Source organism: Algibacter ulvanivorans (genome assembly GCF_048381495.1).
Taxonomy (GTDB): Bacteria; Bacteroidota; Bacteroidia; order Flavobacteriales; family Flavobacteriaceae; genus Algibacter_B; species Algibacter_B ulvanivorans.
The window spans coordinates 230,686-288,356 of sequence record NZ_JBLWGD010000003.1 but is presented as its reverse complement, the minus strand read 5'-3'; the positions used below and the strand labels follow the sequence as shown (position 1 = coordinate 288,356).

Genomic DNA, 57,671 nt, shown 5'->3' with positions numbered 1-57,671 from the left:
TGTTCCTCGTGTAAAAGTACCAATGAAAAAAGGCGATACACTAAAAATTAGATTTGCTGAAATGCTATCACCAGATGGCACATTTTACACAAAAAATTATAGAAGTGCACATTCTACAGATTATTATGTTGCAGCTAAAGATGGAATCATAGAATACCAGCCAAAATTTACATTTCATGGATTTAGTTATGTAGAACTAAGTGGATTTGATGCTTCAAAAGAACCTCAAAAAGATTGGGTAACAGGTATTGTGCAGTATTCAGATTTTGATGATAATGGTACATTTACATCATCACATGAAAAACTAAATCAACTACAAAGTAACATTGTTTGGGGTTTACGAGGTAATTTTTTAGATATTCCAACCGATTGTCCGCAGCGAAATGAACGTTTAGGTTGGACTGGCGACGCACAAGTATTTGGGCCAACGTCTATGTTTAATGCCGATGTCTATAAATTTTGGGCAAGTTGGCTGCAAAGTGTCCGCGAAGCGCAACTTGAAGATGGAGCTATTCCGTGGACGGTTCCAGATACACGAGGTAATAAAATTGCGAGTTCGGGTTGGGGCGATGTAGTCACTATTATACCTTGGGAAATTTACATGCGTACTGGCGATATAGGATTTTTAGAAGATAATTTTGAAATGATGAAACAATGGGTAGAGCATCATCAAAAAAAATCGAAAAATCATATTTCTAATATGATGTCGTTTTCAGATTGGTTGCAGCCTTATCCTGAAAATGGAGACAACAAAGGCGATACTTCTAGAAATTTAATAGGCACCGCTTTTTTTGCACATTCAGCTAAATTAACAGCAAAGGCAGCCCAAGTTCTAGGTAAAACAGAAGAACAGGCAGAATACGAAGCACTTTACAAAACAGTTGCTACGACATTTGATGATAAATTTTTTGATGAAACAGGAAAAGTAAAAGGGGTTGCAGAAACCCAAACCTCTTATTTATTGGCATTAGCATTTCATTTATTACCAGAAAGTAAAATTAAAAATGCGCAAGCTAATTTATTACGAAAACTTAAAGATGCTAATAATCACTTAAGAACAGGCTTTTTAGGAACACCTTTGCTATCTAAAGTTTTAGATGATATGGGCGAGGTAGATTTGGTTTATAAGTTATTGTTCAACGAAACTTATCCATCGTGGTTTTATTCCATCAATCAAGGTGCTACAACCATCTGGGAACGTTGGAATAGCTATAGTAAGACTGAGGGGTATAATCCTATGAGTATGAATAGTTTAAATCATTATGCATACGGTGCAATAGGCGAATGGATGTATGAGCGTATAGGAGGAATAGCACCTTTAGAAGCAGGTTATAAAACCATTAAAATAGCACCTCAAGTTAGGCATCCATTAACATCCGCAGCTGCTAGTTTGAATACACCTTATGGTAAAGTAACATCTGCATGGGAAGTTAAGGACGGTACATTTACTTTAAGCATAACTGTGCCTCCAAATACAACAGCGAAAGTTTTAATGCTTGGTACTATGGAAACTGTTGAAGATACTCAAGATATAAAAACGTTAAGTACCAAAACTGATAAAACTGAATTATTGGTGCAACCAGGAACATATAAGTTTAAGTCTAAGTTATAATGAAACAAGGATTTAGAATAGTTACTGTTATTTTGATATTTGGTCTATTTGTGTTAAGCTGTGAAAATCAAAAAAAGGAACATGTGCCTAATCTTACCAATGAAGAAGAGTTGTCAAAACAAATTGAAGGTAATAATCCTGTAATCCGTCATATTCGTACTGCAGACCCATCTGCCCACATTTGGAATGATGGCAAAGTTTGGATGTACACCTCTCGCGACATGGATGATGCTACATTCTATGATACCATGGATGGCTATCGTGCTTTTTCTTCAACCGATATGGTAAATTGGACTGATCATGGAGAAGTTTTACATTCTAAAGATATTCCCTGGGGAACACAAGGATGGATGTGGGCACCAACAGCTATCTATAAAAATAATAAATACTATTTATTGTATCCTCATTCTGTAAAAGGCTCAAAAGAAGATATGCGATGTGGCGTAGCAGTTAGTGATGTGCCTCAAGGTCCATTTAAAGATATTGGTTGGATTGAAGGTGTGAAAGGCAAATGGCTTGACCCTTGTGTATTTAAAGACGACGATGGAAAAGTGTATCTGTATTGGGGAGTAAGAGAACCCAAAGTGGCACGCTTAAAAGATAACCTTTTAGAGTTAGCAGAAAAACCAAGAATCATTGAATACGGGAACCAAAATTTTTTCGAAGCCAGCTATATGCACAAACGCAATAGCAAATATTACTTCTCTTATAATGCTGGTTTAGGTGGCTTTTATGGAATGGCAAACAATCCATATGGACCATTTAAGTACATAGGAGCCATAAACCCAAATCAAAGACAAGACCATCACTCTATTGTTAATTATAAAGGACAAGATTATTTCTTTTACCATTGGCAAGGTTGGAATGGAGGTTCAAAGTATAGACGAAATACATGTATAGAATATTTATATTATGATGAAGACGGAAAGATTAAGAAAATAAATGCCACTAAGAAAGGCGTAAAAAAAGTTAATTTATAAACACTATTTTATAGTAATATGAAAATAAAATTAGTATCATTTTTGCTTATCACATTAAGCGTTATTTTGAATGCACAATCACCATTTAATAAACCAATTGTTGATGAAAATGTCATTTTTCAAGAAAATAACGGTATGGTTGCTGTTGAAGCTGAATACTTCAATAAACAAAGTAATTCTGAAATTAGACAATGGTTTATCAGTTCAAAAGGTATAGCATCCAACGTAGGTCGCGATGAAGACGAACAACACCATGAAGGCGCAAGTAATAATACTTATATTGAAATATTACCAGATACCAGAGTTACACATGCCGATAATCTTATTCAAGGAGAAAATTTCTCAAATAAAGCTGGCGAATTAGGTGTTTTACATTATAAAGTAAGAATTAATAACACAGGACGATATTATGTGTGGGTTCGTGCCTTTAGCACAGGAAGCGAGGATAATGGCATACACGTTGGGTTAAATGGAGAGTGGCCAGAACACGGACAACGCATGCAATGGTGCGAGGGAAAAAACAAATGGACTTGGGAAAGCAAACAACGCACAAAAGAAGAGCATTGTGGTGTACCAAAACAAATTTATTTAGACATAAAAAAAGCAGGAATACACGATATACAATTTAGTATGCGCGAAGATGGTTTTGAGTTTGATAAATTTATATTAACAAAAGACAGTACATATATCCCAAAAAATGAAGGCTTAAAAGTAACTACACTTTGGCCTTTGCAATCGTATTACAAGCAAATTTCAGCCTCAGTAATAGACAATAAAACCTTACCTATTGATGATTTCCCCATTAAAGGCACAGGATTTTATAAACATGCTGGTGGTAAATGGCTTGGTATTAACCCAAATAAACAAAAAGAAGCGCAAACAACAACACCATTTACATTTAAAAATGGAAACTACGATTTGGTATTTGTGGCTGTTGGCGAAAATGACGGACAGTCAGAATTTGAAATACATATTAACAATAAAAAATTAGGAACTTTTAAGCCACCATTATCAAAAGAGGTATTCGAAGAAGGTGAAAATAATAACGGGTTATGGAAAAATGTAAAATTAAAAAAAGGAGATAAGATTACAGTAGTTGCAAAAGTTGGTAGTGCAGACGGAAAAGAATGGGCAAGAGCGCGTTGGTCAGGTATTATTTTTTCTCCAGTTGGAAAAGGTAAAGATGTTATAAAAACACCATTTGATGGGGCGTTAAAGGTAGTTCAAAATAAAGCACCTGTAATTAAAGCACCTAAAGGCCGAATTGCAGTTGTTGCAGATGGTAACTCACCAGACCCTGATGATCTTGGTGGTACTGCAATTTCGTTAGCATTATTAAGAGCCACAGGTTTAGAAGGTAAATTGGTGCATTACTCGCACAGTTGTGATATTGTACGTGTCAACAGAATTTCTGAAAAAGCTGAGATAGAAAGGCATGCTCTTATGCAAAGCGTTTGCGATGTAACAGCAAGGCGCTGGGGCGGTTTTGACGGACTTAAATTTTTGGATGCCAAATGGCAGATAGATGAAACCATTAAAGATTTAGCCAAAGCAATAAACGCATCAACCGCAGAAAACCCACTTTGGATTATAGAAGCAGGAGAGCCAGATATTATTGGTTTTGCACTTAATGCAAGTTCTAAAGACAAACATAAATACGTAAAAGTAATAACACATCATCCTGCTAACGATGATGCAGGAGACTTTTATACATGGCAGCAAATACTAGATTTTGGAGTTGAAGAAGTTAGAATTCCAGATCAAAATATTAAACTAAAAGTTAATCTCGAAGAATGGAATTGGGCAAGAGACCACAAAGATCCTAGACTACAACAAGTATGGTTGTATGGTAAACTGGCAGAAGTGGATGATGTTGTAAGATTCCAAAAAGGAAAATGGGATTGTTCTGATGCCGGTATGGTTTTATATTGGATAACAGGAGCAAACATTAAAAATGGGCTAGAACAAGGCACCGTAGCAGATGTTAAAGCAATATTATTAAATTTTATTAATAACAAATAATAGTATTTAAAAGCTCAAAAAAAAATATAAAAGGGCGTTACCCAAAAGGGTCGGGATTTCACTAGTCGCTCCTCCTTTGGTCGGGAGCTTCAACATACCGTTAAATCCCTAACGCTTGGGGCTAATAATGATATCAATATCCTAACATTAAGTTTATTTAATCTCACTTATAAATGAAAAAAGTACCATTTTTATTTTATTTTATTTTTTGGAGTTTTATTTCTTATTCTCAAAAAGAAAGCCCAAATGTGTTAATTTTTTATATCGATGATTTACGTGCAGAATTAGGATGTTATGGTAGTAAAACCGCTATAACCCCAAATATTGATAAACTAGCACTAGAAGGCGTAATGTTTAATAAAGCATATGCACAACAAGCCATTTGTGCACCTTCTAGAATGAGTACCTTAACAGGATTAAGGCCAGAAACCTTAGGAATATATAGCATTTTTACACCATTACGCAAAGTGCATAAAAACCTAGTTACATTACCTCAGTTATTTAAAAAAAATGGATATAAAACCATAAGTACAGGGAAAGTGTATCATCATAACATAGACGATAAAGAAAGCTGGACACGACTTTTTAAAAAACCTGCAAAGCGTTATTTAAAACCAGAAAATATAAAAATAGTTAAAGCTCTAAAAGCAAAAGGAAGCTCTAAAGGACCAGCTTACGAAGATGCAGATGTTAATGATGAAGCTTATGTAGATGGGCAAATTGCTAGTGAAGCAATAAAAATGCTACATGAAATTAAAAATGATAAATTTTTAATGTTTGTTGGCTTAACAAAACCCCATTTGCCATTTATTGCACCCAAAAAATACTGGGATATGCATGATAAAAGTAAGTTTAAAATTCCCTTAAAAGAAAAGCCAAAAAATATGTACAGGTTGGCGTTAAGTAAATGGGGGGAACTAAAAGGTTATCATGGAATACCAAAAGAAGATCCGTTAAATGATAATATTACAAGAACCCTAATTCATGGGTATCATGCTTGCGTAAGCTATATGGATGCTCAAGTGGGTAAAGTAATGCAAACTTTGGAAGATTTAGATTTACGTAAAAATACCATGTTAATTTTTATGAGCGACCATGGCTATAAAATTGGCGAATATGGAGCCTGGTGTAAACATTCTAATGTAGAGATTGATGTTCGTGTGCCCTTAATTATAAGTAGAGAAACAGATTATAAAAAACAACAACTAGGAAAAGCCTCTAATGCCTTAGTAGAAAATGTAGATATCTTTTCAACCTTAACAGACGCATGTGGTTTAAAAGGTCCAAAATCGGATGGTAAAAGTTTAGTGCCAGTTATAGATAACCCTAATATAGAATGGGATGAGGTAGCAACAAGTGTTTTTGCCAGAGGTAAAGATATAATGGGTTGTACCGCTACAGATGGTAAATGGAGGTACACCGAATGGAGAAATTCTATTACTCACGAAATATTAGGATCAGAATTATATGAGCATAAAAATGGGTTGTTATCTTTTGAGAATCTATCAGGAAAGCCTACGCATGTTCAAGTAGAAAAGAAAATGAAAGCACTTTTAGAAATTCAGTTTCCTAGAAATGCGAGTCCCTTTTTACAGAATGATATTCCAAGGAAGTAATATGTTTAACTTGCGCAATCAAACCTTCAATGTTTTATATTTAATTTTTGCGTTTAGCTGATATAACACTTCTTTCAGGATAGTACAGGATTATTTTTAGAAGATTTAAAGTTAAGTTTGATTAAACTTTATTTAACTACCACAATGCAAATAAAAAAGATAACTTCCCTAACTGTTTTAGTGGTTTTTTTAAATTTTAGTTATGCACAACGCATTATTAAAAACGTTAATAATAATTGGCATTTTATCTTAGATGAAGATAAACCGTCATTTTCAAAAGAAAATGTTGATATTTCAAGCTGGAAAAACTTAAATATTCCGCACGACTGGTCTTTCGAAAAAGGTGTGCGTACAGGCGGAGATCAAGGTCAAGGTGGTGGTTATCACGACGGAGGCATTGGTTGGTACCGTAAACAATTTAATGTAAAAAAAGAAAGCCTTTCAAACATTACTTATATCAATTTTGATGGGGTGTATATGAATAGTAAAGTTTGGGTAAATGGAAATTATTTAGGAAAAAGACCTTACGGATACATTAGTTTTCGATATGATATTTCAAAGTATTTAAAACCGGGTAAAAATACCATTGCTGTTCGTGTAGATAATTCTTTAGAGCCCTCTGCACGGTGGTACCACCCTTGCGGAATTTACGCACCAGTAAAATTAGTTGAAGTAAACCAAACACATTTTAAGCCTAATTCTATTTTTATAAAAACGCCTATTATTTCTGAAGAAAAAGCAATGGTTATCATAGATGCAGAAATTAATGGAAAATTTAAAGGATTAAAATACGAGGTAAAATTATTTTCTCCAGATGGAAAGCAGTTGACAAATAACTGTGAAAAATTAAAAGTTTCAAATCCAACCTATCAATTAGAAATTAAAAGCCCAGAATTATGGAACCCAGAAACCCCTCGCTTATATACTGCTGTTACTCAAATTTTAGACGGTAAAAAAATAATAGATAAAATTGAAACCACTTTTGGCTTTAAAACTGTAGAGTGGAAAACCGACACAGGCTTTTGGTTAAATGGAAAAAATGTAAAGTTAAAAGGTGTTTGCGAACATTGGGAAGGCGGACCCGTGGGTGGAGCCTGGACAAAACCTATGTTACGTTGGAAACTACAATCTTTAAAAGATATGGGTATTAATGCTATACGTCCGTCACACAACCCAACACCACCAATGTTTTATGATATTTGTGATGAAATTGGGTTATTGGTTATGGATGAAATTTTTGATGGCTGGCATAAAAAAGCTCCTCAAGATTATGGCAAACAAGCTTTTGATGCGTGGTGGAAACGCGATGTAAAAGAATGGATTACCAGAGACCGTAATCATCCAAGTATTTTTGTTTGGAGCTTAGGTAACGAAACCCACAGCGATGTAGCTCCAGAAATGGTGAAATTCGGTAAAAATTTAGACCCAACCCGATTATTTACATCAGGAGCCGGAAATCCAGAAGATATGGATATTCAAGGCGTTAATGGAGGTTCTGAAACCAAATCGTTTATAGAGAATAATACCTTAACCAAACCATTCATTTCTACCGAAGCCCCACACACATGGCAAACACGTGGCTATTACCGAACACAAACCTGGTGGCGCGATAACGAATTGCCAGGTACCTTTGAATTGCCAAACTTAACCGATAAAGAAATCTTTTTCTACGAAGGTATAAACCCAAAGGATTGGAGAAACAGAAAACAACGTTTCAATTCATCTTATGACAATGCTACGGTTCGAGTTTCAGCAAGAAAATATTGGGAGGTAATGCGCGATACACCATGGCATAGTGGGCATTTTCGTTGGACAGGTTTCGATTATTACGGAGAAGCAGGTTTAGTTCATGGCGGTTTGCCATTCAATTTATTTATGGGAGGCGCATTGGATGTAGCAGGGTTTAAGAAAGACCTGTATTATTTCTATAAAAGCCAATGGACACAAGAACCAATGATTCATATGTTGCCACATTGGTCTCATCCAAGAATGAAAAAAGGAACTATAATTCCGGTTTGGGTTTACTCCAATGCTGATGAGGTGGAACTGTTTTTAAACGGAAAATCTTTTGGGAAAGATAAACCAGGAACAATTTGGAACGAGATGCAATGCGAATGGATGGTGCCTTATCAAGAAGGTACTATTGAAGCAATTGCCTATATTGGTGGAAAGGAAGTAAAACGTACATCATTTACAACAAGTAAGCAGCCTTCAAAATTAAACAACACCTTAAAAAAGTTAAATAGCGAAGACGGGTTTGTGGCAAACTATATTTTAACATCTGAAAGTTTAGATAAAAACGACAATTTCTATCCTTATGGAGAAAATAAAGTATATTACAACATACAAGGCGACTTAGAAAAAATATCTATTGAAAACGGTAACCCTATTGATCCTACAAGTAGAACAAAAACCAATTATAGAAGTTTATTTTTTGGTAAATCCAGATTGTTTTTGAAAGAAAAAGAGAAAGCAGCCAAGGCAACAATTTTTACAGGAGTCATTTTAGGCGATAAATCTTTATATACGTCCAATGATATTACTATATATGTTGGTCAGATTTCAATTTTAAAGAAAGCTAATCCTTCAGATTTAGAAATTAAATATACTGTTGATGGAAGTAACCCAGAAATAACTGGAAAGTCTTATAAGGGTGCTTTTAAAGTTTCAGATGGGACGACTGTAAAAGCCATTGTAAAACAAAATGGTGAAGTGGTTTTAAAGATGAGTGAAAAATTTGGTAAAACCGAAGGCTTGTTTTGGGGCGATGAACACTCAGCCGATATGTGGATTGGTAGAGGTGTAAATATTTCAGCTGAAGATGGATTATTGGAAGGTGGTGCAAAAGCCGATAAAAAAGCACGTCGTTATAAAGGAACTGGTTTCGTAAGGTTTGATGGAAACGAAGGCGCCATTACATGGTATCAAGAAAATGATGGTGAACAAGGCGATTATAGTATTCGTTTACGATACATGCACAATAACGAAGGAAAGTTGCACCCCATGAAACTTTATGTAAATGACGAATATATAAGAACCCTAGATTTTAAACCAACTGGTGGCTGGGAAAAAGAATGGAAGTTTGTACCCACTATTATTACGTTAAAAGCAGGTGCTAACAATATTAAGTTAGAAACCACAGGGCAAAGTGGCCCGTTTATAGATGAATTGTTTATCGATTAAATTTTAAGTAATAGATTATGACGATTGTATATGTGATTCTGGTTTTATTAGTGTTGAATGTTTTATTATTTAGGTTTAGCTGTAATAGAAATAGTAAATGAATGAAAGTTGATTTGAATTTAAGCATAAAGCAGATGGTGTTATTATTCTGTTTAATTTCGTTTTTCGCTTCTTGTCAAAATCAGAAAGTTGACAGTTATTTTGAAAACGAAATTAATCTAGAAGCTGGATTCCAAAACCCGCCAAACCAAGCCAAAGCAAGAACATGGTGGCATTGGATTAGTGGAAATGTTTCTAAACCTGGAATTACCAAAGATTTAGAAGCCATGAAAGCGGTTGGTATTCAAGAAGTTCAATTATTCAACGTGCATCTTGGTTTCCCGCAAGGCTCTATTAAATATTTAAGTGAGGAATGGCTTAATTTATTCAAGTTTTCTGCGGAAGAAGCAAAACGCCTGGGGCTAGAAATGGCATTCCACAATAGTGCAGGTTGGTCGTCTTCTGGAGGACCTTGGGTAACCGAAGAAAATGCGATGCAAACTGTAGTTTTTAGTGAACTTACAATTGAAGGCGGAAAAACGATTACAGAAAAATTACCAAGGCCAGAAACCAAATTCGATTACTACAAAGACATCGCAATTTTAGCATTTCCAAAACCAAAACAAACCATAAAAATTGATGGTTTAGACTTTAAAATGCTTTCCGAACGAGTTCGTAATCATTTACTGCCCGATACTAAAGGTGTTTCAAATGAGGCTATTATTTCAAAAAAAAACATTATAAATCTAACTTCAAAACTATCTGAAGATGGCGTTCTACATTGGGAAGTCCCTAAAGGCAGTTGGATAATTTTACGATTAGGACATACACCAATAGGCACAACCAATAGACCAGCACCTCCAGAAGCAAAAGGTTTGGAGGTAGATAAAATGAGCAAAAAAGCTTTAGATGCGTATTGGGAAACAGGTGTACAACCTATTATTGATAAGTTAGGCGATTTGGTAGGCACAACCGTTAACAATTGTTTAATTGATAGTTACGAGGTGGAAACTACCAATTGGACAACTGGTTTTGATTCGCAATTTAAAGATTTAAGAGGATATGATTTAACAACTTATTTACCAACTTTAGCAGGATATTATGTGGAAAGCGGAGAAGTTTCAGAACGATTCCTTTGGGATTTTAGAAGAACTATTGGCGACTTAATCACAGAGAATTATTACGGGCACTTTGCAGAATTATGCCATAAAAATAAATTAAAATTTTCGGTTGAACCTTATTGGGGCCCTTTTGATAATATGCAAGTAGGGGCAACCGGAGATATTGTAATGTGTGAATTTTGGAGTGGAGGCTATCCATTTTTCGATTCACCAAAATTTGTGTCTTCCATTGCACATTTAAATGGCAGTTCAATTGTAGGAGCCGAATCGTTTACAGGAATTGGAGGTTGGAATAAGCACCCAGCAAATCTAAAATCAATTGGAGATCGCGCTTGGGCAGAAGGTATTACACGATTTGTTTTTCATACCTATGTGCATCAACCTTGGGATGTGGCGCCAGGTTTAGCTTTAAGTTATCACGGTTTCGATTTTAACCGTTTAAACACTTGGTGGTCGCAAAGTAAAGGATATATGGATTATTTGGCACGTTCACAGTATTTATTACAACAAGGTAAAAACGTGGCCGACGTTTTAGTATTTACAGGAGAATCATCGCCAAATACAGGATTTATAAAACCCGAAATCAAAGCCATGGGTTTTGATTACGATTTGATTGGAGCAAATAAGTTAAAAGACTTAGCTGCTAAAAACGGAACAATATATTCATCCGTAGGTAATACGTATAACCTTTTGGTATTACCAGAATCAGACTTTATAAAACCTGAAACCTTAGAAAAAATAAAAGTATTGGTTGCTGGTGGCGCAAAAGTAATAGGTAAAAAACCGATGCAATCGCCAAGTTTAAGCAACTATCCTAATTGTGATAAAGAAGTTACAACTTTTGTTAATGAATTATGGTCAAAAGGATTGGTAAAAGAGATATCTATTGAAGAAGCTTTAAGTGATAAAACCCCCGATTTTAAAATTGAAAGTAGTGATAATTCAGATTTGAGTTTCATCCACAGAAAAACAGCAAATGCAGATATCTATTTTATAGCGAATGCTAGAAAAGAATCCAGAGAAATCACCGCACGTTTTCGAGTTTCTGGTAAGCAACCAGAGCTTTGGAATTCAGAAAAAGGCACTATAAAAGATTTGGTAGTTTTTAAAGAAAATGAAGATGGAACAACAACAGTTTCATTATCATTAGGTATGGAAGAATCGGTTTTTATCATCTTTAAAAAAACCGTGAAATCTAATCATTTATTAGAAGTTTCAGCAGAACTAGAATTCGCTCAAAAAGAACCGCTTTCTAATTTAGAAATTGTAAAAGCTGAATATGGTACATTTTTACAAGAGGGGTTAATTGATATTACTGATAAAGTAAATAAGGCAATTAAAAACGGAACATTAGATTTTAAAATGAATAGAGCTTTTTGCGATTGTGACCCAGCGATGGGATACAAAAAGAAGTTTCGCATGGAATATCAAATAGATTCTACTAAAAAGCAATTGTATGCCGAAGAACGAGAACATATAGCAATTGATTCAGAAGGAAAAGAACTTAAGGTGTTAAAAGCTGTTTTTGGAAAATTTAAAGCTGAAACGATTGGTATTCCCGAACATTATAAAACGTTTGATGTAACCGAAAAAATAAAAATTTTAATAGATTCTGGAACTTATAATATTTGGGTATCTAATCAATTAATTGATAATAAAATTGCAGAAGGCGATAAAGTTGTTTTAAAAATCAGGTATAAAACTGATGGTGAAGAACGCACAGTTTTTATTCCGAAAGGGCAATTTTTAAAATTGTCTAAAGATATAGCAAAACCAAAATTAGAATTTAAAAATGATACAATAAACTGGACAACACCTTATACAGGAACACTAAATTACACGATAGCATCAGGAAAAACAAAAATCGCAAAAGTGAAATCCGTTTCAAAACCAATGGAGTTATTTGGGGCTTGGGAAGTTTCTTTTCTACTAAATTCGGGAACTTCAAAAAAAGAAACGTTTCCTCATTTAATATCTTGGACAGATGCTAAAGGTGAAGCTATCCAACATTTTTCAGGAACAGCTTCTTACAAGAAAGATTTTATCTTGTTAGAAGAACACCTTCAATCAAATAAAAGCTTGACTTTAGATTTAGGGAGCGTATCTGTTATAGCAGAAGTTATCATAAACGGTAAAAATGCAGGTGTATTATGGAAAGCTCCTTTTAGAATGAAAATTGATGAATTTGTAAAAAAAGGAAAGAATACCTTAGAGGTTAAAGTAACCAATTTATGGTCAAATCGATTAATTGGCGATGAAAAATTGTCATTAGACTACTCAAGAAACGACAAACGTGCAAAACCGCTTCCAGATTGGTTATTAAATAAAACAGAGCGTCCATCAAAGAGAACAACGTTTGCCAGTTGGAATCATTATACTAAGAATGATGATTTGCAAATATCGGGTTTGTTAGGCCCTGTAAAACTTATATTTTTTGAAACTGTAAAATTAGAAAAGAATGATAAATAAATATTTAGTTATAAATTTTATTATTTGTTTTTGTTTGTTGGGTTGCGTAAATAAATCTAAAGAATACAAAACAATTGCAGAAGGAAGCGAAATGGTAGACTATTTTGCAGACAATGGCTTTGGTAATGCTGTAGCTATAGTACAGCATCCATCGGGAGTTTATCATAAAGGTGTTACTTATGTAGCTTACCAAGGCGAATTGGAAGATCCTTATGTGGCATCATATAATCATAACACAAAAGAATGGAAAGGACCATTTAAAGCAGGTGTTAGCGAAATGGGTAAAGACCCGAACCGTAAGAAAAAAATAGATAATCATGGTAAACCTGCTATTCTTATTGATGCTGCTGGCTATATTCATATTGCTTTTGGAGGGCACGGTGGAAGTCGAGAAGATGGTCATAATCCGTTAGGAAATCATCATTATGGGAAAAATTTACATGCCGTTTCTAAAAAGCCTTTAGATATTTCTGAATGGGAAACATTAGATAATATTTCAATATTTGGTACTTACAGCCAGTTTGTAAAAATGGATAATGGAGATATTTACATATTTTATCGCCATGGAGCGCATAGAAGCGATTGGGTATACCAAAAGTCGACTGATAATGGTAAAACATTTAAAGAACCAGTATCCTTTTTAAAACATAAAAGAAGAACAGAAATCGAAGCAGAAGATTCTTGGTATCCTTGGGTTTCTAAAGGCAATGGAGATGATATTATTGTTGCATTTGATTATCATATTTGCAGAGATAGAAATAATGCTCAAGATGCTCGTGGGCATATTCCAGAGCGTCACAACCTCTATTACATGGTTTTTGATACAAAGAAAGGAGCATGGAAAAATGTTAAAAATGAACCTTTAGAAATGCCTTTAACCAAGGAAATGGCAGACAAAAAAACCTTAATAAAAAAAATAGCTAATAATTGGACATTTCAGGGTGTTACAGATACAGACCCAAATGGAAATCCTCATGTTGCCGTAATGGTAGGGCCAGATATAGGAGCAAAAAGAAGTGGCTCTAAGCGCATACAACATTTTAGATGGGATGGGCAAGATTGGTTAAATGGCAACAATTCTAATGTTCCTAAAGGAGATGGAGATTTAGAAGTAAAGTCGACCACAGAAGTAAGTCTGTATTTAGAAAGTAAAACCAACACCAATGTTGGAGAAATAAGCAGATGGGATAGTTTTGATGGAGGTGTATCTTTTAAAAAAGGTAAAACTTTTTTACAACGAAAAAAATCTGGATTTATAATATCATCTCTTATTGATAATCCACATCCAGATGCTAGAATTATTGTTGGCGAAAAAATAAAAGGAACAGATTTTAGAAAAATGTATTTGTTAGGTGATAATGGTCCTATAGAAAGGTTAAAAAAAGAAAGTAAAATACTAAAAAAATACTAAAAAAATAATAATTAAAAATAAAAAAAATGAAATGTGTAGCTATTATGTTATTATCGTTTTGTCTATTTTTTTCTTGTGAAAATAAAGACAAAAGTCATAAAGCAGAAAAAAGTATACAGTTAAATTCTATAGAGCAATTACCAAATATAGTATTTATTCTTTCTGACGATCAATCTTGGACTGATTACGGTTTTATGGGAGACAAAAATATTGAAACTCCTCGTTTAGATCAATTTGCTTCAGAAAGTTTAACCTTTAAAAAATCTTATGTGCCAACACCTTTATGCTCGCCCTCTCTGGCAACAATTATAACTGGTTTATACCCTAAAGATCATGGTATATTAGGAAATGACAAGGTTTATGAACGTGTAGAAGACAATCGTAAAGCTAGTTTAAAAAACAGAGCAGAAGCCTATAAGCCTATAATTAAAGCTTTTGAAAAACAAACAACACTTCCAGATATACTAAAGGAAAAAGGGTATCTATCATTTCAAACTGGAAAATGGTGGCACGGTAACCACAAAATAGGTGGGTTTGATTATGGGATGACACACGGCAACCCAAAACGAGGTGGACGTCATGGCGATTATGGCCTAGAAATAGGAAGAAAAGGACTAGATACTATTAATAGTTATGTAGATTTAGCACTAAAAGAAAAGAAACCGTTTTTCTTATGGTATGCACCATTTTTACCGCACAGGCCCCATACACCACCACAACGATTATTGGATAAATATTTAAAGAAAACAGATTCTGAGTACCTTGCAAAGTATTGGGCAATGTGCGAGTGGTTCGATGAAACTTGTGGACAGCTGTTTGATATGTTTGAAGACAAAGGCTTAACAGAAAATACCTTATTCGTATATGTTTGCGATAATGGTTGGGCACAAGATCCTGGAAAAAGTGGGTATTTAAAACATTCTAAACGAGCCCCGTATAATATGGGTATTCGAACACCAATTATGTACAAATGGAAAGGGAAAATAACTCCTAAAATGGATAACAAAACCATAACGAGTAGTATAGATATGGTGCCAACAGTATTGGATATTTTAGGTATTAAAAAACCAGAAAATTTACCTGGAGTAAGTGTTTTAGATGAAGAAGCATTGACTGAACGTAAAGGAATTTTTGGAGAAGTATATGCACACGATTTTGATACCATAGAAAATAGTATGTATTATAATATGGCCATTTTTCCGCCATACAAAATTATTGTGCCAAACCCAGTAAGAAAGAAAGACGAGGTAATACAATTATTCAATATAGAAGAAGACCCGTTCGAGAAAAACAACATTGCAGTAAGCAATCCAGATATCGTAAAAGATTTACAAGAAAAAATAGCTTCGTTCAGAGCTGAATAATATAGCGTATTATGCAAAACACACAATTATTAGTATTACTTGCATTAGTTTTTATCTTTTCATGTAATAATGAAAAAAAGAAAGAAGTAGTATCTAAACCTAATATACTATTTATTGCCGTCGATGATTTAAATAATTGGATTAGTCCAATTGATAATTTTTCAAACGTAAAAACACCCAATTTTGATCGGTTGGCAAAAATGGGAGTTACCTTTACTAACGCACACGTACAAGCACCACTTTGTGGGCCATCAAGAGCATCAATTATGACAGGTTTACGCCCGTCAACTACAGGTATTTACGGTATGGCACCAGATAATGAAGTTCGTAGAGATGGTAACCCAGCAACAAAAGATATAACGTTTCTTCCTGAATATTTTGGAAATAACGGCTATCACACTATGGGAATAGGGAAGTTGTTTCATATTCATGCACCTGATAGCGTATTTCATGAATCTGGTGGACGTGTAAAAGGCTTTGGCCCTTATCCTAAAAAACGTTTTGTTTGGAATGGGTTTGGAAAAGGTATTCGAGGAACTCATGGTAGAACCAGTACAGATTGGGGAGCGTTTCCAGAGCAAGATTCATTAATGCCAGACCATCAATCTGTAAATTGGGTTGCTGAAAGATTGCAAAAAGATTATAACAAGCCATTTTTTATGGGTCTTGGTTTTTTACGTGTACATGTGCCATTATATGTACCACAAAAATGGTTCGATTTATATCCGTTAGAATCCATTGAAACACCACCTTATAAGGCTGATGATTTAAATGATATTCCACCTGTTGGAATGAAAATTAACGATTTACCAATGATGCCATCTACAGAATGGGCTAAAGAAAGTGGCGAGTGGAAAAAAATTATACAAGCATATTTAGCTTGTATGAGTTATGTAGATTATGAGTTAGGTCGTGTTTTAGATGCTTTAGAGAATAGTAAATATGCAGATAATACGGTTATTGTTCTATGGTCAGACCATGGTTATCGATTAGGAGAAAAAGGAACTTTTGCAAAACATGCCCTTTGGGAAACTGCTACAAAAGCACCATTAATGTTTGCTGCGCCTAACTTACCAAAAGGAAAAAAAATTAATGCACCTGTAGAGATGCTCTCTATTTACCCAACACTTTTGGAATTAAGTGGTCTTCCTACTTATGAAAGAAATGAAGGAAATAGCTTGGTTGCTATGATGCAGAATAATGAAGGTCTTAAACAAGCTAGAGCTATCACGACTTTTGGAATGAATAATCATGCCATTAAGATGGATAATTATAGGTATATTCTATATGAGGATGGTAAAGAAGAATTGTACGATCATACTAAAGACCCAAATGAATGGACTAACATTGCTGGCAAACCAGAAAATAAAGACAAAATAGAAGAATTAAAAAAACTATTACCCACAAAAAATGCCAAGTGGGATGAAAAATCAAAATATACATTTCAACCTTATTTTGTTGAGCAAAAAGCGAGAACTAGTGGTGAAAATTAAATAGATTTTCCTTAAATTATATAAATGTTATTGAGAATATTGAATAAGGTTTACTGCTTGAAAAGTACGGTTTACTAAATATGACTTTAAAGATAATATGTGGATTATTAGTTTCGATAAATTATATTAATATTTTATAAAGTAGCCTATTATTAAAAATTGAGAGCCCAAATTTAAAATTCAATTTTAACTGGATAGTTATAGCGTTAACAATTGGTTGTTATAATCATCTAGCTGCTTAAAATAAAGTAACCAGTACATCTTTAAAAAGGCTAAAGCATTTAGCAAATGAGTTAAGAGAAAAATGGGGCAATTATTTTTTAAGTTTTAAGGAATAAAATAGTTAGAATAACCAAAATAAAAATGATAAAAAAAGTACTAGTTTTATTAATTATAATGGCAAATTTAAGTTGTAAAAAAAATACAACCACTACAACCACTACAACATTGCTATTTATAGGCAGTTTTACCAATAAGGAGCCAGGAGCTGGTATACACGTTTTTGCGTTTAATAATGAAACGGGTAAAAGTACCTTGAAATATACCGTGGATAATGTAACCAACACCTCTTTCATAAAACTGTCGCCAAAAGGTAAGTATCTGTATTCGGTAGTTGAGAGCCAGATGAAACATCATGGAAAGGTGGCTGCTTTTAAAATTGATTCAATAAACCATAAATTGAATTTTATTAATCAACAAGATTGTGGAGGAAGAAATCCAGTACACATTGAAGTTGATAAAACAGGAACACTTTTGCTTAATTCAAACTATACCGATGCCAGTTTAAGTATTTTTAATATCAACAAGGACGGAAGCCTTAACCCATATAGTCAACTTTTAAAATTTAAAGATAGTAGCATTATTGCTAGCCGACAAAAGGAAGCGCATATTCATTCTTCCAATACATCTCCAGATAATCAATATGTATTTGCCCAAGATTTAGGTGCAGATAAGATAAGAGGGTTTAAAATGGGGTTGGATAATAAAAAAAAGATACTTCAGAATGAAATTCAAAACAAAATGAGACCTGGTAGCGGCCCACGCCATTTTACATTTCATCCAAATGGAAAATTTGGTTATAGTATTGCTGAATTAAGTGGGAAAGTGACTGTTTTTAAATATATAAATGGCCAGTTAAAGTTTGTTGAAGATTATCAATCTTATAAACAGAATCAAGATATTTATAGGGCGGCAGATATTCATATTTCACCTGACGGAAAGTTTTTATATGCATCAAACCGCGGACCAAAAGAAGATAGTATTTCAATCTTTTCTATTAATTTAAAAAACGGGAAACTTGAGTTAGTTGGTCATGAACCAACTTATGGTAAGCATCCTAGAAATTTTGTAATTAGCCCCGATGGAAAGTTTTTATTAGTAGCTAATCTGCATTCAAATAACATTATTGTTTTTCGTCGTAATATGATAACAGGTAAACTTTACAAGCTACCACAGGAAATAACAGTAAACAGCCCTTCAAGTTTGCAAATTAAAGCTTATAAATTTTAAAGCGACTCTCTTTCTATTAGGTTAAAGGGTACCTTAAATGCACCTTTTTTATTATTCAAAATCATATCAGCCGTGGTTTCGGCCATTATTTTAAAATCAGTAGATATTACAGTAATACCTAATAATTCTTTAAGTGGTGTATCGTTATAAGAAATAATACCAATATCTGCTCCTAGTTTATACTCATCTTCCCTTACTTGTTTTACTAAACTTACCAAGTCTGCTTCTTCTATTGTAATAAATAAATCGCCTTTTTTTAAAATCATGTCATCATATATTTTATTTAATACTTCGAAGTCTAGTTTGTGCTCTACACAAAATTTTCTAAAACCGTGTAAAATTCTTCTAGGGTAAGGGTATACTGCTTTTTCAGGGTAAATAAGCATGATTTTTTCGTATTTCTCTATTTTTGGTAGCCCTTCTGTAAGTGCAGAATAAATATCGTTTTCAAAATCTTGGAAAACTTCAACTACACCCTGTCTAATGTTTGGTTTACTATTGTCTAAAAGTACCAATTTCTCATTTGGTATCTTTTCTAAAGATTTTAAAACATTATCCGTAAAACTAACATGTTTTAAATCAGCAGTTTTAAAATGTGGCATGATAACAAAATAATCATAAGCAGATTTATTTTTGTCTAATAGATTTAGAAATAAAGTTTCGTCACAGTGATATATGTGTAAATCTGTATGAGAATTAGCACCAATAGCGTCTATAAAATGATTATAAGTTCTAAGTTTATATGAGCTTAATTTATTTATTAAAAATAAAATATTTACTTTAGATATTAATTTTGTTCTAGATATATAGTAACCTTTGCCGCGAATGGAAGTAATAATATTTCGTTCTTTTAAAATACTATAAGCTTTTTCTACCGTATCTCTGGACAAATAAAACTCTTCGCTAAACATATTTATAGAAGGTATTTTTTGATCCATTACTAAATTACCCGAAGATATATTTTCAATGATAGAATCTATGATTTGTTGGTATTTAGGAACTCTAGATTTTTCATTAATATTTATATATTTTATAAGATCCATTCTAAATAAAATTTTATTTCTGAAAAGTAAAACTTTTTATTGGAAAAACTTAAATAATAAACCTATTTATTAGATTTTAAAGACGTATTAAAGTAGATTACTTTTCTTTTATTAATGATTTATATAGAATCTCTATCTATAAAATAAAAGGGAACTTTATATTTTCCTTTTTCATTATTTAAAATCATTTGGGCTGTTTTTGCTCCCATTTTTTTAAAATCCGTTGTTATTACGGTAATACCAAGTAATGCTTTTAATGGTGTGTCGTTATAAGAAATAACGCCTATTTCTTTTCCTAAAACTAATTCGTTTTCAGATATTTGTTCCATTAAGTTTATTAAATCATCTTCATCAATGGTAATAAATAAGTCTCCTTTTAAAAGTACCATGTCATCATAAATTTTGTCAAAAATATCATAGTCTAGTTTATGTTCAGAGCAAAACTTAATAAACCCTTTCTTAATTGATTTTGGGTAAGGAGAAACCCCTTTGTTGGGATATACAAGAATTATTTTTTTATGTTTTTTAATCTTATTAATACCAAGGCTTAAAGCGTTATAAATATCTTTTTCGTAATCTTCATAAACTGTAATAATATTGTTTTGTATAGAGGCTTTTATATTATCAATAATTACTAATTTATCTTTTGGTATTTTATTTAGCGCATAAGTTATTGCATTAGTTGTATTGCAATGTTCAGATTCTTTAGTTTTAAAATGAGGCATAACTATGTAATAATCATAATTTTTTTTCTGCTTCTTTAAATGATTTAAAAATAAAGTTTCGTTGCAATGATAAATATAAAGCTCTGTATTTGTATGTGTTCCAATATTGGTTAGAAAAGAATTATAAATTTCCATTTTATACCAACTTAATTTATTAATTAAAAATAATATTTTTAAATTTTTATTAATGTTGTTTTTCGAAACATAAAAGCCATTACTACTTATAAAATTTATTATATTTCTGTCTTTTAGAATGTTGTAAGCTTTTTCGATAGTCTCTCTAGGTAGAGATAATTCTAAGCTAAGCCTATTTATTGAAAGGATTTTTTGATTTGCTTTTAAATTTCCAATGGAAACATTATGTGTAATCGAGTTTACAATTTGTTGATAATTTGGTACTCTAGATTTATTATCAATTTTTAATAATTTATTTATCTCCATGGTTTATTTTATAGATTAAAAAAATAACTATATGTAAATGTTTTGTTTACAGGTAGTTAGTTTTAGCTATAAAGCTTTCTTAGAAACCTTGTTCTTTGTATATTAATGTTTCTTAAACATGCCTAGTCTTGTTTTTTTTTCTTCTTGATTAATAGAATTTATTAATTGTTAAAGTTTACTAGAAAAATATTTAAAAACTCGATAATTGCCAGTTTATAGACTCATTACATAGAAAGTTATTATAATCACTTTAAAAACTAAATATCAAATTTAAAATTTTAAATATGTAAAGTATCCTGTATTGTCCTGATATTAATTATTATAACTTATCCTATAAGGTTATTTAATATCTTATACATACTATATAGATGTTGTATCTATAATTTGTTAACCATTAGAATTGTATTGTTATCATAACTTATATAGTAGAGTTATTTACAAAAAGGGAGTGGCTGATAATTATAATTAAATATTTTTTTGTGTGTATTTGGTTCAATTATTTTTTTTTATAAAGAAATAATATGAATTACGGTACAGTACAGGATACAAAAGTTTTTTTTGAAATATATTTTTGAAGTAATTATTTATCTTAAATTATAAGCATGGAACAAATTACGAAAAGTTTTAAATACGTTGATTATTTGTGGGACGAAAAAAAAGCATCAACATTTGGCGATAACCAAGTCGATTTATTTTTATACCGTTCTAATATTTTAGGAGCCGATTTAAGAATCACAAATTATGGAGGTGGTAACACCAGTTGTAGAACTATAGAAAAAGATCCACTTACAAATGAAGAAGTTGAAGTTATGTGGATAAAAGGTTCGGGAGGCGATATAGGAACTTTAAATAGAAGTGGTATTGCAGGAATTTATACAAAAAGGTTACGCGACCTAAAAAGTGTTTACAAAGGAATAGAAGATGAAGATAGAATGGTTGGCTTATTTAACCACTGTATTTATGATTTAGATAGTAAAGCACCATCTATTGATACACCACTTCATGGTTTGTTACCTTTTGCTCATATAGACCATTTGCATCCAGATGCTTTAATTGCAGTTGCTGCAGCAAAAGATAGCCAGAAGGTAACCAAAGAAATTTGGGGAGATACAATGGGATGGGTGCCTTGGCAACGTCCAGGTTTCGATTTAGGTTTACAAATAGAAAAATGTTTGGCAGATAACCCTGGTATACGTGGAATCGTTTTAGGCTCTCATGGCTTATTTACTTGGGGAGATACTTCTTATGAATGTTATATGAATAGTTTAGAGGTTATTGAAATGGCTTCTGAGTTTATTGATAAAAAAATAAAAGAAAAAGGAAGTGTATTTGGAGGCCAGAAAATTGAAAGCTTACCAAAAGAAGAACGCTTAGAAAAAGCAGCTCAAATTATGCCTTTGTTAAGAGGGTTATGTTCGTCGGAAAACAGAATGATAGGTCATTTTTCTGATACTGATGTGGTAATGGAGTACATTAATAGTAATGATTTAGAACGATTGGCGCCTATGGGAACTTCTTGTCCAGATCATTTTTTAAGAACAAAAATCCAGCCATTAGTTTTAAAACTAGATAAAAATGAAGATTTATCTGATGTAGATGCTATTTTCAATAAATTAGAGCCAGCTTTTGAAGCTTACAGGCAAGAATATGCAGATTACTATAATACCTGTAAAAAAGATAATAGTCCGGCAATGCGTGATGCTAACCCAGTAATTATTATTTATCCTGGAGTTGGTATGTTTAGTTTTGCTAAAAATAAGCAAACTACACGTGTAGCAAATGAGTTTTATATCAACGCTATAAATGTAATGCGTGGAGCAGAAGCTATTACAGAATACACATCTTTACCACGACAAGAAGCATTTGATATAGAATACTGGTTACTAGAAGAAGCAAAGTTACAACGTATGCCAAAAGAGCAACCATTATCTCGTAAAGTAGCTTTAATTACTGGAGCAGGAGGTGGAATAGGTAAAGCTATTGCAGATAAATTAGCGGCAGAAGGTGCTAATGTTGTATTAACAGACATTAATGAAGAAAGCTTAAAAGAAGCACACGCTACCTATAAAAGAGATGTGTCTGCCTACGCTATATGCGATGTTACCAAAACAGAATCTATAGCTAGTGCTTATAAAAAAGCATGTATTGAATTTGGAGGCGTAGATATTGTGGTACATAGTGCTGGATTAGCAATTTCTAAACCTTTATTAGAAACAACAGATAAAGATTGGAATATCCTTCAAGGTATTTTAGTAAAAGGACAGTTTGATTTGGCAAAACAATTTTCGGCCATAACACGTAAACAAGGGCTTGGTGGAGATTATATTGCCATAGCAAGTAAAAATGGTTTGGTTGCAGGGCCAAATAATGTAGCTTATGGTACAGCAAAAGCAGCGCAACAACATATGGTACGTTTATTAGCTGCAGAATTAGCAAAAGACAAAGTAAGAGTAAATACAGTAAACCCTGATGGTGTAATTGTTGGTAGTAAAATATGGGAAGGAGCATGGGCCGAAGGTCGTGCAAAAGCAAACGGAATTACCGTAGAAGAACTACCTGCATTTTATGCAAAAAGAAATTTGTTGAATGAAATTATAACCCCAGATGATATTGCAAATGGCGTATTTTCTTTAGTAGGAATACTTGATAAATCTACAGGAAACATTATTAATGTTGATGGTGGAATGGCAAATGCATTTGTAAGATAAAATAAGAATATAGTTAGTTGTTTAGTTTAGTTATAAAAACTTCCATAAACTCTAATTGAGGCTATGGGAGTTTTTTTAGAAGTTAAAAGAGATGAAAATACAAGAAGAACAAATTTTAGATTACAATAAAGGCAGTTTAGAAAATCATAAAGAAAATTTTGATTTTTTAGCAGGTAAATTAACAAAAAACGGGCATGATGTAAACAATATTGTTTCTAAGTTAGCAGCATTCCAAGTTGCTATACCAAGCTGGGCATTAGGAGCAGGAGGTACCCGTTTTGGGCGCTTTTCTTTTTATGGAGAACCTTCAAGCTTAGAGCAAAAAATTCAAGATATAGGTGTTTTGCATAGCTTAACACAAACAGCAGGCGCTGTGTCATTACATATACCATGGGATATTCCATCAGACTATAATGCTATAAAAGAACAAGCTAATGCTTTAAATATAAAATTTGATTCTGTAAATTCTAATACCTTTCAAGACCAAAAAAATGCCTCAGAAAGTTATAAGTACGGTTCTTTAAGCAATACAAGTAAAGCTGTTAGAGACCAAGCTATTCAACATAATTTAGATGTTATTAATATAGGTAATAAGCTAGGATCTAAAAGTTTAACAGTATGGTTGGCAGATGGTTCTTGTTTCCCAGGACAAAATAATTTTCAGACCGCTTTTCAAAACACACAAAACAGTCTTATAGATATTTACAAAGGCCTACCAGATGATTGGTCTTTATTAATTGAATATAAACCTTATGAGCCAAACTTTTACAGTACGGTTATACAAGATTGGGGAGCATCTTTAATGTTAGCTAATGGTTGCGGAGATAAAGCCTACACATTAGTTGATTTAGGGCATCATTTACCAAACAGTAATATAGAACAAATTGTTTCTATCTTACAATTAAAAGGTAAATTAGGAGGTTTTCACTTTAACGATAGTAAATATGGTGATGACGATTTAACTGTTGGAAGTATAAAACCATATGCACTATTTTTAATTTTCAATGAACTAGTTTACGGTATGCAAAATAATCCGCAAAATCCTGATTTAGCATGGATGATTGATGCGAGTCATAACGTTAAAGATCCTTTAGAAGATTTAATCCAATCATTAGAAGCCATACAAGAAGCCTATGCCAAAGCATTATTAATAGACCAAGCAGCATTAAAAGCAGCTCAATTGGATAATGATGTGGTTAAGTGTCAAGAAATTTTACAAGGAGCTTACAGAACAGATGTAAGACCATTACTTGAAAAAGCACGTTTAAACACAGGAGGCGCAATAAGCCCAATTAATGCATATAGAGCATTAGATGTTAGAGGTAATCTTATTAAAGAAAGAGGTAAACATACTGTAGCAACAGGACTTTAATTATTAAAAAATGAAAAAGGTAACAGCCGTTTTTGATATTGGAAAAACAAATAAAAAGTTTTTTTTATTCGATAAGGATTTTAAGGAAGTCCATAAAGAATATATTTCTTTTGATGAGATTCAGGATGAAGACGGGCACCCAACCGAAAACCTTCCCGAATTGCAAAAATGGTTAAAAGCCGTATTTAATAAAATTATTGAAACCAAGGAGTTTGATGTTAAAGCCATTAACTTCTCAACTTATGGAGCTAGCTTTGTACATATTGATGAAAACGGTAATCCGTTAACACCGCTTTATAATTACACCAAGCCGTTACCAGAAAACATAATTGCCGATTTTTTTGAAGAATATGGGCCAAAGGAAGAGTTTTTAAAAAACACAGGATGTGCAGACTTAAGTATGTTAAATTCTGGTTTGCAATTGTATTGGTTAAAAAAAGAAAAGCCAGAAGTTTTTAAAAACATTAAATATTCTTTGCATTTACCACAATACCTTAGCTACATATTTACTAGTATTCCACTAAGCGAATATACTAGTATAGGTTGCCATACAGCTCTATGGGATTTTGGTAAAAAAGATTACCATAATTGGGTTTATAAAGAAGGAATCGATAAAATTTTGCCACCAATAGTTTCAACAGAAACTAGTATTAATATGAATTATAACGGTAATCGTATTAAAATAGGTGTCGGAATTCATGATAGTTCTGCAGCTCTATTACCTTATGTAAGAAGTATTAAAAAAAAGTTTGTACTCATTTCTACAGGAACATGGAGTATAGCGTTTAATCCATTTACAGAAAAACCAATTTCTGAAGATACAGAAGATAGAGATGCAATTAATTACATGCGCATTAATGGTAAACCTGTAAAAGCATCACGTTTATTTTTAGGTAATGAATATAAATTGCAAGTTGAAAAATTAAATGCTCATTTTAGGGTTGATAACGATTATCATCGTAATGTAAAGTTTAACTATGATACCTATTTTGAAATTATAAAAGATTTTAAACATTGTTATAAGTGGGAAGGTCTTGCAGACGAGAATATGCCAGAAAAAACCCAAATACCATATCATAAATACGAACATGCCTACCATCAATTAATGACAGAGTTGGTGTTACTTCAAATAAAATGCATTAAAAAAGCCATTGGAGACGATAACATTTCAAGACTCTATGTAGATGGAGGTTTTAGTGACAATGATTTGTATATAAAATTGCTGTCACATTATTTTAGAGATAAAAAGTTAAGAACAACTAATGCATCATTAGGTTCTGCATTAGGTGCTGCAATTTCTATTTCAGACACCAAATTAAACTCTAAATTCTTAAAAAAGAATTACGCATTAAAAAAGCATGTACCATTTATTATAAGTGGATAAGTTTTGTTAAAAAATAACAAAATCATATAAAATTAATTTACAAACACCCCATAATCAAATTATTAAAGAATGTCTAAAAACATTAATTTAATCCATCCAAGAGAACAAATAACAACTATAATAAGTAGAATTTATAAAAGAGGCATGACTACAACATCAGGTGGGAATATCTCAATTATTGATGGTCAAGGCAATATATGGGTAACTCCATCAGCAATAGATAAAGGTTCTTTAAGAGCCTCAGATATTGTATGTGTAAAAAAAGACGGAACTGTTATAGGGAAACATAAACCTTCTTCAGAATTTCCATTCCACAAAGCCATTTATGAATCTAGACCAGATATTAAATCTGTAATTCATGCACACCCTCCAGCGTTAGTATCGTTTAGTATTGTTCGTAAAATTCCAAACACCAATATTATATCTCAAGCAAAACATATTTGTGGCCCCATAGGATATGCAAAATATAGACTTCCTGGTAGTGAAGATTTAGGTGATGTAATTGCAGATGAATTTAAAAAAGGATATAAAGCCGTTATAATGGAAAATCACGGCACCGTTATAGGAGGAAGCAATTTAACAGATGCTTATGAGCGTTTTGAAGCTTTAGAATTTTGTGCAAACACTATTTTATATGGATCTCAAATAGGTAAACCTAAATATTTAACTGATAACCAGATTGATGAATTTGAATCGCAAGCAACAGGAGTTCTTCCAGAAATGGAAAAAACCAGTTATACATCTGACGAAGTAGAAAAAAGACTAGAAATATGTAAAATTGTGCAACGTTCTTGCGAGCAGGGATTAATGATAGGGTCTTATGGTACTGTATCCATGCGATGGAAAGATAACGATTTTTTAATTACACCAACAGGAGCTAATAGATGGGATTTAGATATAGAAGATATTGTTCAAATAAAAGGAGGCAAACGAGAAAAAGGTAAGAAGCCAAGCAGAGCTACTTGGATTCATCAGGAAATTTACAATAAAAACCCTAATGTTAATTCAATTATAATGACCCAATCCCCATACCTAATGGCTTTTGGAGTTACGGGTTGCCATTTAAATGTAAGAACAATACCGGAAAGCTGGATTTTTCTACAAGATATAAATATATTAAAATATGGAGATCATTTTAGAAAAAACCGCAATTCAGAAATGGTAGAAAATTGTGCAACAGCTTTAATTATAGAAAACGACTCTGTTATTATAACTGGAGATAAATTGCTTCAAACTTTTGATTATCTTGAAGTTGCTGAATTTAGTGCAAAATCAATTGTACTTGGGCATTCGCTTGGTGAAATGGTACCTATTAACGATGAACAAGTAGAAGATTTAAGGAAAAAATTTTTAGCTTAAAAATGAAATGTTATGGAAATAAAAATAGATACTCGTTATCCCTCTATTGATGATTTAAGACATAGAGCAAAACAAAAAATACCTAAATTCGCATTTGAGTACTTAGATGGTGGGTGCAACGAGGACGTTAATTTAATTAGAAATACATCCGAATTAAGAGAAGTACAGCTTAAACCCAATTATTTACGCAATCACAATGGCTCATCCTTAAAAACCAATTTGTTTGGTGTTGAATATGATGCCCCTTTTGGAGTAGCTCCAGTAGGTTTACAAGGTTTAATGTGGCCCAACTCACCAGAAATACTAGCAAAAGCAGCTTTCGAGCATAATATTCCTTTTATTTTAAGTACTGTTACTACCACTAGTATAGAAAGAGCCGCAGAATTAACAGAAGGTAAAGCCTGGTTTCAATTATATCATCCTACAGAAAATAAATTAAGAGACGATATTATAAATAGAGCAGCAGTAGCCGAATGTCCTGTTCTAGTAATTTTATGTGATGTGCCTACTTTTGGGTTCAGACCTAGAGATATTAGAAATGGATTAGCAATGCCTCCAAAAATGAATTTAAAAAATATTTTAGAAGGTTTTACTCATCCACATTGGAGTTTACAAACTTTAAAACACGGAATACCAAATTTTGCCACGTTAAAACCTTATATGCCTAAAAATTTAGACTTAAAACAATTAGGTAAATTTATGGACCAAACTTTTTCTGGAAGATTAAACGAGGAAAAAATTAAGCCCATTAGAGATATGTGGAAAGGTAAGCTAGTTTTAAAAGGCGTAGCTTCAGAATATGATGCCGAACAAGCTATTAAATTAGGACTAGACGGTATTATTGTTTCTAACCATGGTGGTCGTCAGTTAGATGCTGGTCAATCTACAATTAAACCACTTGCCACTTTAGCTGAAAAATATGGAGACCAAATAGAGGTTATGATGGATAGTGGAGTTCGCTCTGGTCCAGATGTCGCTAGAGCATTAGCTTCTGGAGCTAAGTTTACTTTTATGGGGCGTTCTTTTATGTATGGAGTATCTGCATTAGGTAAAAAAGGCGGCAACCATACCATATCATTATTAAAGACAGAACTACAGCAGGTTATGGAACAATTGTGTTGCGAAAAAACATCACATTTTCCAAATCATTTAATTAAATAAATTTCTCTAATTAGAGATTAATTTCAAAAATCTAATTAAGGATGGTTTTATTAACAACCATACTTTATAATTTTTAGTATTAATAATTAACTAAAATTCTATGAAACATTATAAACAATACATTAACGGGCAATTTGTAGAATCAAAAGCAACGTCGGTTATAGAAATATTAAATCCATGTACTGAAGATGTAATTAGTACAATTTCTACAGGAACAGTAGAAGATGCCGATAACGCATTACAAGCAGCTCAAGATGCACAACCAGCTTGGGAAGCGTTACCAGCAATACAAAGAGCCGCTTTTTTGCATAAAATGGCTGATGTTATTAGAGAAAACAGAGTGTTTTTAGCAGAAACGCTTTCAAAAGAACAAGCCAAAGTTATTGGTTTAGCACAGGTTGAAATAGATGTTACAGCAGACTATTTTGATTATAACGCAGGCTGGGCTCGAAGAATTGAAGGAGAGATTATTCAAAGTGATAGAGAAAAAGAGCACATTTATCTTCATAAAGTGCCTATTGGTGTTGCTGTTGGTATTTGTCCCTGGAATTTTCCATTTTTCGTAATGGCGCGTAAAGTAGCAGCATCATTAATAACAGGAAATACATGTGTTATTAAACCAAGTTCAGAAGCACCAAATACCGTAATGGAATTTGCAGAGCTTATACAAAAAATAGAATTGCCAGATGGTGTTTTAAATTTTGTTTGTGGTGCAGGTAGAACTGTTGGAAATGCATTGTCTAAAAGTCCAATTACAGGAATTATTAGCTTAACAGGTAGTGTTGGAGCAGGTCAAAAAATTATAGAAGCTGCAGCCGAAAATATAACAAAAGTATCATTAGAGTTAGGAGGGAAAGCTCCAGCCATAGTTTGTGCTGATGCAAATATGGAACTAGCGTTAAACTCTATAGTATCTTCAAAAGTTATTTTTAGTGGTCAAGTTTGTAACTGTGCCGAACGTGTATATGTAGAAGATAGTATTTATGATGAGTTTGTTGATAAGCTTACCAAAAAAATGCAGAAAGTAACTGTTGAAGACGCTTTAACAGGAACTAATGCAGATATGAGCAGTTTGGTATCAAAAGATCAATTAGATAAGATTACAGAAATGGTTGAATTTGCAAAAAAGGAAGGAGCCGAAGTTTTAGTAGGGGGTAAGCGCCCTGAGAAATTCGATAGAGGATATTTTTACGAACCAACACTTTTAACTAACTGTAATCAAGACAGTCAAATTATTCAAGAGGAAGTATTTGGCCCTGTATTACCTGTTATGAAATTTAATACTTTAGATGAAGCTATTGCTATGTCAAATGATACAGAATTTGGGTTAACATCATCTATCTTTTCAGAAAATTTCAACAATATCATGAAAGCCACTAATGGTTTACACTTTGGAGAAACTTATGTGAATAGAGAACATTTTGAAGCTATTCAAGGTTTTCATGCCGGATGGAAAAAATCTGGGGTTGGCGGTGCAGATGGTAAACATGGTATGGAAGAGTATTTACATACACGTGTTGTATATGCTAAATACTATTAGTAAAATATACAAATTAGAATACAAAACTCAGCTAAAAAAGGCTGAGTTTTTTTTTGAATTAAAAGCACGTTATATTTAAAATAACATAATTCTGTTTTATTCAATAGCAAGGAGTTTATCTAGAGTATTACGATTACTTTAATAAGAGAGAAACCTATAATTTATTCAAGAAAAATAAAAAAAGTAAAGAATTTTAATTAGGAAGAGCAATGTTTCAATAAATAGCACGCATCTAAGCATGTATAATTTTTTTAATTGAGATGGGGTTTAACGTTGCTTTTAGTAAGTAATTTTCTTTTTTAGTTACTAAACCTACATAACTAGTCGAGAAGTAAACACGGTTAATTTAAAATATAATAGGAACTAGTTTTATCTGCATTAAATTAGTATTCTGGTATTTTATATTAATTTTAGCGGTATAGTACAGGATAGAATAAATCAATACAGATTATATTTTCGTTAGTAAACTAACTGAAAATGAAAACGTAGGTGTATTCTAAAATATTGATATATAGAATTGCTTATAATTTTTACTAAAACTAAATTATGACACAACATCAAAATGAAACATTAGAAGTGAATTCTGGCGGTGAATTTGAAAGAACCCCAGTACCTGCATCCAAACTAAAAGGCTGGAAATCTTTTTTAGGAATGTATGCTGGTGAGCATGCAGCTGGTACTGAATTTATGATTGGCCCTCTGTTTTTAGCAGCAGGGGCAAGTTTAAAAGATTTAATATTTGGTTTATTAATAGGTAATATTTTAGCTATTCTTACATGGAGATATGTAGTAGCTCCTATAGCAGTATCTAGTAAACTTACGCTATACTATCAATTAGAGAAAATAGCAGGTAAGCATTTAGTAAAAATATATAATGTTGTTAACGGAGTACTTTTTTGCTTTTTAGCCGGAGCCATGATTACGGTTTCTGCAAGTGCTGTTGGGGTTCCTTTTAATATAAGTTTTACCGTTCCTGAAAATATATTTGGTTTAAGTAGTACTGCTTTTTCAATGATTGTAATTGTTGTAGGATTAGTAATGACAATAGTAGCAGCAGCAGGATACAATATGGTTTCTAAATTTGCTAACATTGCTGCACCTTGGATGATTGTTGTTTTTGCTGCCTGTGGAATATCAGCGTTATCTCAAATGGAAGTAGATTCTATGGAAAACCTATTTTCAGAATGGGATAAAGGTATAAGCGTTGTTCAGTCTATTAATGGTAAGCTAGATTTTGGTTTTTGGAAAATTGTAATTTTCTCTTGGTTATGTAACGCAGCTATGCATTTTGGAATGGCAGATTTAACTATTATGCGTTTTGCTAAAGATAGCCGTGCCGGATGGGGACCATCTATAGGTATGTTTTTAGGGCATTATATGGCTTGGATTTGTGCTTCATTTATGTTGGCAGCCCAAATTAAATTAACAGGCGATATTTCTGCGAATCCTGGAGCTATGGCTTGGAGTGTAGTTGGTTGGACTGGTATAATTTGTGTTATTGTTGCTGGATGGACAACCGCTAATCCTACAATATACAGAGCTGGTCTAGCTTTTCAAAGCTTGTTTCCTGCTAATGCGAAAACATATTCAGGTGTAATTTTAGCAGGTATAGTTGCTACAGCAGCTGGTATTTTTCCTTCTCTTTCTGGTAAATTACTTGATTTTGTAGGCTTATATGGCGCCATTTTGGGGCCAATGGGAGGCGTAATTTTTGTAAACCATTATTTAGCAAAAAAAATGAACTTTACACAAGATTATGCAGATAAAAAACAGACTGGTTTTAATATTGCTGTTTTATTAGCATGGTTGATTCCTGTAGCCTTAGGCCTGTATTTTATTTTTGCTAAAGGATTATTTCCAGCATACGCCGTAATACCTGCTTGGGTAGCTTCCTGTGTGCTATATGTAATTATTATGAAACTTCAAAAATCTTAAATTATGAAAATACTAAAACTAATTAGTGGTTTATCAATTAGTGTTTTAATACTGTTAATAAGTATACTTTCATTCATAGGCGTAATAGAAGTATCTATTATGAAAATGCTTATGTTAATAGGAACACTCTTATGGTTTATTGCTACACCTTTCTGGATGAAAGAAGAAGAGTAATATGTGCTTATTTTAATAGTTTATTATGGGGTAATGTAATGTTTGTTTTAATATTTCCCTAAAGAAGAGACTCGGCAATAGACTATGTGTTACTTTATTTTATAACAAATAAGTACTCAAGAAATAATCAAAATATAGTTAATATAAAAACTCCTTTAAATATTATTTTTTAGGAGTTTTTTTGTTTAAACCCTAACAGTACAGGATGGACTTTTATAATTAATAAGTTTGTTTTAGTGTTTAAATAAAAAAAATAAAATGTTTAGAATTGTAAAATTTGTTGTTTTTTCTTTTGCTTTTACTTGTTTTTTAGGCTGTTCGCAAGCAAAAAAAAATAAAGCCCCTTGGGTATCATTAATAGAAGGTAATACTTTAAATGGTTGGAACATAAAAGGCGGAAAAGCTATTTATAATGTTAATAATGGTACTATAACAGGAACAACCGTTAAAAACACACCCAATACTTTTTTAACAACAAATAAGTATTATGATGATTTTATTTTAGAGTTAGATTTTTTAGTCGATACTACGATGAACTCAGGAGTTCAAATAAGGTCAAATAGTTTTTCATATTACAGAGATGGTATTGTACATGGTTATCAGGTTGAAATTGACCCATCAAAGCGTGCTTGGAGTGGTGGTATTTATGATGAAAAACGAAGAAAATGGTTAAACCCTTTGAATGATAATCCTGAAGCCCAAAAAGCATTTAAAAAAAACCAATGGAATCATTATAGAATTGAAGCCATTGGCGATACTATTAAAACGTGGATAAATAATGTGCCAGCAGCTTATTTAATTGATGATAAAACAGCATCAGGTTTTATAGGTTTACAAGTTCATAGTATTCGTAATGATAAAAAAGAAGGCACTACTATCTCGTGGAAAAATGTAAAAATTCTAACTGAAAATTTAGATAAGTATTCAAAAAAATCACCATTAAAGCCAATTATAACAAAAAATTGTTTAACAATTGATGAGAAAAAACAAGGCTGGAAAATGCTTTGGGATGGTAAAACTACTAAAGGCTGGCGTGGAGCAAAATTAAATACCTTTCCAGAGCACGGATGGGAAATTAAAGAAGGAGAATTAATTGTATTATCATCAGGCGGAGCCGAATCTGCTGCAGGAGGAGATATTGTTACTGAAGAATTATATAGTGATTTTGAATTAAAAGTAGATTTTAAATTAACAGCTGGAGCAAATAGTGGAATAAAATATTATGTAGATACAAATATTAATAAAGGGCCAGGGTCTTCAATAGGTTTAGAATATCAAATTTTAGACGATGCATTACACCCTGATGCAAAACTTGGTAGTCATCAAGGCAGTAGGACAGTTTGTTCATTATATGATTTAATTGAAGCTAATCCAGAAAAACCAATGCATGCTATTGGTAAATGGAATACCGCTTATATTATATCAAAAGGTAACCATGTTGAACATTGGTTAAATAATATGAAAGTGTTAGAATACGAGAGAGGTAGTGAAGCTTTTTTTAAATTAGTTTCAGAAAGTAAATATAAAAAATGGCCAGGTTTCGGTTTACTTAAAAAAGGGCAAATTTTGTTACAAGATCATGGCAATCGTGTAGCTTTTAGGAATATTAAAATTAAAACTCTCTAAATATTATGACATCAAGAAGAAACTTTATAAAGAAAACAGCCTTAGCAGGAGCAGCGGTAACCATAGGGAATTCTGCTATGGCCATGTCTGCTAAAAGTTATAATAACATCATTGGGGCAAACGAACGTTTAAATATAGCCATAGCAGGTTTAGGACGAAGAATGGGAGCTTTTAAACAGCCTATTGCATTAAAAAAAAGTAATGCCAAATTACTGTACCTATGCGATGTTATGGAAAGTCAGCGTCAAAAAGGACTAAAGGCATTTAGAGAACATATTGATTATAGCCCGAAATTAGAAAATGATATTAGAAAAGTACTAGATGATAAAAATGTCGATGTTTTAATAAACGCAACACCAGATCATTGGCACACTCCAGGTTCTATTATGGCCATGAAAGCAGGAAAACATGTTTATGTAGAAAAACCATGCAGTCATAATATGTTTGAAAATGAACAACTTGTAAAAGCATCAAGCCATTTTAATAAAGTGGTTCAAATGGGTAACCAACAGCGATCTTCTGGACATACTATAGAAATTATAAATGAAATTCATAACGGAATAATAGGGAAGCCATATAAAGCTGTAGCATTTTATAATAATGGACGTGGCAAAGTACCTTTACAGCAAAACGCAGCTATACCAGAAGGCTTAGATTGGGATTTATGGCAAGGTCCAGCACCAAGAAGAGCCTATACTTCCGAGACCTGGAATTATAACTGGCATTGGTATGGATGGAATTATGGTACCGCAGAGGCAGGAAACAACGGAACACATGAGTTGGATGTTGCACGTTGGGCATTACAGGTAGATTTTCCACAAAGTGTTTATGTAGAAGCAGAAAAACGTCACTTTTTAAATGATGGCTGGGAAATGTATGATGATATGGAAGCTACATTTAAATTTCAAGACAAAAAGGTTATTAAATGGGACGGAAAATCTCGAAATAGTTATAGTACTTATGGTTCAGGTCGTGGAACGGTTATTTACGGAACCGAAGGCTCTGTATTTGTAAACAGAAATAAATACATACTCTATGACCGCAAAGGAAAGCTAGTTAAAGAATTAGATTCTGCATCTCAAGAAGCTGGAACGGCTCTTGGTGGAGGTGGAGATACGTCAACAAAACATGTTCAAAACATGTTTGATACCATTCGAGGAAAAACAAAATTAAACGCACCAATTGATGATGCTAGTAAAAGTATGGCTATGGTGCACTACGCTAATATTTCTTATAGAATTAATAAAGGTTTTGATATTGATGATAAAACGGGTAAAATGTATAATAGAGAAGCAATGAAATTGTGGTCAAGAACTTATGAATCTGGTTGGGAACCCCTATTTTAAAAGCAATGGACAGACGTAAATTTTTAATACATAGTGGTGCAGCTACAGCGACTTTAATAACAAGTACATCAGTATTAGCCAATATTGATACTTTATCTAATTCAAAAAAAATTAATATAGGCATAATTGGCACAGGGCAAAGAGGAGCTGGTTTAATTCCATTTATAAATGAAATAAAAAACTTAAATGTTTATGCATGTTGCGATGTTATACCTTTTCGTCTTAAAAATGGAATAGCAAGAACAAATGGTTCTGCAAAAGGTTATCATAATTATAAAGATTTATTAAGCGATAAAGCAATTGATGCTGTTTTAGTGGCTACTCCTTTTAATACTCATGCTCAAATAGCTGTTGATGCAGTTGATGCAGGTAAACATGTGTATTGCGAAAAAACACTAGCAAAAGGATATGAAGGTATTAGTAATTTGGTAGCTAAAGTAAAAGCTTCTAAAGTTATTTTTCAAACAGGACACCAATATCATAGCTCAAGATTATACACTCATGTTGTAAAGCTTATAAAAGAAGGTAAAGTAGGCAATATTTCAGCTTTTGATTGTCAATGGAATAGACATGGAAATTGGAGACGACCAGTACCCGATCCAAGTCTGGAAAAAGCTATAAACTGGCGTATGTATAAAGAATTTTCTGGAGGGCTTGTTGCAGAATTGTGCTCGCATCAAATAGATTTTGTAAACACCATTTTGAATGAAAACCCATTACAAGTTATGGGAACAGGAGGTATAGATTATTGGAAGGATGGACGAGAAACTTACGACAATATTCATTTAATTTATACTTATCCAAAAGGCATAAAGGCTAAATTTACGTGTTTAACCACTAATGCTAAAGAAGGTTATCAAATTAAAGTTATTGGAGATAAAGGTACAATCATAATAACTACAAATTCGGCTAAGTTTTATCCTGAAAGAAATAAAAAATCAAAAGTTAAAAAATTACAAGATGTTGATGGTGTTTCAGGAGCAACAAAGCAAAAAGTTGATGCTAGTTACGGTGAGCCAATTAACGTAATTCATGATAACCCCAGTAAACAAGCCCTTTTAGATTTTAGAGATAGTATTTTAGACAATAAAAAACCTATTTCTAATGTAGTTACAGGAGCAAAAGCGGCAATTTGTGTGCAAATGGGTTTAGATGCTTTATACAATAACAAAATTGTTAAATGGCATTCTAATTTCAATGTATATTAAATAATAGGAAGTAATTTAAAGTTATGGGCAACAATTATATTAATTGGGGTATTATTGGGTGTGGAGATGTAGCAGAAATTAAAAGTGGGCCTGCTTTTCAAAAAGCTAAGTATTCTAAATTAATTTCTGTAATGCGTAGAAATGAAGACAAAGTTAAAGATTTTGCAAAACGCCACAACGTTCCTTTTTGTACAACCAATGCTTTAGATGTTTTAAATGATAAAAATATAAATGCGATATATATAGCCACACCACCTTCATTGCATTTAGAGTATGCACTTCAAGCTATAAAACAAGGAAAATATGTTTATCTAGAAAAGCCAATGGTACTTAATACAAGTGAAGCAAAAACACTTGTAAAAGTTGTGAAAAACAATAACAGTAAATTAACGGTAGCACATTATCGTAGGCATTTGCCCGTATTCATTAAAGTAAAAGAACTTATAGAGTCTAATACTATTGGTAAAGTTACGCATGCTAAAATTAAAATAGCACAATCTAAAAATGTATCTTTAATTGCAAAAACAGAAGATAATTGGAGGGTTAAACCCGAAATTTCAGGAGGTGGATATTTTCACGATATAGCACCACATCAAATAGATTTAATGTGTTATTATTTTGGAGGAATTGATTTTGTAAAAGGGATTAATGTAGAAAAAAATAGAGAATCGAACCATTTGGTAGAAGGCATAATTCAATTTAAAAACGGTGTTTCTTTTGAAGGGAGTTGGTGTTTTAACACTAAAGAAGATATAGATAGTTGTATAATTCGTGGTAATAAAGGAATTATTTCATTTTCATTTTATAATGAGTTTATTAATGTTATTGTTAACGGTAAAGAAGAGAATTATCAATTTAAAACACCAAAACACGTTCAGCAGCCAATGATTCAAGAAACGATTAATTTTTTCTTAGGAAAAAACAATAATCCGTGTTCAGTAGAAGAAGGATTAATTATTACTGAAATTATGGATGTTTTTTGTGGTAATTAAATAAATTTTATATTTAGCAATAATTAAATTTGATAAATAGTATTTGTAAAAAAAGATTTTAATATTTCCAATGAGTTTAAAAAAAATAGTAACTATAGTATTATTAATATTAACTTTTGGAATTGTGCAATCGCAACAGTGTAATCCTAGTATATTAGTTTTTTCAAAAACCGAAGCTTTCCGTCACAAATCTATTCCCACAGGCATTAAGTTTTTGTCAGAATTAGCAAATAAAAATAAGTGGAAAATTAAATTTTCAGAAGATTCTAACGATTTTTATAAAGAAAATTTAAACCAATACAACGTTTTGGTTTTTTTAAATACATCAGGAGATATATTCGATAAAAAACAAAAAGAAGCATTACAAGATTATATGGCCAATGGCAATGGTTTTATTGGTATTCATGCTGCTTCTGATACAGAAAAAGAATGGCCATGGTTTACCGAAATGATTGGAGCTACGTTTAAAAGCCATCCGAAAGTTCAAAATGCGACACTAATTATAGATAAGTCTAACAGCCATCCTGCAATAAACCACTTAAACGAAAAAGAAGTTTTTAAAGATGAATGGTATAATTTTTTAAATCCAGTCGCTAAGCATGTTAATGTTTTAGCCTCTTTAGATGAAAGTTCTTATCAAGGAAAAAAAATGAATACTAATAATCATCCAATTACTTGGTATCATTATTATGATGGAGGCCGTGTGTTTTATACCGGTTTAGGACATACTAAAGAAGTTTACAGCGATTCTAGATTTAAAAAAATGATTTATGGAGCCATATTATGGGCTTCGAATATAGAAAATGTAAAAGCACCATCTTCAAAAAAATGGACAAATCTTTTTGATGGTAAATTATATAAAAACTGGGATGTATTTATGGGAGTTCCCCATGCTAGTGTTTTAGAATTAGATAATGTAGATAAAAATAGTGATGGTATAAATGGTATACCATTAGGCTTAAATATTGATCCAAAAAAAGTTTTTACTTATAAAAAAGAAAAAGGAGAAAATCAACTTCACATATCTGGAGAAATTTATGGTGCTTTAACATCAAAGCAAGAATACCAAAATTATCATTTAAAGCTACAGTTTAAGTGGGGAGATAAAGTATGGGAGCCTCGATTACTCAAAAAGCGTGATAGCGGTATTTTATATCATTGTCAAGGCTCTTATACCTCGTTTTGGAACGTATGGATGGCCTCGCAAGAGTTTCAAGTTCAAGAAGGAGATGTTGGAGATTATTACGGATTAGTAAATGTTTTAATAGATATTCCTTCAGAGAAGCAATCTGGAGATAAAGAATTTCGATACGTTAATGATGGTGATTTACACCCGTATTCGAGTTTACAGCATTTACCGCCCAATCATTGTAACAAAGGGTTTAATAACGAAAAGCCTCATGGAGAATGGAACACGCTAGAGTTAATTTGTTTTGAAGATACTAGCTTGCATATTGTAAATGGCAAAGTTGTAATGGCTCTATATAATTCAATGCACGAAAATTCTAATAAAGAAATTGTACCACTTACAAAAGGACGTATTCAAATTCAGTCTGAGGGGGCAGAGATTTATTATAAAAATATACAAATACAAACTATAAATGATATTCCTAGAAAATATAAAAAAAAGCTAAATAAATATTAATGAATTATTAATTAGAATTAACCGTAAGATGCACTTCTGTAAAAGCGACACTATTTGATGTCAATTGGCAAAAAAAAGGCAGATGTATTTAATAAACTACATATATATATAATAGCTTTCTTAAAGATTATCTAAAAAGAATTTTAAGCACATAAATTAGTGCTTTCAAACAGTAAAAAACAACAGTAAATAAGCTTAAAAAAGAGAAGTAAAGAATTGATCAAAAATACAATTAACCAGTATAAAAAATAACTAAATTAAACTAAACATGGAAACATCACCAAATTCAAAATATTTACTAAAATTAACATTAGTAGCCACCTTAGGAGGACTATTATTCGGGTACGACACAGGCGTAATTTCTGGAACTGTAGGTTCTTTAGAAAGTTTTTTTGTAGCTCCTAAGGGCTTATCTGAAACGGCTGCAAGTGCATTTAAAGGTTTTTTAGTGTCTAGCGCACTAATAGGTTGTGTTATAGGCGGTATTTTGGGAGGAGTAATAAGTAAAGTATTAGGAAGGAAAAAGGGACTTATATTAGCAGCCGTTTTATTTTTAATTTCAGCTTTAGGTTCGGCAATGCCAGAAATGTTTATAAAACCAATAGGAGAGCTAGATCATACTTTCTCTACAATTTTTATAGTTTATAGAATTATAGGGGGTATAGGTGTAGGTTTAGCTTCTATGCTATCGCCACTTTATATTGCAGAGATTGCTCCTGCAGATAGTAGAGGTAGGTTGGTATCATACAATCAATTAGCTATTGTTGGAGGCTTTATGGTAGTGTATTTTGTAAACTATTTTATATCAAAAGGAGGAGGCTCTGATGCTTGGTTGAATGAAGTTGGCTGGAGATGGATGTTTGCATCAGAAGTTATTCCAGCAGGATTGTTTTTAGGTCTATTATTTTTTGTTCCAGACACCCCACGTTCATTAATGCTTAAAGATAAACAGGAAGAAGCGTTGGATGTACTTACAAAAGTAAACGGAAAAGCACAAGCTTTAGTTATTTTAGAAGAGATTAAAGGCTCTATGGTTCAACATTCAGGGAAACTTTTGTCTTTTGGTTGGTTGGTTATTTTTATAGGAATTACATTGTCGGTTTTTCAACAATTTGTTGGTATTAATGTCGTTCTGTATTATGCACCAGAAATATTTAAATCGATAGATCCAGATACAGATGGAGCATTGTTTTTAACTATTATAGTTGGTATAGTAAACTTCTTGTTTACAATTATTGCTATAAAAACGGTTGATAAGCACGGTAGAAAACCACTAATGTTAATAGGTGCCTTAGGAATGGCAGTAGCCATGTTATCACTTGGCTTTGTATTTTTCTCAGGGGCAACAGGATACTTAGCTTTAGGTTGTATGATGCTTTATGTAGCAAGTTTTGCCTTAAGTTGGGGGCCTGTAACTTGGGTATTACTATCAGAAATATTTCCTAATAAAATACGAGGTCGAGCTATGGCAGTAGCTGTAGCGGCACAATGGATTTCTAATTACTTAGTATCCTTAACTTTCCCAATGATGGACGATAATTCATATTTAACAGAACAATTTAATCATGGATTTGCGTATTGGGTGTATGGCATTATGTCTATACTAGCCATGTGGTTTGTTTGGAAATTTATACCGGAAACCAAAGGGAAAACTTTAGAAGAAATGGAAGGCCTTTGGGAAAAATAAATTAAACTTATTATACTAATAAAATAAAAGCATCAATAAATTACTAATAATTTAATGATGCTTTATAGTTATAATAATAATCCTTAATTTAAGAGGAGGATGGAAAGTGAAATTACTTTTTTAAATCCACTTAACTTATTTTTTTGATATTTGATAAAAACGATATTCAATAAAAAAATCATAAACAAAAAACAGAATCATTCAGTAAGTTTAAATACCGATTTATTCTGAATGATAGGCAAAAAAAGAATACTGTATTATAACAAGAAACCCAAGAAATTTAATTCTTGGGTTTCTTTTGTTTACTGTGTAGCGAGAGGGGGGCACGATCCCCCGACCTCCGGGTTATGAATCCGACGCTCTAACCAACTGAGCTACCTCGCCATAATGAGGCTGCAAATATAAAAACATTATTCATGTAAGCAAACAGAAATTAAGGAAAATATTATTAAAATTATTACTGTACTTATTAATTAATGTATATATTGAGCAACATAAATTATATACACGCTTATGGACGATAAAGTTAAATTTGAAATAGAGTTCCCTATTCATGCTTCTCCACAATTATTATATCAATATATTTCAACGCCATCTGGTTTATCCGAGTGGTTTTCAGATAATGTAAACTCTAGAGGAGAGTTGTTTACTTTTATTTGGGATGATAGCGAAGAAAAAGCAAAGTTGCTTAATAAAAAAAGTGGCGAACGTGTAAAATTTAGATGGGTTGAAGATGAAGAAGATGGTTTGTCTTGCTATTTCGAAATTAAAATTCAAGTTGATGAGATAACTAAAGATGTATCGTTAATGATTACAGATTTTGCAGATGATGATGATGAGGTTGCAGAAGCCAAAATGTTATGGACTAACCAGATTTCTAGTTTAAAACAAGTATTAGGCTCTGCCTAACTTAAAATAGTATATTTTAAATTATATTTGTCCCGCTTTTAAAATAACATAAGCGGGCTTTTTTTATGATAAATTTTAACGGAACACTTGTAGAAAGTAATACAGTATTTTCAACACAAAATAGAGGATACGCTTATGGCGATGCACTTTTTGAAACCATAAAAGTAGTAAGTGGAAAAATTCTATTTTGGGAAGATCATTACTTTAGGTTAATGGCATCTATGCGTATAATGCGTATGGAAATACCCATGCATTTTACCATGGAATTTTTAGAAGCGCAAATAAAAGATACATTAAAATCCAATAATCAAGAAAACGCAACAGCTAGAGTAAAATTGCAAGTTCATAGAAAAGAAGGCGGTTTGTATACACCAAATACAAACGAAATAGATTTTATAATATCAATAAAAACTCTTGATGCAGATTTTTATTTGCTAAATGATACTTTTTATAAAGTAGATTTGTTTAAAGATTATTACACGTCTCCTAGTTTATTATCTACCTTAAAAACAAATAATAAAGCTATAAATGTTGTAGGTAGTATTTATGCCAAAGAGAACGATTTAAATAACTGTTTATTACTTAATACAAACAAACAAGTTGTTGAAGCTCTTAACGGAAATGTATTTTTAGTAAAAGGAAACACTATTAAAACACCACCTTTAAGTGATGGGTGTTTAAAAGGTGTTATGAGAACGCAACTTATAAATATTTTAAAAACATTACCAGAGTATAATTTTGTTGAAGCATCTATTTCTCCATTTGAAATTCAAAAGGCAGACGAAATGTTTATTACCAATGTTATTACAGGCATACAACCCGTAAGTAAGTACAGAAAAAAAGAGTATAAGTACGAGGTAGCAAAATTATTGCTTCAAAAATTAAATATAAAAATTAGATTAGCTTAGTTATAACTTGGGTTTTCTGGCGCATTAGACCAAATACTGTATTCGCCACCAAATTCTAGCATTTTTTCTTTCCAAAACGTTTGGTAATCTTTTTCTATAATATTCTTTTTATAAATATTTTTAGCAACAACCCAAGAGTTTGCTTTAAGCTCGCTTTCTAATTGGCTAGTTTCCCAACCCGAATACCCTAAAAAAAACTTAATATCATTTTCTTTTATAGTATTGTTTTTAATTAGCTCTGCAACTTTAGAAAAATCGCCACCCCAATAAATACCTAACGAAATTTCAATGCTATTAGGAATTAATGTTGGTATTTTATGAATAAAGTATAGATTATCCTGTTCTACAGGACCACCATTATATACTTTAAATGTAGCTTCAACTTCGGGTATTAAATCGTTAATATTGTACTCAAGGGGTTTGTTAAGTATAAATCCTATTGAGCCTTCTTTAGAGTGGTCTGCAAGTAAAACAATAGAGCGATTAAAAGATACGTCTCCAATAATTGCAGGTTCAGCAATTAATAAATCTCCTTTTTTAGGGGTTATTGTAACCATATTTTGGGCAATTAATAACTAAATCTAAGGTTTATTTATTAAAAATGCAACTCTTTAGTCTATATATAAAAAAAGCTTCCATTTTTATGGAAGCTTTTTAATATTAAAAAGAAGTAAATAATTAGTTTACTGCATTTGATAAATCAGATCCAGCTTTAAACTTTACTACGTTTTTTGCTTTAATTTTAATTGTAGCTCCTGTTTGAGGGTTTCTTCCTTCTCTAGCAGCTCTTTTAGAAACTGACCATGATCCAAATCCAACTAAAGAAACTCTATTTCCTTTTTGTAAAGCACCTTCAATTTCTATAATTGCACACTCTAAAGCTTTTTTAGCAGCAGCTTTAGTAATTCCAGCGTGTTCTGCCATTGCATCGATTAAATCTGTTTTGTTCATAATATAAAATTTAATTATTAATAAATCGGTTAAACATTATTTGTTAAATCGTTTACAAATTTATACGGATTATGCAACCATGCAAGTAACAGTAAGGGAAAAACACAGTTTTGTTAATAACTTATAGCATTTGTTAATAAAGCAAGCGCTTTTTATCGACTTTTTTGTAATATGAGTGATAATAAGGGTTTAGAGCATTTTGGCATTTTCATGAAAAGCGTATCCGTTAAGAAGCGATTTTATATCCATTGCTCGCTTTCCAGGAAGCTTTATTTCAATAATATTTATGTAACCATTTGTTACTGCAACCTTTAATTCTTTTTTCGTTGTAATTATAGTACCTAATTCTAAATTATGTTCTTCAAGTTCTTTTTTAACCTTGTAGAGCTTTACATCTAAAACATCATTATTATTAATTAAAGTACACCAAGCAGCTGGGTATGGCGATAAGCCACGAATGTGGTTGTATATATTAGTAATAGAGTTGTTCCAGTTAATTTTACAATTATCTTTATTTAGCTTGTAAGCAGTTTTAATGTTTTTAGTTTCTTTTTGCGGTACCGTTTTTACACTTTGGTTTTCTAAAGTTTTTACCGTTTTTAAAACCAATTGACTACCTATGTTCATTAATTTATCATGTAGCGAGCCAGCATTTTCATTTGCATCAATATTAATTTCTTCTTGTAAAATCATGTCGCCAGTATCAATTTTTTCATCAATAAAAAAAGTAGATACACCCGTTTTAGTTTCGCCATTTATTATAGCCCAATTTATAGGAGCTGCACCTCGGTAGTTAGGAAGTAACGAGGCATGTAAATTAAAGGTGCCTAATTCTGGCATTTGCCAAACTACTTTAGGTAACATTCTAAAAGCTACAACAATTTGTAAATTGGCTTTTAAAGTTTTTAGCTCATCAATAAAAGTATCGTTTTTTAAATTAGTAGGCTGTAGTATGTTTAAACCTTGAGCTTTAGCATATTTTTTTACAGCACTCTCGTTAAGTTTTCTACCACGACCTGCTGGTTTGTCGGGTGCAGTAATAACCCCCACTATATTGTAATTATTTTCAACTAATGTTTTTAAAGTCTCTACAGCAAAATCTGGAGTTCCCATAAAAACAATTCTTAAATCTTTCATTTATTCTTTTTTTATTTTGGCGTTACCACAAGGGTCGGGCTATACGTTACAAGTCCTCGCACCTCCGTTGTCGGGCTGTGGGCTATCCACTACTATCCCTAACGCATAAACCTGCAAGCGTAAGTTAAACTTAATAAGGTCATGCTTTTTTGCAAAATTAATAATATCTATTGGTAATTGTATTTTAAAATTATTATTCTGTAAATTAAGCTAAAATATATTTTATAAGTGGCTTAACTTATAAGTGTTAATAGGTGTAATGTTAATAATATTATGTTCTAGTAATAATTTTAAAACTATTTTTAAAGTTTCTGTATCGCAGTTTAATTGAGCCGCAATATCTCTAGACGACATGTCGGTATTTTCAAGTAATTCAATAACACGTTTCTTTAATGTATTAATAGTTTCAGGTGTTTTTTTTTCTTTTTTATATTGTATACAAACCGAGCAAATGCCACAAGATTTGTGTTCTTTTTCTCCAAAGTAGCTAAGAAGTTGTATGCTTTTACAAACAGAATCGTTTTCAATATAATCTAGCATCGATTTTACTTGATGCTGCTTTAACTTATTTTGTTGTTCAATTATATTAGCAATTCGGTTTATTGTTTTATCATCTTCTCTAGGCTCTATAAAAGTAACTTGAGCATCGGTTTTGGCTAAGTTTAAAGTAATAATTTCATCTTTTTCTAACTCTAAAAGTATAGCCGTTAATCGGTTTTCGGTGGTCGATGCTTTTTTAGCAATTTTAGATAAATCTATTTTGGTCACATGATCAAAAACGCCACCATATAATCGTAAAATAGATTTAACAATTATGGCAATATTTTGGTGCGTATCTAAATAATTAAATAACGATGTATTAGAAATTATAAACTGAATTGTAACCTTATTTTTAAATTGTTTTGATAGTGTTATAATACTGTTTCTATCTAAAAGTAAAAGTGCATTATAACACGTTATCGGGCTAAACTTATAGGTTTTACAAAAGGTATTAAAATCAAAATCGAAAGTTAAATATTCGCCTTCGCCATACGATATTTGAAAATAGTTACTTAATTTTCTATAAACCTGTTTTACTAATTTAACAGTAGGTAAAATACTTAAAAATTGATTTTTAACTAGAGTTTTATCGCTATCGTTTTTTAAAATTACAGCAAAAGCTTTGTCTCCATTTCGTCCAGCTCTACCAGCTTCTTGAAAATAGCTTTCTATACTTTCTGGTAAATTAAGATGTATTACTGTTTTAACATCTGGTTTATCTATACCCATTCCAAAGGCATTGGTGGCCACCATAACTTGCTTTTGGTTGTTTAGCCAAGCCGTCATGTTTTCGTCTTTTTCAGTATTAGAAAGCCCGCCGTGGTAATGCGTAGCAGTAATGTTTTTAGATTTTAAAAAGGCACTTAGGTCTAGAGTAGATTTTCTATTTCTTACATAAACTATAGATGCTGCTGTATGTTTTTTTAAGATGGTTTCTAACCGGTAGTATTTATCGTTTTCATGAAAAACCATATAGGCTAAATTGGGTCTAAAAAACGATTGTTTAAATATTTTGGGAGCTATAAAATCTAGCTCATTAACAATATCTGTAACAACTTCTGGTTTTGCAGAAGCGGTTAAGGCAACTACATTCACGCTAGGTTGTAATTGTCTTAATACGGTTATGTTTTTGTAGGCAGGCCTAAAATCGCTTCCCCATTGCGAGATGCAATGTGCTTCGTCTACAGCTATTAAGTTAACATGCATTTGCCTTATCCTATCTTGCACTAACTCTTGTTGTAGGCGCTCTGGCGAGAGGTATAAAAATTTGTAATTACCATAAATACAGTTGTCTAGTAAAACATCTAAATCTTTATAGCTAATCCCACTTGTAATGGCCATGGCTTTTATACCTTTATTATTTAAAGCCAGTACTTGGTCTTTCATTAACGCTATTAAAGGAGATACAACAATACAAATACCCTTTTTTGCTAATGCTGGTATTTGAAAACATAACGATTTGCCACCACCAGTTGGTAGTAAAACAAACGTGTCTTCTCCATTAATTACGGCATTTATAATATTTTCTTGTTGTGGCCTAAAACTAGTGTAATTCCAATAACGTTCTAATATGTTAATGGGATGTTCCATGTTATAGGTTTAGCGTATCTAAAATAAATTTTGTGCGATTTTCTACGGTTCCAAAAGGGACTTCGGTAATTTGATAGCCAAATTTTTTATAGGTGCTTAATAAGTGTTCGTGTATTTTTTCGGCCTCTTCAAAGGTTTCAAACCTTTCGTTGTCTGTTTTGTAAATGGCTTTCCATGGCGGCAGAATAAATAGCGAAGTGTATTTGTGTTGCTTACACGCATTGGTAAATAGATTATCGTATTGTTGGTTAAAATAATCCATGTACGCTAAAACATCTGGAATACCACGATCGAAAAAACTGAGGTGCTTTTTTTGAGATTCTGCTAATTTAAATTGGTCTATACGGCCGTTTAGTAAACGGGTGTTAAAATCCATTGGGTTGTTAGCAAATGCAATTGGGTTTGATACCTGCGATGCTTTATCTACATCTTTTTTTGCTTCGAGTGTTAATGCACGTATTACCTCATCGAAACAAAAAAAACCTTTTTCTTTTAATGTATTTATTATTGAAGTTTTTCCTGTGCCTGGACCGCCTGTAATTACTATTTTTTTTGTGCTCAATGCAATGTTGGTTTTATGCTGTAAAAATCGGAATTTTAATGCTTAAAAAAAAGTAGAAGCTAAACTATTGCAAAAAGGCTGTGTTTTTGGGGTTATGTTTTTAGCTTGCTTTGGTGTGCGCTAAGGATTGTAGCGGATAGCCCACAGCCCGACAACGGAGGTGCGAGGACTTGTAGCGTAAAGCCTGACCCTTTTGGGGAGCGCCCAAATAATAAGGTTTTATGTTTTTAATTGTGTTAAGCTACCGTATATTTGCACTTTATTTTATTTTAATATGAGCACACCTCCAAATTCTGAAGAGTTTTACAAAAAATTAAAAACACAATTACAAGATACTGCCCTTTGGCCAACCGAGTATTTATATAAATTTATTGTAATTTCTGATGCAAAGAAAATAGAAGAAATTGAATCTATTTTTAACCATTTAGGAGCTGTAATAGACACTAAAGCGTCTAAAAATGGTAAATATACTAGCATATCTATACATGTTAGAATGAAAAATCCAGATGCTGTGATTAATAAATACAAAGAAGTTGCAGAAAAGGTTGAGGGTGTGATTAGCCTTTAGTTTTTTTTCGTATTTTGCGCATGCATAGAAACTACATGCAAAAACCTTAAACTCTACACATTAATTTTGATAGATAATTTAGAATACAATACAGAGCGTGAACATTTAATTATTCCAGAATATGGACGCCATATTCAAAAAATGATTAACCATGCAAAATCTTTAGAAACAAAAGAAGAACGTAATAAAGTAGCTAAAGCCATTATTGCTGTAATGGGAAACATGCAACCTCATTTAAGAGATGTGCCAGATTTTCAGCATAAGCTGTGGGATCAGTTATTTATTATGTCTAATTTTGAGTTGGATGTAGATTCGCCTTACGACATTCCTACTAAAGAAATTTATGAAGAGCGACCAGAACCATTAGAATATCCACAGAATTTTCCGAAATATCGTTTTTACGGAAACAATATTAAAACCATGATTGATGTTGCTAATACTTGGGAAGAAGGAGAGCTAAAAGAAGCCTTAACTTTTACCATAGCAAACCACATGAAAAAGTGTTTTTTAAATTGGAATAAGGATACTGTTGAAGATGCTGTAATTTTTGATCATTTATTCGAACTATCGGGAGGTAAATTAAATTTAAAAGGAACCGATGAGGATTTATCTGATGCTTCTAGCTTAATGCGTACAAAAGGAAAATACTCTAATAATAACAAGAAGCATCACAAAAAAAATTCAAATAATCGCCAAAGAAAACGCTATTAATTAAGCATGGGAACATTTAAAATTGAAGGTGGACACCAATTAAAAGGAAAAATACAGCCTCAAGGTGCCAAAAATGAAGCTTTACAAATATTATGCGCAGTTTTATTAACTCCAGAAGTTGTAACTATTAACAATATTCCAGATATTGTTGATGTTAATAAACTAATAAGCTTATTAAAAAAATTAGGCGTTAAAGTAGAAAAATTAAGCAAAGGTTCTTACACATTTCAAGCCGATCAAGTTAATTTAGAATATTTAGAATCGGACCAGTTTAAAATAGACGGGCGTGGTTTACGAGGTTCTATCATGATTGTAGGTCCCTTATTAGCACGTTTTGGTAGAGGATATATACCTAAACCAGGTGGCGATAAAATTGGTAGGCGCCGTTTAGATACTCATTTTGAAGGTTTAATTAAGCTTGGAGCAAAATTTGGGTATAGTAAAGAAGAACAGTTTTATGGTGTAGAAGCAAAAAAACTAAAAGGTACCTATATGCTGCTTGAAGAAGCATCGGTTACAGGTACTGCAAATATTTTAATGGCTGCAGTTTTAGCAGAAGGCCAAACAACTATTTACAATGCGGCTTGCGAACCTTATTTGCAACAACTATGTAAAATGTTAAATAGAATGGGGGCTAAAATTAGCGGTGTAGGTTCTAACATGCTAATTATTGATGGTGTTGAAAGTTTGGGGGGTACAGAACACAGGATGCTACCAGACATGATTGAGATAGGAAGTTGGATAGGGCTTGCGGCTATGACTAAAAGTGAATTAACTATAACCAATGTGTCTTGGAATGATTTAGGATTAATTCCTGAAACGTTTAGAAAATTAGGAATTACAGTTGAAAAACAAGGGGATGATATACATATTCCTGCACATACTGATGGTTACGAAATACAAAGTTTTATAGATGGCTCTATTTTAACCATATCTGATGCGCCTTGGCCAGGGTTTACCCCAGATTTATTAAGTATTATTCTGGTAGTTGCTACGCAAGCAAGAGGTAGTGTATTAATACATCAAAAAATGTTTGAAAGCCGTTTGTTTTTTGTAGATAAGTTAATTGATATGGGAGCAAAAATAATACTTTGCGATCCGCATCGTGCAACAGTTATTGGTCATGATTATAAATCTACTTTAAAAGCAACCACAATGACATCGCCAGATATTAGAGCAGGTGTATCGTTACTAATTGCAGCGCTTTCTGCTAAAGGAACTTCAACAATCCAGAATATTGAACAGATTGATCGTGGATACGAAAATATTGATGAGCGTTTGCGCGCTATTGGAGCAAAAATAGAGCGTGTAGAATAAGTTAGTTATTCGTTTTTAAGATACCTTATAATTTGAGTAAACAACAGTTAAGTTAGTTGGTGGGTTTTGGTTGTCGTTTTCAAACTCTAAGGTTTCTTCATTTAAAGATTCTATATAGTCTTCTATTATAGATAATGGTATATTAATACATTGCGCTGTATTAATATGATGCTTAAATTCTATTTCTAGAGTTTCATCAATTTTATTAAAACTTAAATTCTTAATGTTAGAGGGTTTTAAGCTAAGGCGTATCATAACTATTTGATTTTAAAGGGTGTGTTGTAAATATACCTTTAAAATAAGTTAAAAAAAATAAGCATAACTACGTATTTTTTCTTTAAATAATGATTAATTCATTTTAATCATTTCCAACTCATAATCTTTAATGGTTGGATCGGTACTTTTAGATATGCACTTATAACGATCTATAAATGTGTCTGTAATTGATATTATAAAAACTTTGCCAACAATATTTTTTCTATCAGAATTTAAAACTTTATTACAAGTTAATTTGTATTGGCAATCTGTTTTCCATTCTATTAAACTATATATTTTTATACCTGTCTTAGAACTCGTTTCTACTTGTATAGTGTCATTTCTTTTTACAGTCCACTCAGCATATTTGGGGTTAGCGTATTTGTATTCGCCAGTTTTAAAGTTGGTACATGGCGATATTTGACTAAAGCTTGCCCATGTTAATAATAGGCAAAAAAGTGAGATATAGGGTCTCATAACTTAGATTGGGTTGGTTGGTAAAACCAAATATAGGGAAATTCTTATAAAAAATGTTTATTTTTTGTGTAAATATGTAGAAAAAGGACTATTTTTTATTGAAATAATCGATTATGAGTTTAGTAATGGCGTTTGCTGCTGCTTTGCTTCCTTTTAATGATGGATGAAAATTATCGGATCCATAATAATCGAATTTCTTAGAAGATTCAAAATATTGTTTCCAAAGTTTGCCAATTGGTAATAGTATGGCATCATTGGTTTGCGCGGCTATTTCATGATTTTTTATTACCCCATCAAAAGTATGATAGTATTCTAATGAAGGCCAAACCATAAAATATGCTAATGCTGCATTATTGTTGGAACAAATTTGTTTATATTTTTTTCCGTAGTCTAAAAGCATTTTCCTTCCGTTTGGCTGAGATGATGGCCCTTGTTGGATTATAACTAAATCGAATTTTTTAGTTTTTATTAATTTCTGTGCTTCGCCTTTTTTCCAATGGTCTGCAATAGAGTGGTTAGGCAATGCTAACGTTTCTGTTTGTAAACTATATCCTGAATATTTGGCCTTTGTTTTTATTAGTAAAGGCAGGTTATTTGTGTATGTTAAGCTGTTGCCTATAAATAAAATATTATAGGTTGTTTTGTTATTTTGTGCTTGCGTACAAAATGTTGTACTAATTAATAAAAGTGGTATAAATAAATGCCTAAAAAAATTATAAAACATATATAGCTGTTATAAGGGTTTAAAATTTTATGCAAATACGTTTGTATTTGCATAAAATTTGTTGGTTTTATTGGGCGCTATATTTTTTAGGGAAAATATATAGTTATTTTAATAGCGAAATTACTAGTTTGTTTTACTTTTTTTAAATTTATCGAACTCAGATTTTTCTTCGGTTTTAGGAAAACTATTATTATTCATGTTAGTGTCTGCAAATTCAAAATTTGGGTCTAAGTTTACTTTACTAACCTCTTTTTCTTTAATAAATGTTTCTTGAATTTCATATTCATTTCGTCTCCAAATATCCGAAGGTAAGGTATTAATTTCGGTAGAGCCATCGGTATATATCCACTCAATAGTAACAGGCATTACTAAGCCACCTTTGTTTTTAATAGTTACTTCGTAAATGTTTTTGCCAGATAGCTGTTTTCTTATTTCGGGCTCATCTATTCTTGATAAAAATTGACCGTAAGCTTTATCGGGTGTAGTTGTCATGGTAACCACTTGAGGACCGTTAGAAAAGTCTTTTTCTTCAGCTTCCTCACCTTTGCTTTGCGATGCTATTTTAACTTTTGTGTTGGTTTTTTGGTCTTCAATATTAGAGTTTTCTTCATAAACTTTAAACCATTTAACATTACTTAATTCCATATCTACATGGTCTGTTGTAAAAAACCATCCTCTGTAAAACCAATCTAAATCTGTTGCTGTGGCATCTTCTAAAGTTCTAAATAAATCAGCAGGGTTTGGGTGTTTGTATTTCCAACGGTTTGCATATTCTTTAAAGGCTTCATCAAAAAGTTCTTTTCCAATTATAGAGTTTCTTAGCATTTGAAGCCCTACAGTAGGTTTTAGGTAAAAATTTGCTCCAAATTGAGACATAAGCTCGTTGTCAGAATTTGTCATTATAGGTCGTAAAATATTTTTATCTCCACTCATAAAAGGAACAATAGATTTTGGTGTTGCGCTAGTAAAACCAGGGTAGCGTTCTGCAACTGTTCTTTGGTGTAAAAAGGTATTTAATCCTTCGTCCATCCACATCCATTTACGTTCGTCTGAACTTACAATCATAGGAAACCAATTGTGCCCAACTTCATGTATTATAGTGCCAATCATGCTTTGTTTTGCTTTATCGCTTATTTTGCCATTTACAGGTCTTCCGCCGTTAAAACTAATCATAGGAAATTCCATACCTATATTAGATGTGTTAACAGAAATACAAACGGGATAAGGATAATCAAAAGTAGCTTCAGAATATACTTCTAGAGCATGCATAATAGCTTCGGTTGAAGATTTTTGCCATACAGGTAATCCTTCTTTAGGATAGAAAGACATGGCCATAACGGTATTGGTTGGTAGTTTTACAGCTTGAGCATCCCAAATAAATTTTCTAGATGTAGCAAAAGCAAAATCTCTAACATTGGTAGCATTAAATTTCCATGTTTTTTGTTTTGATGATTTTTGTTTTTCATTAGCTTCGGCTTCGTCTTTTGTAATAACCATAACAGGTTTGTCAAACGATTTTTTTGCTTGTTCTAGTCTTTTTTGTTGTGTTTTGGTTAATACAGCCTCGCTATTTTGAAGTAAACCAGTAGAGGCTACTATATGGTCTGCAGGAACCGTTATTTCAACATCATAATCTCCAAACTCTAAAGCAAATTCTCCTAATTTTTGAAATTGTTGGTTTTGCCAACCTTCAGTATCATTATAAACAGCCATTCTAGGAAACCAATGGGCAATTAAGTAAACTGTATTATCGTCTTCAGGGAAATATTCATACCCTTCACGTGATAATAAATACATACTTCTATCTGTTATCGGGTAAGACCATGATATAGATATTTTAGTGGATTCTCCAGATTTTAATACACTATTTAACTTGACTTTCATCATAGTGTTATTAATTATGGTTTTTATGTTGTTTCCGTTACTATCTTTTACCGATTTTATAGTGTATCCAGCAGGGAAATCGATGGCACGCGTAAGAAACTGCATTTGCCTTGTGTTTATAGAATCTCGCATTCTATTTTTAATGGCTCCAAAATCTTCATTTTCCTTTTTATTTACATTTTGTTCTAACTGAATCCATAAATAACTTAAATCATCTGGCGAATTGTTAAAATATGTAATGGTTTCATCACCAGAAAGTGTATTGTTTTTTTCATTAAGAGTTGCTTTAATCTTGTAATTAGCACGTTGTTGCCAATAGGCTTTTCCTGGTGCGCCACTAGCCGTTCTGTATGTATTGGGTGGCGCTATCATGTTGTCAATGGGCTCAAATTTTCCTTGCCAAGGCTGGTTTTGGGCTTCAATATTAAATATACACAAAAGGAGTAAACATATTAAAGTACGCATAATTAGATGTTTATTAAAGTTAGTCATGCACAATATAGTAAATTATGTACAAGCTTTTTTGTAAAAAGTAAATAAGGTTATGTTAAAATTAAACTTTTGTAAAAAGATATTTATGTTGCGCTTTAAAGTTGCTTAAAGATAAAGTGTTCAGTACATTTGCAGATTAAATTTAAAATTTAAACATTAAGTATAAAAATAGGATATTAAAAATAAAAAAATGAGTGATAAAAAGAAACAAGCTGTAACATTTGATGTACTAATTGAAATACCTAAAGGAAGTAGAAATAAATATGAATATGATTTTGCATTGCACAAAATTAGATTTGATCGTATGTTGTTTTCTTCTATGATGTATCCTGGTGATTATGGCTTTGTTCCTGAAACCCTTGCGTTAGACCAAGATCCATTAGATGTTTTAGTTTTAGGGCACCAGCCAACATTTCCAATGGTAGTTATGGAAGTAAGACCAATTGGGGTTTTTCATATGACAGATGAAAAAGGTCCTGATGAGAAAATTATTTGTGTACCAGTATCAGATCCTATTTGGAGTAACAATAAAGATATTAGCGATTTAAACCCGCATAGATTAAAGGAAATAGAACATTTCTTTAAGGTATATAAAGATTTAGAAAAGAAAAAAGTAGATACAGGTGGTTGGGGTAATGCAGACGAAGCCATTAAAATTTATAAAGAATGTGTTGACAGGTATGATAATAGCGAACACAAGAAAAAACGTACCTTTACAATATAAATTATCAGATTCTTAAAATATTGAGAAAAAATCTAAGCCATCTTTAATTAAAGGTGGCTTTTTTTATCACTTTTATTTTCATATTTTCGTCCAGTTGAAAAAATAATTAATTTAAAAACTGACTAACTAATATGGAATTAATAATTAAATTTTTACCACTTTTCGGTGTATTAGCCCTTTTATTTGTTTTTATTAAAAGTGCTTGGGTATCTAAACAAGATCAAGGAGACGATAAAATGAAAAGGATAGCTAAGAATATTGCCGATGGCGCTATGTCTTTCCTTAAAGCCGAATACAAAATTTTATCAATTTTTGTTATTGCTGTAGCTATTTTATTATACTTCAAGGGCTCTGCAGAAGAAGGCTCTAACGGTATGGTAGCTGTATCCTTTATAGTAGGAGCAATTTGCTCGGCATTAGCTGGATTTATAGGGATGAAAGTAGCAACCAAAGCTAATGTTAGAACAACTAGTGCAGCCAGAACATCATTAGGTAAAGCGCTAGAAGTTGCTTTTGCTGGTGGTGCAGTAATGGGGCTTGGTGTTGTAGGATTGGGTGTATTAGGATTAAGTACACTATTTATGGTTTTTAGCGGTCAAGGTTGGGAATTAGGCGAAGTATTAAACGTGCTTTCAGGATTTTCATTAGGGGCATCTTCCATTGCTCTTTTTGCTCGTGTAGGTGGAGGTATTTATACAAAAGCTGCCGATGTTGGAGCCGATTTAGTAGGAAAAGTTGAAGCTGGAATTCCTGAAGATCACCCTTTAAATCCTGCAACTATTGCAGATAATGTTGGCGATAATGTAGGCGATGTAGCTGGTATGGGAGCCGATTTATTTGAATCTTACGTAGGGTCTATTATTGGTACTATGGTTTTAGGAGCCGCTTTTACGCAAATCCCGGCGTTTTCAGAATCTTTTGATGGCTTAGGTGCTGTATACTTACCACTTGTATTAGCCGCAATAGGTATAATTATGTCTATTATAGGCTCGTTTTTTGTAAAAGTTAAAGATGGCGGAAACCCACAAACAGCTTTAAATATAGGAGAGTTTGGTTCGGCAGGCTTAATGTTAGTAGCATCTTATTTTATTATAAACCAAATGTTACCAGAAACATGGAGTTTTAATGGAGCAGAATTTACCTCTATGGGTGTGTTCTGGGCTGTTTTAGCAGGATTAGTAGCAGGATTAGCTGTAGGGAAAGTAACCGAATATTATACCGGAACAGGAACAAAACCTGTAAATTCTATAGTAGAACAGTCTGAAACAGGAGCAGCAACAACTATTATCGCAGGATTAGGGGTTGGAATGATGTCTACCATGATTCCAATAATTTTAATTGCTGCAGCTATTTTAGTATCTCATCATTTTGCGGGTTTATATGGTATTGCAATAGCAGCCGTTGGTATGTTAGCAAATACAGGAATTCAATTAGCTGTTGATGCTTACGGACCAATTTCAGATAATGCTGGTGGTATAGCAGAAATGGCAGAATTACCAAGTGAAGTAAGGCAAAGAACAGATAAGTTAGATGCTGTAGGTAACACAACAGCTGCTATTGGTAAAGGGTTTGCTATTGCATCTGCAGCTTTAACAGCTTTAGCTTTATTTGCAGCTTTTATGCAAACTGCTAATGTTACAGCGATTGATGTGTCTAAACCTACCGTTATGGCCGGTTTACTTGTTGGTGGCATGTTACCATTTGTATTTTCTGCATTATCAATGAATGCTGTTGGTAGAGCTGCCATGGCAATGATAGAAGAAGTGAGACGCCAATTTAGAGACATACCTCAATTAAAAGCAGCTCTAGAAGTAATGAGAGCTGTAGATTCTGATATGACAAAGGCTACAGACGAACAAAGAAAAGTATTTGATGCTGCCGATGGTGTTGCAGAGTATGATAAGTGTGTAGATATTTCAACAAAAGCCTCTATTAAAGAAATGGTTTTACCAGGATTATTAGCTATTGCTGTTCCTGTAGCTGTAGGTTTTTTAGGCGGAGCAGAAATGTTAGGAGGTTTACTTGCAGGTGTTACAACATGTGGCGTACTTATGGCAATATTTCAGTCTAATGCAGGTGGTGCATGGGATAATGCAAAAAAAATGATAGAAGAGCAAGGTCGAAAAGGTACAGACGCACATAAAGCAGCCGTAGTTGGAGATACGGTTGGCGATCCTTTTAAAGATACTTCGGGGCCTTCATTAAATATTTTATTAAAATTAATGTCGGTTGTTGCCTTAGTGATTGCACCAAGTATCGCAATGTCTGCTGATGTTGTTACTGCATATGCAAACAATACTAATGAAAATCAAGTAGAAGTATCTAAAGAAATAAAAGTAGAAATGACTAAAAACGATGATGGTACTACCAAAGCCGTAGTTACAACAGTAACAACTAAAAATGGAGAATCGTCAACAAATTATGAAACTTTTCAGGGTACTGAAGCCGAAGTTAAAGCTAGTATCGAGGCTTTAAAAAAAACAGGTAGAGATATAAAAGTTGAAACAAAAAAAATTATAAAAACACTTGAAGAAGAAGTAACAAATTAATATATTATTTACTTTTTTTTAAATACAAAAACCACGTAAACAAACGTGGTTTTTGTATTTTTAGTATGTAATTTAAATGGCATATGTTTAAAAAAGATCCACTACAAATTATAGCTTTTCAAACCTATGGAACATCTAATCATTTATATTTAAGAGGACGAGCCATAGAAGATGAAAGTATTAATTTAGAAGATAGAGGTGCTTTTAA

Annotated in this window: 43 protein-coding genes and 1 tRNA gene (2 of these 44 only partly in view); 32 read left to right on the top strand and 12 right to left on the bottom strand. The window is 32.4% G+C overall.

The window, feature by feature from the left end:
* From ACNG5D_RS09675 to ACNG5D_RS09630, 10 genes are all read left to right on the top strand, one after another.
* Positions 1-1,612 carry the 3' portion of a family 78 glycoside hydrolase catalytic domain gene (locus tag ACNG5D_RS09675; protein WP_418183312.1) on the top strand. The gene continues 1,139 nt to the left of window position 1, outside the view, so the window shows 1,612 of its 2,751 coding nt (coding positions 1,140-2,751); its start codon lies off the left edge, out of view; it ends in the stop codon at positions 1,610-1,612.
* A complete protein-coding gene (locus ACNG5D_RS09670; protein WP_418183311.1) occupies positions 1,612-2,592 on the top strand; it encodes a family 43 glycosylhydrolase in 981 nt (326 codons plus the stop codon). Before ACNG5D_RS09675 ends, ACNG5D_RS09670 begins: the two co-directional genes overlap by 1 nt.
* Before the next feature lie 18 nt (positions 2,593-2,610).
* Positions 2,611-4,614: a hypothetical protein gene (locus ACNG5D_RS09665; RefSeq protein ID WP_418183310.1), complete on the top strand. Its 2,004-nt coding sequence runs from the start codon at positions 2,611-2,613 to the stop codon at positions 4,612-4,614.
* A 173-nt stretch (positions 4,615-4,787) separates the two neighbouring features.
* The gene (locus tag ACNG5D_RS09660) at positions 4,788-6,230 is read left to right on the top strand and encodes a sulfatase (protein WP_418183309.1); all 1,443 of its coding nucleotides are present in this window, start codon (positions 4,788-4,790) and stop codon (positions 6,228-6,230) included.
* Positions 6,231-6,374: 144 nt separating this feature from the next.
* A complete protein-coding gene (locus ACNG5D_RS09655; protein WP_418183308.1) occupies positions 6,375-9,413 on the top strand; it encodes a glycoside hydrolase family 2 TIM barrel-domain containing protein in 3,039 nt (1,012 codons plus the stop codon).
* Positions 9,414-9,514: 101 nt separating this feature from the next.
* Positions 9,515-13,042 carry a glycosyl hydrolase gene (locus tag ACNG5D_RS09650; protein ID WP_418183307.1) on the top strand — a complete coding sequence of 1,176 codons (3,528 nt, stop codon included), beginning with the start codon at positions 9,515-9,517 and terminating at the stop codon, positions 13,040-13,042.
* Positions 13,032-14,453, top strand: a complete 1,422-nt coding sequence (locus ACNG5D_RS09645; protein ID WP_418183306.1) for a BNR-4 repeat-containing protein — start codon at positions 13,032-13,034, stop codon at positions 14,451-14,453. Before ACNG5D_RS09650 ends, ACNG5D_RS09645 begins: the two co-directional genes overlap by 11 nt.
* 26 nt (positions 14,454-14,479) lie before the next feature.
* Entirely contained in the window at positions 14,480-15,817 is a 1,338-nt protein-coding gene (locus tag ACNG5D_RS09640) for a sulfatase-like hydrolase/transferase (protein WP_418183305.1), read from the top strand.
* A gap of 11 nt (positions 15,818-15,828) precedes the next feature.
* On the top strand, positions 15,829-17,310 hold the full coding sequence (locus ACNG5D_RS09635) for a sulfatase (protein ID WP_418183304.1): 1,482 nt from the start codon (positions 15,829-15,831) through the stop codon (positions 17,308-17,310).
* Between the two features lie 363 nt (positions 17,311-17,673).
* Positions 17,674-18,819 (top strand): lactonase family protein, encoded by a 1,146-nt coding sequence (locus ACNG5D_RS09630; RefSeq protein ID WP_418183303.1) that lies wholly within the window; start codon positions 17,674-17,676, stop codon positions 18,817-18,819.
* Here ACNG5D_RS09630 and ACNG5D_RS09625 read toward each other — a convergent pair.
* On the bottom strand, positions 18,816-19,862 hold the full coding sequence (locus ACNG5D_RS09625; RefSeq protein ID WP_418183302.1) for a GntR family transcriptional regulator: 1,047 nt from the start codon (positions 19,860-19,862) through the stop codon (positions 18,816-18,818). The genes ACNG5D_RS09630 and ACNG5D_RS09625 overlap by 4 nt on opposite strands.
* A gap of 119 nt (positions 19,863-19,981) precedes the next feature.
* Complete coding sequence (locus ACNG5D_RS09620) at positions 19,982-21,028, bottom strand: substrate-binding domain-containing protein (protein WP_418183301.1); 1,047 nt, start codon at positions 21,026-21,028, stop codon at positions 19,982-19,984.
* 602 nt (positions 21,029-21,630) lie between these two features.
* On the opposite strand from ACNG5D_RS09620, the gene ACNG5D_RS09615 reads away from it, so the two are divergent.
* The 14 genes from ACNG5D_RS09615 to xylE all read left to right on the top strand — a co-directional run bounded on the left by ACNG5D_RS09615 (position 21,631) and on the right by xylE (position 41,165).
* A complete protein-coding gene (locus ACNG5D_RS09615; protein ID WP_418183300.1) occupies positions 21,631-23,736 on the top strand; it encodes a bifunctional aldolase/short-chain dehydrogenase in 2,106 nt (701 codons plus the stop codon).
* A 91-nt stretch (positions 23,737-23,827) separates the two neighbouring features.
* Positions 23,828-25,108 carry a sugar isomerase gene (locus tag ACNG5D_RS09610; protein WP_418183299.1) on the top strand — a complete coding sequence of 427 codons (1,281 nt, stop codon included), beginning with the start codon at positions 23,828-23,830 and terminating at the stop codon, positions 25,106-25,108.
* 10 nt (positions 25,109-25,118) lie between these two features.
* Positions 25,119-26,492: an FGGY-family carbohydrate kinase gene (locus tag ACNG5D_RS09605; RefSeq protein ID WP_418183298.1), complete on the top strand. Its 1,374-nt coding sequence runs from the start codon at positions 25,119-25,121 to the stop codon at positions 26,490-26,492.
* A 69-nt stretch (positions 26,493-26,561) separates the two neighbouring features.
* Complete coding sequence (locus ACNG5D_RS09600) at positions 26,562-27,851, top strand: class II aldolase/adducin family protein (protein ID WP_418183297.1); 1,290 nt, start codon at positions 26,562-26,564, stop codon at positions 27,849-27,851.
* A 12-nt stretch (positions 27,852-27,863) separates the two neighbouring features.
* A complete protein-coding gene (locus tag ACNG5D_RS09595) occupies positions 27,864-29,012 on the top strand; it encodes an alpha-hydroxy acid oxidase (protein WP_418183296.1) in 1,149 nt (382 codons plus the stop codon).
* A gap of 100 nt (positions 29,013-29,112) precedes the next feature.
* Positions 29,113-30,552, top strand: coding sequence for an aldehyde dehydrogenase (gene aldA, locus ACNG5D_RS09590; protein ID WP_418183295.1), 1,440 nt, complete (start codon positions 29,113-29,115; stop codon positions 30,550-30,552).
* A gap of 546 nt (positions 30,553-31,098) precedes the next feature.
* A complete protein-coding gene (locus tag ACNG5D_RS09585) occupies positions 31,099-32,487 on the top strand; it encodes a purine-cytosine permease family protein (RefSeq protein ID WP_418183294.1) in 1,389 nt (462 codons plus the stop codon).
* A gap of 3 nt (positions 32,488-32,490) precedes the next feature.
* Entirely contained in the window at positions 32,491-32,661 is a 171-nt protein-coding gene (locus ACNG5D_RS09580) for a hypothetical protein (protein WP_418183293.1), read from the top strand.
* A 258-nt stretch (positions 32,662-32,919) separates the two neighbouring features.
* Positions 32,920-34,287 carry a 3-keto-disaccharide hydrolase gene (locus tag ACNG5D_RS09575; RefSeq protein ID WP_418183292.1) on the top strand — a complete coding sequence of 456 codons (1,368 nt, stop codon included), beginning with the start codon at positions 32,920-32,922 and terminating at the stop codon, positions 34,285-34,287.
* 5 nt (positions 34,288-34,292) lie between these two features.
* Positions 34,293-35,633: a Gfo/Idh/MocA family oxidoreductase gene (locus ACNG5D_RS09570; protein ID WP_418183291.1), complete on the top strand. Its 1,341-nt coding sequence runs from the start codon at positions 34,293-34,295 to the stop codon at positions 35,631-35,633.
* A 5-nt stretch (positions 35,634-35,638) separates the two neighbouring features.
* Positions 35,639-36,841, top strand: coding sequence for a Gfo/Idh/MocA family protein (locus ACNG5D_RS09565; protein ID WP_418183290.1), 1,203 nt, complete (start codon positions 35,639-35,641; stop codon positions 36,839-36,841).
* Between the two features lie 23 nt (positions 36,842-36,864).
* The gene (locus tag ACNG5D_RS09560) at positions 36,865-37,833 is read left to right on the top strand and encodes a Gfo/Idh/MocA family protein (protein WP_418183289.1); all 969 of its coding nucleotides are present in this window, start codon (positions 36,865-36,867) and stop codon (positions 37,831-37,833) included.
* Between the two features lie 70 nt (positions 37,834-37,903).
* Complete coding sequence (locus tag ACNG5D_RS09555; protein WP_418183288.1) at positions 37,904-39,478, top strand: ThuA domain-containing protein; 1,575 nt, start codon at positions 37,904-37,906, stop codon at positions 39,476-39,478.
* Positions 39,479-39,746: 268 nt separating this feature from the next.
* Positions 39,747-41,165, top strand: coding sequence for a D-xylose transporter XylE (gene xylE, locus ACNG5D_RS09550; protein WP_418183287.1), 1,419 nt, complete (start codon positions 39,747-39,749; stop codon positions 41,163-41,165).
* A 310-nt stretch (positions 41,166-41,475) separates the two neighbouring features.
* On the opposite strand, the gene ACNG5D_RS09545 is transcribed toward xylE, so the two are convergent.
* Positions 41,476-41,549: transfer RNA gene (locus ACNG5D_RS09545), tRNA-Met, on the bottom strand.
* A gap of 129 nt (positions 41,550-41,678) precedes the next feature.
* Between ACNG5D_RS09545 and ACNG5D_RS09540 the strand changes: the two genes are divergently transcribed.
* Both ACNG5D_RS09540 and ACNG5D_RS09535 read left to right on the top strand, forming a co-directional pair.
* Positions 41,679-42,074 carry an START-like domain-containing protein gene (locus tag ACNG5D_RS09540; RefSeq protein WP_418183286.1) on the top strand — a complete coding sequence of 132 codons (396 nt, stop codon included), beginning with the start codon at positions 41,679-41,681 and terminating at the stop codon, positions 42,072-42,074.
* Between the two features lie 65 nt (positions 42,075-42,139).
* The gene (locus ACNG5D_RS09535; RefSeq protein ID WP_418183285.1) at positions 42,140-42,982 is read left to right on the top strand and encodes an aminotransferase class IV; all 843 of its coding nucleotides are present in this window, start codon (positions 42,140-42,142) and stop codon (positions 42,980-42,982) included.
* On the opposite strand, the gene ACNG5D_RS09530 is transcribed toward ACNG5D_RS09535, so the two are convergent.
* The 5 genes from ACNG5D_RS09530 to ACNG5D_RS09510 form a co-directional block, all read right to left on the bottom strand.
* Entirely contained in the window at positions 42,979-43,539 is a 561-nt protein-coding gene (locus ACNG5D_RS09530; RefSeq protein ID WP_418183284.1) for a YqgE/AlgH family protein, read from the bottom strand. The genes ACNG5D_RS09535 and ACNG5D_RS09530 overlap by 4 nt on opposite strands.
* A 121-nt stretch (positions 43,540-43,660) precedes the next feature.
* Entirely contained in the window at positions 43,661-43,933 is a 273-nt protein-coding gene (locus tag ACNG5D_RS09525) for an HU family DNA-binding protein (RefSeq protein ID WP_092852637.1), read from the bottom strand.
* A 189-nt stretch (positions 43,934-44,122) separates the two neighbouring features.
* The gene (fmt, locus tag ACNG5D_RS09520) at positions 44,123-45,070 is read right to left on the bottom strand and encodes a methionyl-tRNA formyltransferase (RefSeq protein ID WP_418183283.1); all 948 of its coding nucleotides are present in this window, start codon (positions 45,068-45,070) and stop codon (positions 44,123-44,125) included.
* Positions 45,071-45,292: 222 nt separating this feature from the next.
* Complete coding sequence (locus tag ACNG5D_RS09515) at positions 45,293-47,200, bottom strand: RecQ family ATP-dependent DNA helicase (protein ID WP_418183282.1); 1,908 nt, start codon at positions 47,198-47,200, stop codon at positions 45,293-45,295.
* 1 nt (position 47,201) lies between these two features.
* A complete protein-coding gene (locus ACNG5D_RS09510) occupies positions 47,202-47,762 on the bottom strand; it encodes an AAA family ATPase (protein ID WP_418183281.1) in 561 nt (186 codons plus the stop codon).
* 274 nt (positions 47,763-48,036) lie between these two features.
* Here ACNG5D_RS09510 and ACNG5D_RS09505 point away from each other — a divergent pair, with 274 nt between their 5' ends.
* The 3 genes from ACNG5D_RS09505 to murA all read left to right on the top strand — a co-directional run bounded on the left by ACNG5D_RS09505 (position 48,037) and on the right by murA (position 50,358).
* A complete protein-coding gene (locus ACNG5D_RS09505) occupies positions 48,037-48,330 on the top strand; it encodes a DUF493 family protein (RefSeq protein WP_418183280.1) in 294 nt (97 codons plus the stop codon).
* 66 nt (positions 48,331-48,396) lie between these two features.
* Positions 48,397-49,041, top strand: a complete 645-nt coding sequence (locus ACNG5D_RS09500; RefSeq protein ID WP_418183279.1) for a DUF4290 domain-containing protein — start codon at positions 48,397-48,399, stop codon at positions 49,039-49,041.
* Positions 49,042-49,047: 6 nt separating this feature from the next.
* Positions 49,048-50,358, top strand: coding sequence for a UDP-N-acetylglucosamine 1-carboxyvinyltransferase (gene murA / locus ACNG5D_RS09495; RefSeq protein WP_418183278.1), 1,311 nt, complete (start codon positions 49,048-49,050; stop codon positions 50,356-50,358).
* A 15-nt stretch (positions 50,359-50,373) separates the two neighbouring features.
* Here the strand turns inward: murA and ACNG5D_RS09490 are convergent, their stop codons facing one another.
* The 4 genes from ACNG5D_RS09490 to ACNG5D_RS09475 all read right to left on the bottom strand — a co-directional run bounded on the left by ACNG5D_RS09490 (position 50,374) and on the right by ACNG5D_RS09475 (position 54,163).
* Positions 50,374-50,613, bottom strand: a complete 240-nt coding sequence (locus ACNG5D_RS09490) for a hypothetical protein (protein WP_418183277.1) — start codon at positions 50,611-50,613, stop codon at positions 50,374-50,376.
* Positions 50,614-50,706: 93 nt separating this feature from the next.
* Entirely contained in the window at positions 50,707-51,090 is a 384-nt protein-coding gene (locus ACNG5D_RS09485; RefSeq protein WP_418183276.1) for a hypothetical protein, read from the bottom strand.
* An 88-nt stretch (positions 51,091-51,178) separates the two neighbouring features.
* Complete coding sequence (locus ACNG5D_RS09480; protein ID WP_418183275.1) at positions 51,179-51,814, bottom strand: SGNH/GDSL hydrolase family protein; 636 nt, start codon at positions 51,812-51,814, stop codon at positions 51,179-51,181.
* Positions 51,815-51,937: 123 nt separating this feature from the next.
* Positions 51,938-54,163: a M1 family metallopeptidase gene (locus ACNG5D_RS09475; protein WP_418183274.1), complete on the bottom strand. Its 2,226-nt coding sequence runs from the start codon at positions 54,161-54,163 to the stop codon at positions 51,938-51,940.
* Positions 54,164-54,380: 217 nt separating this feature from the next.
* Here ACNG5D_RS09475 and ACNG5D_RS09470 point away from each other — a divergent pair, with 217 nt between their 5' ends.
* The 3 genes from ACNG5D_RS09470 to ACNG5D_RS09460 form a co-directional block, all read left to right on the top strand.
* On the top strand, positions 54,381-54,914 hold the full coding sequence (locus ACNG5D_RS09470) for an inorganic diphosphatase (protein WP_418183273.1): 534 nt from the start codon (positions 54,381-54,383) through the stop codon (positions 54,912-54,914).
* Positions 54,915-55,045: 131 nt separating this feature from the next.
* Complete coding sequence (locus ACNG5D_RS09465; protein ID WP_418183272.1) at positions 55,046-57,463, top strand: sodium-translocating pyrophosphatase; 2,418 nt, start codon at positions 55,046-55,048, stop codon at positions 57,461-57,463.
* Between the two features lie 83 nt (positions 57,464-57,546).
* A protein-coding gene (locus tag ACNG5D_RS09460) for an App1 family protein (RefSeq protein WP_418183271.1) crosses the window boundary here: on the top strand, positions 57,547-57,671 show its 5' portion. The gene runs 874 nt beyond the window's last position; only the first 125 of its 999 coding nucleotides appear in the window; the start codon lies at positions 57,547-57,549; the stop codon falls past the right edge of the window.

Excerpts from the sequence above, each read along its gene's own strand:
- ACNG5D_RS09670 (WP_418183311.1), top strand. The coding sequence starts at position 1,612 with ATGAAACAAGGATTTAGAATAGTTACTGTTATTTTGATATTTGGTCTA.
- ACNG5D_RS09665 (WP_418183310.1), top strand. The coding sequence starts at position 2,611 with ATGAAAATAAAATTAGTATCATTTTTGCTTATCACATTAAGCGTTATT.
- ACNG5D_RS09660 (WP_418183309.1), top strand. The coding sequence starts at position 4,788 with ATGAAAAAAGTACCATTTTTATTTTATTTTATTTTTTGGAGTTTTATT.
- ACNG5D_RS09655 (WP_418183308.1), top strand. The coding sequence starts at position 6,375 with ATGCAAATAAAAAAGATAACTTCCCTAACTGTTTTAGTGGTTTTTTTA.
- ACNG5D_RS09650 (WP_418183307.1), top strand. The coding sequence starts at position 9,515 with ATGAAAGTTGATTTGAATTTAAGCATAAAGCAGATGGTGTTATTATTC.
- ACNG5D_RS09645 (WP_418183306.1), top strand. The coding sequence starts at position 13,032 with ATGATAAATAAATATTTAGTTATAAATTTTATTATTTGTTTTTGTTTG.
- ACNG5D_RS09640 (WP_418183305.1), top strand. The coding sequence starts at position 14,480 with ATGAAATGTGTAGCTATTATGTTATTATCGTTTTGTCTATTTTTTTCT.
- ACNG5D_RS09635 (WP_418183304.1), top strand. The coding sequence starts at position 15,829 with ATGCAAAACACACAATTATTAGTATTACTTGCATTAGTTTTTATCTTT.
- ACNG5D_RS09630 (WP_418183303.1), top strand. The coding sequence starts at position 17,674 with ATGATAAAAAAAGTACTAGTTTTATTAATTATAATGGCAAATTTAAGT.
- ACNG5D_RS09625 (WP_418183302.1), bottom strand. The coding sequence starts at position 19,862 with ATGGATCTTATAAAATATATAAATATTAATGAAAAATCTAGAGTTCCT.
- ACNG5D_RS09620 (WP_418183301.1), bottom strand. The coding sequence starts at position 21,028 with ATGGAGATAAATAAATTATTAAAAATTGATAATAAATCTAGAGTACCA.
- ACNG5D_RS09615 (WP_418183300.1), top strand. The coding sequence starts at position 21,631 with ATGGAACAAATTACGAAAAGTTTTAAATACGTTGATTATTTGTGGGAC.
- ACNG5D_RS09610 (WP_418183299.1), top strand. The coding sequence starts at position 23,828 with ATGAAAATACAAGAAGAACAAATTTTAGATTACAATAAAGGCAGTTTA.
- ACNG5D_RS09605 (WP_418183298.1), top strand. The coding sequence starts at position 25,119 with ATGAAAAAGGTAACAGCCGTTTTTGATATTGGAAAAACAAATAAAAAG.
- ACNG5D_RS09600 (WP_418183297.1), top strand. The coding sequence starts at position 26,562 with ATGTCTAAAAACATTAATTTAATCCATCCAAGAGAACAAATAACAACT.
- ACNG5D_RS09595 (WP_418183296.1), top strand. The coding sequence starts at position 27,864 with ATGGAAATAAAAATAGATACTCGTTATCCCTCTATTGATGATTTAAGA.
- aldA (WP_418183295.1), top strand. The coding sequence starts at position 29,113 with ATGAAACATTATAAACAATACATTAACGGGCAATTTGTAGAATCAAAA.
- ACNG5D_RS09585 (WP_418183294.1), top strand. The coding sequence starts at position 31,099 with ATGACACAACATCAAAATGAAACATTAGAAGTGAATTCTGGCGGTGAA.
- ACNG5D_RS09580 (WP_418183293.1), top strand. The coding sequence starts at position 32,491 with ATGAAAATACTAAAACTAATTAGTGGTTTATCAATTAGTGTTTTAATA.
- ACNG5D_RS09575 (WP_418183292.1), top strand. The coding sequence starts at position 32,920 with ATGTTTAGAATTGTAAAATTTGTTGTTTTTTCTTTTGCTTTTACTTGT.
- ACNG5D_RS09570 (WP_418183291.1), top strand. The coding sequence starts at position 34,293 with ATGACATCAAGAAGAAACTTTATAAAGAAAACAGCCTTAGCAGGAGCA.
- ACNG5D_RS09565 (WP_418183290.1), top strand. The coding sequence starts at position 35,639 with ATGGACAGACGTAAATTTTTAATACATAGTGGTGCAGCTACAGCGACT.
- ACNG5D_RS09560 (WP_418183289.1), top strand. The coding sequence starts at position 36,865 with ATGGGCAACAATTATATTAATTGGGGTATTATTGGGTGTGGAGATGTA.
- ACNG5D_RS09555 (WP_418183288.1), top strand. The coding sequence starts at position 37,904 with ATGAGTTTAAAAAAAATAGTAACTATAGTATTATTAATATTAACTTTT.
- xylE (WP_418183287.1), top strand. The coding sequence starts at position 39,747 with ATGGAAACATCACCAAATTCAAAATATTTACTAAAATTAACATTAGTA.
- ACNG5D_RS09540 (WP_418183286.1), top strand. The coding sequence starts at position 41,679 with ATGGACGATAAAGTTAAATTTGAAATAGAGTTCCCTATTCATGCTTCT.
- ACNG5D_RS09535 (WP_418183285.1), top strand. The coding sequence starts at position 42,140 with ATGATAAATTTTAACGGAACACTTGTAGAAAGTAATACAGTATTTTCA.
- ACNG5D_RS09530 (WP_418183284.1), bottom strand. The coding sequence starts at position 43,539 with ATGGTTACAATAACCCCTAAAAAAGGAGATTTATTAATTGCTGAACCT.
- ACNG5D_RS09525 (WP_092852637.1), bottom strand. The coding sequence starts at position 43,933 with ATGAACAAAACAGATTTAATCGATGCAATGGCAGAACACGCTGGAATT.
- fmt (WP_418183283.1), bottom strand. The coding sequence starts at position 45,070 with ATGAAAGATTTAAGAATTGTTTTTATGGGAACTCCAGATTTTGCTGTA.
- ACNG5D_RS09515 (WP_418183282.1), bottom strand. The coding sequence starts at position 47,200 with ATGGAACATCCCATTAACATATTAGAACGTTATTGGAATTACACTAGT.
- ACNG5D_RS09505 (WP_418183280.1), top strand. The coding sequence starts at position 48,037 with ATGAGCACACCTCCAAATTCTGAAGAGTTTTACAAAAAATTAAAAACA.
- murA (WP_418183278.1), top strand. The coding sequence starts at position 49,048 with ATGGGAACATTTAAAATTGAAGGTGGACACCAATTAAAAGGAAAAATA.
- ACNG5D_RS09490 (WP_418183277.1), bottom strand. The coding sequence starts at position 50,613 with ATGATACGCCTTAGCTTAAAACCCTCTAACATTAAGAATTTAAGTTTT.
- ACNG5D_RS09485 (WP_418183276.1), bottom strand. The coding sequence starts at position 51,090 with ATGAGACCCTATATCTCACTTTTTTGCCTATTATTAACATGGGCAAGC.
- ACNG5D_RS09480 (WP_418183275.1), bottom strand. The coding sequence starts at position 51,814 with ATGTTTTATAATTTTTTTAGGCATTTATTTATACCACTTTTATTAATT.
- ACNG5D_RS09475 (WP_418183274.1), bottom strand. The coding sequence starts at position 54,163 with ATGCGTACTTTAATATGTTTACTCCTTTTGTGTATATTTAATATTGAA.
- ACNG5D_RS09470 (WP_418183273.1), top strand. The coding sequence starts at position 54,381 with ATGAGTGATAAAAAGAAACAAGCTGTAACATTTGATGTACTAATTGAA.
- ACNG5D_RS09465 (WP_418183272.1), top strand. The coding sequence starts at position 55,046 with ATGGAATTAATAATTAAATTTTTACCACTTTTCGGTGTATTAGCCCTT.